This window comes from Micromonospora sp. C28ISP2-4 (assembly GCF_030519385.1).
GTDB lineage: Bacteria > Actinomycetota > Actinomycetes > Mycobacteriales > Micromonosporaceae > Micromonospora > Micromonospora tulbaghiae.
On the sequence record NZ_JAUMKG010000006.1, the window covers coordinates 1 to 57,671 of the forward strand.

At 72.2% G+C, this 57,671-nt stretch carries 39 protein-coding genes and 1 pseudogene; 22 read left to right on the top strand and 18 right to left on the bottom strand.

Going from position 1 to position 57,671, the window contains the following annotated elements; genetic code table 11:
- Positions 1–242 precede the first annotated feature (242 nt).
- Positions 243–2,186: an amylo-alpha-1,6-glucosidase gene (locus Q3W68_RS21505; protein ID WP_302907166.1), complete on the bottom strand. Its 1,944-nt coding sequence runs from the start codon at positions 2,184–2,186 to the stop codon at positions 243–245.
- Between the two features lie 42 nt (positions 2,187–2,228).
- Here Q3W68_RS21505 and Q3W68_RS21510 point away from each other — a divergent pair, with 42 nt between their 5' ends.
- The gene (locus Q3W68_RS21510) at positions 2,229–4,949 is read left to right on the top strand and encodes a glucosidase (protein ID WP_302907167.1); all 2,721 of its coding nucleotides are present in this window, start codon (positions 2,229–2,231) and stop codon (positions 4,947–4,949) included.
- A 99-nt stretch (positions 4,950–5,048) separates the two neighbouring features.
- Here the strand turns inward: Q3W68_RS21510 and Q3W68_RS21515 are convergent, their stop codons facing one another.
- Together Q3W68_RS21515 and Q3W68_RS21520 are read right to left on the bottom strand one after the other, a co-directional pair.
- The gene (locus Q3W68_RS21515; RefSeq protein ID WP_302907168.1) at positions 5,049–5,537 is read right to left on the bottom strand and encodes a hypothetical protein; all 489 of its coding nucleotides are present in this window, start codon (positions 5,535–5,537) and stop codon (positions 5,049–5,051) included.
- A 182-nt stretch (positions 5,538–5,719) separates the two neighbouring features.
- Positions 5,720–7,045 carry a hypothetical protein gene (locus Q3W68_RS21520; protein ID WP_302907169.1) on the bottom strand — a complete coding sequence of 442 codons (1,326 nt, stop codon included), beginning with the start codon at positions 7,043–7,045 and terminating at the stop codon, positions 5,720–5,722.
- Between the two features lie 138 nt (positions 7,046–7,183).
- Here Q3W68_RS21520 and Q3W68_RS21525 point away from each other — a divergent pair, with 138 nt between their 5' ends.
- The 8 genes and pseudogenes from Q3W68_RS21525 to Q3W68_RS21555 all read left to right on the top strand — a co-directional run bounded on the left by Q3W68_RS21525 (position 7,184) and on the right by Q3W68_RS21555 (position 22,989).
- On the top strand, positions 7,184–7,882 hold the full coding sequence (locus Q3W68_RS21525; protein ID WP_302907170.1) for an HAD family hydrolase: 699 nt from the start codon (positions 7,184–7,186) through the stop codon (positions 7,880–7,882).
- Between the two features lie 22 nt (positions 7,883–7,904).
- Positions 7,905–8,690: a DUF4184 family protein gene (locus Q3W68_RS21530; RefSeq protein WP_302907171.1), complete on the top strand. Its 786-nt coding sequence runs from the start codon at positions 7,905–7,907 to the stop codon at positions 8,688–8,690.
- A 522-nt stretch (positions 8,691–9,212) separates the two neighbouring features.
- Positions 9,213–18,380, top strand: coding sequence for a DNRLRE domain-containing protein (locus Q3W68_RS21535; protein WP_302907172.1), 9,168 nt, complete (start codon positions 9,213–9,215; stop codon positions 18,378–18,380).
- 13 nt (positions 18,381–18,393) lie between these two features.
- A complete protein-coding gene (locus Q3W68_RS21540; RefSeq protein ID WP_302907173.1) occupies positions 18,394–18,756 on the top strand; it encodes a hypothetical protein in 363 nt (120 codons plus the stop codon).
- 202 nt (positions 18,757–18,958) lie between these two features.
- Positions 18,959–19,453, top strand: a pseudogene (locus tag Q3W68_RS28360) (Imm21 family immunity protein).
- Positions 19,454–19,529: 76 nt separating this feature from the next.
- Complete coding sequence (locus Q3W68_RS21545; protein WP_302907174.1) at positions 19,530–20,069, top strand: hypothetical protein; 540 nt, start codon at positions 19,530–19,532, stop codon at positions 20,067–20,069.
- A gap of 301 nt (positions 20,070–20,370) precedes the next feature.
- Positions 20,371–22,212 (top strand): AfsR/SARP family transcriptional regulator, encoded by a 1,842-nt coding sequence (locus tag Q3W68_RS21550; RefSeq protein WP_302907175.1) that lies wholly within the window; start codon positions 20,371–20,373, stop codon positions 22,210–22,212.
- Positions 22,213–22,287: 75 nt separating this feature from the next.
- On the top strand, positions 22,288–22,989 hold the full coding sequence (locus Q3W68_RS21555) for a hypothetical protein (protein WP_302907176.1): 702 nt from the start codon (positions 22,288–22,290) through the stop codon (positions 22,987–22,989).
- Between the two features lie 11 nt (positions 22,990–23,000).
- Here the strand turns inward: Q3W68_RS21555 and Q3W68_RS21560 are convergent, their stop codons facing one another.
- The 4 genes from Q3W68_RS21560 to Q3W68_RS21575 all read right to left on the bottom strand — a co-directional run bounded on the left by Q3W68_RS21560 (position 23,001) and on the right by Q3W68_RS21575 (position 24,599).
- Positions 23,001–23,282, bottom strand: coding sequence for an SCO0607 family lipoprotein (locus Q3W68_RS21560; RefSeq protein ID WP_302907177.1), 282 nt, complete (start codon positions 23,280–23,282; stop codon positions 23,001–23,003).
- A gap of 70 nt (positions 23,283–23,352) precedes the next feature.
- On the bottom strand, positions 23,353–23,628 hold the full coding sequence (locus Q3W68_RS21565) for a hypothetical protein (RefSeq protein ID WP_013287312.1): 276 nt from the start codon (positions 23,626–23,628) through the stop codon (positions 23,353–23,355).
- A gap of 47 nt (positions 23,629–23,675) precedes the next feature.
- Positions 23,676–24,107, bottom strand: coding sequence for a hypothetical protein (locus Q3W68_RS21570; protein WP_018787930.1), 432 nt, complete (start codon positions 24,105–24,107; stop codon positions 23,676–23,678).
- A gap of 204 nt (positions 24,108–24,311) precedes the next feature.
- A complete protein-coding gene (locus Q3W68_RS21575; RefSeq protein WP_302907178.1) occupies positions 24,312–24,599 on the bottom strand; it encodes a ribbon-helix-helix protein, CopG family in 288 nt (95 codons plus the stop codon).
- A gap of 481 nt (positions 24,600–25,080) precedes the next feature.
- Here Q3W68_RS21575 and Q3W68_RS21580 point away from each other — a divergent pair, with 481 nt between their 5' ends.
- From Q3W68_RS21580 to Q3W68_RS21595, 4 genes are read left to right on the top strand one after another with little or no spacing between them, the layout of a single operon-like run.
- A complete protein-coding gene (locus tag Q3W68_RS21580; RefSeq protein WP_302907179.1) occupies positions 25,081–26,364 on the top strand; it encodes an ABC transporter substrate-binding protein in 1,284 nt (427 codons plus the stop codon).
- Positions 26,361–27,362, top strand: a complete 1,002-nt coding sequence (locus tag Q3W68_RS21585) for a carbohydrate ABC transporter permease (RefSeq protein ID WP_302907180.1) — start codon at positions 26,361–26,363, stop codon at positions 27,360–27,362. The genes Q3W68_RS21580 and Q3W68_RS21585 overlap by 4 nt, the downstream gene beginning before the upstream one ends.
- 1 nt (position 27,363) lies before the next feature.
- Positions 27,364–28,200, top strand: coding sequence for a carbohydrate ABC transporter permease (locus Q3W68_RS21590; protein WP_302907181.1), 837 nt, complete (start codon positions 27,364–27,366; stop codon positions 28,198–28,200).
- A gap of 9 nt (positions 28,201–28,209) precedes the next feature.
- The gene (locus Q3W68_RS21595; RefSeq protein WP_262014315.1) at positions 28,210–29,418 is read left to right on the top strand and encodes an ABC transporter ATP-binding protein; all 1,209 of its coding nucleotides are present in this window, start codon (positions 28,210–28,212) and stop codon (positions 29,416–29,418) included.
- 70 nt (positions 29,419–29,488) lie between these two features.
- On the opposite strand, the gene Q3W68_RS21600 is transcribed toward Q3W68_RS21595, so the two are convergent.
- Together Q3W68_RS21600 and Q3W68_RS21605 are read right to left on the bottom strand one after the other, a co-directional pair.
- On the bottom strand, positions 29,489–30,607 hold the full coding sequence (locus Q3W68_RS21600) for a winged helix DNA-binding domain-containing protein (protein ID WP_302907182.1): 1,119 nt from the start codon (positions 30,605–30,607) through the stop codon (positions 29,489–29,491).
- Between the two features lie 203 nt (positions 30,608–30,810).
- The gene (locus Q3W68_RS21605) at positions 30,811–31,302 is read right to left on the bottom strand and encodes a GNAT family N-acetyltransferase (RefSeq protein WP_302907183.1); all 492 of its coding nucleotides are present in this window, start codon (positions 31,300–31,302) and stop codon (positions 30,811–30,813) included.
- Positions 31,303–31,387: 85 nt separating this feature from the next.
- Here Q3W68_RS21605 and wrbA point away from each other — a divergent pair, with 85 nt between their 5' ends.
- Positions 31,388–32,005 carry an NAD(P)H:quinone oxidoreductase gene (wrbA, locus tag Q3W68_RS21610; protein ID WP_302907184.1) on the top strand — a complete coding sequence of 206 codons (618 nt, stop codon included), beginning with the start codon at positions 31,388–31,390 and terminating at the stop codon, positions 32,003–32,005.
- 65 nt (positions 32,006–32,070) lie between these two features.
- On the opposite strand, the gene Q3W68_RS21615 is transcribed toward wrbA, so the two are convergent.
- Positions 32,071–33,990, bottom strand: a complete 1,920-nt coding sequence (locus tag Q3W68_RS21615; RefSeq protein ID WP_302907185.1) for a chorismate-binding protein — start codon at positions 33,988–33,990, stop codon at positions 32,071–32,073.
- Positions 33,991–34,249: 259 nt separating this feature from the next.
- Here Q3W68_RS21615 and Q3W68_RS21620 point away from each other — a divergent pair, with 259 nt between their 5' ends.
- The 3 genes from Q3W68_RS21620 to Q3W68_RS21630 all read left to right on the top strand — a co-directional run bounded on the left by Q3W68_RS21620 (position 34,250) and on the right by Q3W68_RS21630 (position 38,728).
- Positions 34,250–35,620, top strand: coding sequence for an FGGY family carbohydrate kinase (locus tag Q3W68_RS21620; RefSeq protein ID WP_302907186.1), 1,371 nt, complete (start codon positions 34,250–34,252; stop codon positions 35,618–35,620).
- Between the two features lie 121 nt (positions 35,621–35,741).
- Positions 35,742–38,309 (top strand): nitrate- and nitrite sensing domain-containing protein, encoded by a 2,568-nt coding sequence (locus Q3W68_RS21625; protein WP_302907187.1) that lies wholly within the window; start codon positions 35,742–35,744, stop codon positions 38,307–38,309.
- 5 nt (positions 38,310–38,314) lie between these two features.
- Positions 38,315–38,728, top strand: a complete 414-nt coding sequence (locus Q3W68_RS21630) for a roadblock/LC7 domain-containing protein (RefSeq protein WP_196806755.1) — start codon at positions 38,315–38,317, stop codon at positions 38,726–38,728.
- Between the two features lie 83 nt (positions 38,729–38,811).
- On the opposite strand, the gene Q3W68_RS21635 is transcribed toward Q3W68_RS21630, so the two are convergent.
- Positions 38,812–40,305 (bottom strand): GH1 family beta-glucosidase, encoded by a 1,494-nt coding sequence (locus tag Q3W68_RS21635; RefSeq protein ID WP_302907188.1) that lies wholly within the window; start codon positions 40,303–40,305, stop codon positions 38,812–38,814.
- Between the two features lie 854 nt (positions 40,306–41,159).
- On the opposite strand from Q3W68_RS21635, the gene Q3W68_RS21640 reads away from it, so the two are divergent.
- Positions 41,160–44,057: a glycoside hydrolase family 48 protein gene (locus tag Q3W68_RS21640; protein WP_302907517.1), complete on the top strand. Its 2,898-nt coding sequence runs from the start codon at positions 41,160–41,162 to the stop codon at positions 44,055–44,057.
- 288 nt (positions 44,058–44,345) lie between these two features.
- Here the strand turns inward: Q3W68_RS21640 and Q3W68_RS21645 are convergent, their stop codons facing one another.
- Positions 44,346–45,035 carry a DUF3159 domain-containing protein gene (locus tag Q3W68_RS21645; protein WP_302907190.1) on the bottom strand — a complete coding sequence of 230 codons (690 nt, stop codon included), beginning with the start codon at positions 45,033–45,035 and terminating at the stop codon, positions 44,346–44,348.
- A gap of 93 nt (positions 45,036–45,128) precedes the next feature.
- On the opposite strand from Q3W68_RS21645, the gene Q3W68_RS21650 reads away from it, so the two are divergent.
- The gene (locus Q3W68_RS21650) at positions 45,129–46,010 is read left to right on the top strand and encodes a phosphatase PAP2 family protein (RefSeq protein ID WP_302907191.1); all 882 of its coding nucleotides are present in this window, start codon (positions 45,129–45,131) and stop codon (positions 46,008–46,010) included.
- A 6-nt stretch (positions 46,011–46,016) separates the two neighbouring features.
- Entirely contained in the window at positions 46,017–46,688 is a 672-nt protein-coding gene (locus Q3W68_RS21655; RefSeq protein ID WP_302907192.1) for a maleylpyruvate isomerase N-terminal domain-containing protein, read from the top strand.
- Positions 46,689–46,692: 4 nt separating this feature from the next.
- Here the strand turns inward: Q3W68_RS21655 and Q3W68_RS21660 are convergent, their stop codons facing one another.
- Positions 46,693–47,532 (bottom strand): DUF1028 domain-containing protein, encoded by an 840-nt coding sequence (locus Q3W68_RS21660; RefSeq protein WP_302907193.1) that lies wholly within the window; start codon positions 47,530–47,532, stop codon positions 46,693–46,695.
- Between the two features lie 178 nt (positions 47,533–47,710).
- Between Q3W68_RS21660 and Q3W68_RS21665 the strand changes: the two genes are divergently transcribed.
- Positions 47,711–48,685 carry an LLM class F420-dependent oxidoreductase gene (locus tag Q3W68_RS21665; RefSeq protein WP_302907518.1) on the top strand — a complete coding sequence of 325 codons (975 nt, stop codon included), beginning with the start codon at positions 47,711–47,713 and terminating at the stop codon, positions 48,683–48,685.
- Position 48,686: 1 nt separating this feature from the next.
- The gene (locus Q3W68_RS21670) at positions 48,687–49,487 is read left to right on the top strand and encodes an SDR family oxidoreductase (RefSeq protein WP_302907194.1); all 801 of its coding nucleotides are present in this window, start codon (positions 48,687–48,689) and stop codon (positions 49,485–49,487) included.
- A gap of 72 nt (positions 49,488–49,559) precedes the next feature.
- Here the strand turns inward: Q3W68_RS21670 and Q3W68_RS21675 are convergent, their stop codons facing one another.
- The 5 genes from Q3W68_RS21675 to Q3W68_RS21695 form a co-directional block, all read right to left on the bottom strand.
- Positions 49,560–51,830 carry a transglutaminase domain-containing protein gene (locus tag Q3W68_RS21675; protein WP_302907519.1) on the bottom strand — a complete coding sequence of 757 codons (2,271 nt, stop codon included), beginning with the start codon at positions 51,828–51,830 and terminating at the stop codon, positions 49,560–49,562.
- A gap of 35 nt (positions 51,831–51,865) precedes the next feature.
- Entirely contained in the window at positions 51,866–53,020 is a 1,155-nt protein-coding gene (locus Q3W68_RS21680) for a DUF58 domain-containing protein (RefSeq protein WP_302907195.1), read from the bottom strand.
- Positions 53,021–53,022: 2 nt separating this feature from the next.
- Complete coding sequence (locus Q3W68_RS21685; protein WP_302907196.1) at positions 53,023–54,018, bottom strand: MoxR family ATPase; 996 nt, start codon at positions 54,016–54,018, stop codon at positions 53,023–53,025.
- A 24-nt stretch (positions 54,019–54,042) separates the two neighbouring features.
- Positions 54,043–56,607 (bottom strand): fibronectin type III domain-containing protein, encoded by a 2,565-nt coding sequence (locus tag Q3W68_RS21690; RefSeq protein WP_302907520.1) that lies wholly within the window; start codon positions 56,605–56,607, stop codon positions 54,043–54,045.
- A gap of 206 nt (positions 56,608–56,813) precedes the next feature.
- Positions 56,814–57,617, bottom strand: coding sequence for a fibronectin type III domain-containing protein (locus Q3W68_RS21695; RefSeq protein WP_302907521.1), 804 nt, complete (start codon positions 57,615–57,617; stop codon positions 56,814–56,816).
- Between the last annotated feature and the right edge of the window lie 54 nt (positions 57,618–57,671).

Consider the following 57,671-nt stretch of genomic DNA (forward strand, 5'->3'; position numbering starts at 1 on the left):
ATGGACGTGGCGGCCGAGGCCGCCGACGAGCACCGGCGGGTACTCCCAGGAGAGCAGCAGCACCCGCAGGCGCCGGGCGGGCTGGATGTCGATCACTTCGGCGTCAGCTGACACGCGGCCCCCTTTGAGTTGTGACGTCCCCACCTCAGGCGGCGTCGCCGCGCTGTCCGGTGGGGTCGCCACCCATCCTGCCGAGGGGTCGATAACCGGCGGCGACACGCCGGTTGCCGGTCTGTAACGCGTTACCGGCGCATCCGCCGCGCGCGCAGCACTTCGGCCACCGACCATGCCTGGAACGGGCATCCGGTGGCCGCGTGCGGCGCCGCGCCGTCGGCGGTCTCGCTCACCGAGCCCAGGCCGTCCTCGGCGAGGTGACCCACCAGCCCCACCAGCAGGTCGTCGGTGGGCAGCCCGGCCCGGCGGTACGCGTCCAGCAGCGGCCCGGTCAGCCACGGCCAGACGGTGCCCTGGTGGTACGCGGAGTCCCGCTCGGCGGGTCCGCCCCGGTGCCGACCGGTGAAGCCGGGGGAGTCCGGGGCGAGGCTGCGTGGGCCGAGCGGGGTGAACAGCGCCTCGGTGATCCGGCGCAGCGCGGCCTCGTCCGGCTCCAGCGGCGCGTTCGGCAGGGACCAGGCGAGCAGCTGGTTGGGGCGCAGCAGGTCGTCGTCGTGGTGCGCGGCCCCGCCGAGCGGGTACGCGGGCGCCGGGGCGTCCACCACGTCGTGCAGCCAGCCGGCCGGGGCGGGGAAGCGCTCCCGGAACGCGGCGGTGGCCCGGCGGTGCAGGGCGTGCAGCGCGGCGGCGTCGCGTCCGGCCAGCTCTGTCAGTTCGGCGAGCCCGGCCAGCCCGTTGATCCACAGCGCGTTGACCTCGACCGGCTTGCCGGTACGCGGGGTCACCGGCACCCCGTACACCCGGGCGTCCATCCAGGTGAGCGCCACGTCCGGCGGGCCGCCCTGGGCCAGCAGCCCGTCGGCCGGGTCGACGCCGATGCCGTACCGGGTGCCCGCCACGTGCGCCTCGACCACGCCGTGCAGCGCGGGCAGCAGCTCGTCGCCCAGGTCGGTGTCGCCGGTGACTGTGACGTGCCGGTGCACCGCGTGCAGGAACCACAGCGTCGCGTCGACGGTGTTGTACTCGACCCGGCCGGTGTCGGCGGTGTTCGCCAGCATGCCCTCGCTCAGGGTGGCCGCGTACGCCCGCAGCAGGTCCCGGCCCTCGTCGGCCCGGTTCGTGCACAGGAACAGGCCCTCGTAGGAGATCATCGTGTCCCGCGACCAGGCCCCGAACCAGGGGTAGCCGGCGACCACGTCCGGGCCGGTGGAGGTGCGTACCACGAACGCGTCGGCGGCCAGCGCGAGCGTCGCCTCGACCGCGTCGCCCGGTTTCGCCGCCGCTACCACCGCGCGGCTGCGCCGCCGGGCCGCCTCGACCACGGCGGTGGCCGGCGGCGGCTCCTCGGCCAGGTCGTCCGCCCAGGCCAGCACCGACACGGTCGCGCCCGGCTCGTCGAGCGCGCCGGTGAACCGGCCCGCGTACCAGAGGTCCTCGTCCGGGTGCAGGCCGCGCTCGGCCTCGGTCCGGTGGCGGACGCCGTGCCACCACTGCCCCTCCGGCGTCCAGTCCGGCCCGGCCAGGCGGTACGCGCCGTCGACCACCGCGCCGCCGGCCGCCGGTTCCAGCCGGGGCGCCGGGCCGTCGGCCCGCCGCTCGCCGTGCGCGTCGCGCCAGGTGCAGGCCGCCGCCAGGTCCAGCCGCACCGGGCCGCCGGAGACCAGCCGGTGCACCACCGCGACGCAGGAGCGGCCGTACGTCATGGCGATCTCACGTTCGATCACCACGTCGCCGATGCGCCACCGCCAGCGTGGCACCCCGTCGGCCAGGTCGAAGTGCTCCAGCAGCTCGAAGCCGCGCGGGTCGACCACGCCGGAGGACCACTCGTGCGCGCCGAGGCGGACCTGCCGCCCGGACGGCAGCGTCACCGCCGGGTCGAGGCTCACGAGTCCCACCTTGCGGGACGCCGGCGTGTCACCGGCCACCACGAGCAGCCCGTGGTACCGGCGGGTGCGCAGCCCGGCTACGGTGCCCATGGCGTACCCGCCGCGCCCGTCCGTGACCAGCCATTCCCGCGCGGCGGCGGCGGACAGCTCGCCGCAGACCCGCGGCCCGAAACGGATGTCGATCAACTTTCCTCCACCGGCAGCGAGGTGTGACATGCCACGGCGACAATGGCCGCTGTGGAGAAGTACCCCGGCGGCGTCGAAGATGTGCCAGTGATCACCGACCGGTCGACCTCCGCGTCCCCCGACCCCGAGCGGCACCGGCTCGCCCAGGCCGACGCCGGGGAGCAGGACTGGCGCGCATGGGGCCCCTATCTGTCCGAGCGGGCGTGGGGGACGGTACGGGAGGACTACAGCGAACACGGCACGGCGTGGGACTACTTCCCCCACGACCACGCGCGGTCCCGAGCGTACCGGTGGAACGAGGACGGCATGGCGGGCGTCTGCGACGACCGGCAGACGTTCTGTTTCGCGCTCGCGCTGTGGAACGGGCGCGACCCGATCCTCAAGGAGCGGATGTTCGGCCTCGGCGGCGACGGCGGCAACCACGGGGAGGACGTCAAGGAGTACTGGTGGTACCTCGACAGCACCCCGACGCACTCCTTCATGCGCTGGCGCTACCACTACCCGCAGGCCGCCTTCCCGTACGACGAGCTGGTCGCTGTGAACGCGCTGCGCGGCCGGGACGACACCGAGTACGAGCTGGTCGACACCGGCGTCTTCGACGACGACAGGTACTGGGCGGTGACTGTCGACTACGCCAAGGCGTCCCCGACGGACATGTGCGTGCTGGTCACCGTGGCGAACCGGGGCGACGAGGACGCGACGCTGCACGTGCTGCCCACGCTCTGGTTCCGCAACACCTGGGCCTGGGGGCTGCCCGGCACCGACCGGATGCCGAAGCTGACCGGCGAGGCGGCCGGGGAGCGGGCCGGCGCCCGGCTCGTCGGTGAGCACTGGGTGCTCGGCCAGCTGCTGCTGTCCGGCGACGGCGACCCGGTGCCGCTGCTGTGCGACAACGAGACGAACGCCGAGCGGCTGTGGGGGCTGCCCGGGCGGTCCGCGTACCCGAAGGACGGCATCAACGACCACGTCGTGGCCGGCGCGGCCACAGTCAACCCGGACCGCACCGGCACCAAGGGCGCGCTGCACTACGTGCTGGACGTGCCGGCCGGTGAGCAGCGGCAGATCCGGCTGCGGCTGACCCGTACCGCGCCGCCACCGGCCGCCGCGCCGCCGGCCCCGGCCGACCTGGGCGACGGGTTCGACACGGTGCTCTGGGCGCGCCGGGCCGAGGCGAACCGGTTCTTCGACAGCGTCATCCCGCCCGCCGCCACCGCCGACGAGGCCCTGGTCGCGCGCCAGGCCATCGCGGGGCTGATGTGGGGCAAGCAGTTCTACCACTTCGACGTGGAGCGCTGGCTGGCCGGCGACCCCGGCTCCGCGCCGCCGCCGGCCGGCCGCCGGCACGGGCGCAACAGCGCCTGGTGGCACATGAACAGCTTCGACGTGATCTCCATGCCGGACCCGTGGGAATACCCCTGGTACGCGGCCTGGGACCTGGCCTTCCACTGCGTCACCATCGCCCGGGTCGACCCGGGCTTCGCCAAGGAGCAGATCCTGCTGCTGCTGCGCGAGTGGTACCTGCACCCCAACGGGCAGATCCCGGCGTACGAGTGGGCGTTCGGCGACGTGAACCCGCCGGTGCACGCCTGGGCGGCGCTGAAGGTCTTCGAGATCGACGGCTCCCGCGACCACGAGTTCCTCGCCCGGGTCATGCACAAGCTGCTGCTGAACTTCACCTGGTGGGTCAACCGCAAGGACACCGGCGGCAACAACGTCTTCGAGGGCGGCTTCCTCGGGCTGGACAACGTCGGCCCGTTCGACCGCTCGGCCGCGCTGCCGGTCGCCGGGACGCTGGAGCAGTCCGACGGCACCGGCTGGATGGCCATGTACGCGCTCAATCTGCTCGACATGGCGATCGTGCTGGCCGAGCACGACCGCGCGTACGTGGACACCGCCACCAAGTTCTTCGAGCACTTCGCGTACATCGCCGCGGCGGCGTACCACCAGGGACTCTGGGACGCCGAGGACGCGTTCTTCTACGACGTGCTGCGCCTGGCCGACGGCACGAAGGTGCCGCTGAAGGTCCGTTCGGTGGTCGGGCTGCTGCCGCTCGCAGCCGTCACCCGGCTGACCGCCCGGACCATGCGCCGCCTGCCCGAACTGGGCGCGCGGCTGCGCTGGTTCCTCACCAACCGGCCCGAGTACGCGGAGGTGATCGGCGCCCGCCGGATCGGCCCGGACGGCCGCCAGCAGCGGCTGCTGTCGATGGTCGCCCCGGAGCAGGTGGTACGGCTGCTGGCCCGGATGCTCGACACCGACGAGTTCCTCTCCGAGTACGGGCTGCGCACGCTGTCCCGGGCCCACCTGGACAAGCCGTTCACTGTCACGCTCGGCGGGCAGGAGTTCAGCGTCGGCTACGAGCCGGCCGAGTCGACCAGCGGCCTATTCGGCGGCAACTCCAACTGGCGCGGCCCGATCTGGATGCCGACGAACTTCTTGCTGATCAGCGCGCTGCGCGACTACGCCGCGTTCTTCGGCGACGACCTCCAGGTCGAGTACCCGACCCGGTCCGGGGTCAAGCGCACGCTCGACGAGATCGCCGACGACCTGTCCGCGCGGCTGATCTCGCTGTTCACCCGCGACGGCTGGGGGCGGCGGCCGATCTACGGGGCCGCGCAGCTGTTCCAGACCCACCCGGACTGGCGCGACCTGATCTGCTTCCCGGAGTACTTCCACGGCGACAACGGCGCCGGCCTGGGCGCCTGGCACCAGACCGGCTGGACCGCGCTGGTCGCCGACCTGATCCTCACCCTGCGCCGCTGACGACGAGGCTGCTCGATATCGGCGCGGCGCAGAATCCACGAAAATGGCGGGCGGCCCGCTCCATTCGAGCGGGCCGCCGATGAACTCAACGCTCGATTTTCAGCGGGACCTGGCTACTGTGCACATATTCCAGGTCGGCGACCAACCGCTGGCGACCTTCCATATGGCGGCGTCCGGCAGGCTGTAGTTCACCTTTGCCCAGGACTGTGCATTCTGGCTGCACGTGCGTTGGAAGGTGGGGCCGAAACAAGCCGTCGTCTGGTTGGCGGTGAGGTAGCTGAAGTTGCAGGAGACGGTGGAGAGCGGCTGGCCGACGGAGTACAGGGTCAGCGTCGGCGCCTCGATTTGGATCGTGCTCGACCTCTTGTTGGTCACCGTGACGACGGCCTGGGTCGCCTGGCCATTCACGACCACGCAGACACTGATCGCGGCGATCGAGGTGTCTGAGCTGGCCTGGGAGCAGTGCCATTTGGACGTGTAGGTGTAGGACTGCCAACCGGGGGCGGCCTGGGCCGACGCGGGGAAGGCAAGAATTGCGGCCGTCGTCGAAGCCAGGGCAACAATGAGTCGAGAAGGGGTGGATCGCATTGAGCGGCTCCTCCGTTAGTCCCCGTCAGATATGCGATCCTTTATACGCTAACACTGCGATGATGGTCAATGCCTTGATCCTAAGGCGCTCATAGCGGTATTGCGGAAACGTCGGGGACCGTACGCGAAGCCGATGCCTCGCCGAAGGTGGGGCGCGACGGAGACGCCGCGCCCCCACTCATTCACGGCAGCGGCAGGAACGCCAGCCGGGCGTGGTACTCGCCGGCCACCGTCACCGTGTCGCTGCCGACCCACAGGCCCCGGTCGGTGGCGTACAGCTCCTGGGTGCCGACACCCCGGTCCTTGGTCGGGTTCCACGGCAGCGCCTTACCCGTGGTCGGGTGGATCGCCCCGATGCCCGGCCGGGACACCGCGCCCGGACCGGCCGAGTTGCGGCCCTGCGGGTTGTCCAGCCAGCGCTGGTGGCCCCCGACGTAGACCGCCGCGCCGGTGACCGCCACCGACAGCAGCGTGTCGCCGCCGGTGTAGTTGGCCCAGGTCGGCTGCTTGCCGCCGGTGGCCGTGCCGAACTCGAAGCGTGCCGCGGTGTCGCAGAGCGTGCCCGGGAACGCCGCGCCGGTGGTGACCACTGCGAACCAGGTGCCGTCCGGGGAGATGTCCACCCCGCGCAGGTACGACGGCATCGACCGCGCGCACTGCGGCTGGTAGCGGTCGGTGGCCCAGCCCGAGAGCGTGGCGCCCGTGCCGGACAGGTTCGCCACCGCGAGCTGGTGCCGGGCCACCCCCGACACCGTGCTGAAGTTGCCGGCGAACACCAGTCGGGTGCCGTCGGCGGAGACGTCGAGCGCCTCCACCTTCACCGGCGCGGTGGCCCCGGAGGTGGTCTTGCGCGGCCCGGCCAGGTTCAGGTTGACCGACGCGTCGGCCGCCCCCGTGGTGGCGTTCACCGCCGCCAGGGCGCGTCGGGTCACCCCGCCGACGGTCTGGAACGCGCCGCCGACGATCAGCCGGTTGCCGACCAGCCGCATGTCGTTGACCTGGTTGTTCAGCGCCGGCGTGGTGAAACCGGCGACCCGGGCGCCGGTGGCCGCGTCGATCCGGGCCAGCCGGGACGCCGCCGTGCCGTTGACAGTGGTGAACGCGCCGCCGATGTAGAGCGAGCGGCCGTCCGGCGCGGCGGCGAGCGCCTTGACCGCGCCGTTGACCTGCGGCCGGAACGTCGTGTCGATCCGGCCGGTGGTCGCGTCGAGGGCCACCAGGCGGGGCATCGCCAGCTGGGCCGACTGACCGGCGTTGCGCACCTTGGTGAACGTGCCGGCCACGTACACGCGGTTGCCGATCTGGAGGATGCGATGGACGGTGCCGTCCAGCGCGTGCGGCGTCCAGTCGGCCGGGTTCGTGCCGACCACTGTGGTGTGTGCGGCGTTTACCGCGAGCGCCGGGGATCCCGGCAGCGCCGCGCCCGCGACGGCGAGCGTCGCGGCCACCGCGACGGCCGCGCGGCGCCGGCCCCGGCGCCCGGGTGGGTGATCGGGTGAGATCGTCATGGCCGAAGCATGCCGCCCGACCAGGGATCCCGCAGTCGGGTAGCCGCCGGTAACCGGCCGCCGACCGGATAATCCGCGTGGCCCGTCCGTCGACCGGGCAGTACGGTGTGCGAGGTCCGCGAGGGGGAGGGGGACGCGATGCCGTCGCGCCGGGACGCCGCCGTGCTGGTCTTCGACGCCGACGACACGCTCTGGGAGAACAACGTCCTGTTCGAGCGCGTCATCGACGACTTCCTCACCTGGCTCGACCACCCCACGCTGGACCGGGCCCGGATCCGCGCGGTGCTCGACGACATCGAGCGCGCGAACGCCGTCGCGCACGGCTACGGCAGCAAGGTCTTCCTGCGCAGCCTCGGCGAGTGCCTGGAGAAGCTGCGCGAGCGTCCGGCCACCGCGCGGGAGCGCGCCGAGATCGAGCAGCTCGCCGCGGCGCTGGTCGGGCACCAGGTCGAGCTGATGCCGGGCGTGGCCGAGACGCTCGACGACCTGGCCGGGCGGCACGAGCTGCTGCTGCTCACCAAGGGCGAGCGGGAGGAGCAGCAGCGCAAGCTGGACGCGTGCGGGCTGCTGCACCACTTCCGCGCCGCGCACATCGTGCCGGAGAAGGACGCGGACACGTACCGCTGGCTGGCCCGCGAGCACGCCTTCGACCCGGCCGCCGCCTGGATGATCGGCAACTCGCCGCGCTCGGACATCCTGCCCGCGCGGGCCGCCGGGATGAACGCGGTCTTCATCCCGAACGAGAACACCTGGGTCCTGGAGCACGACGAGCTGGACCCGTCCGACCAGCGGGTGATCCGGCTGGCCGCGTTCCCCGACCTGGTCCAGCACTTCTGAGCGGGCCGGTAACGTCCGGTAGGTGCCGCTGACCTTCCCGTCGCACCTGGCGCCGGTGCTGCCGCTGAAACTGTGGCGTCCGGGCTGGTTCGACGGGGTGGCGCTGTGCACAGGCGCGGTGGCGCCGGATGTCGCGTACCTGTTCGCCGGTACGGCAGCGGCCCAGGACCTGCGGACGCACACGCTCGGCGGCCTGCTCTGGTGGTGCCTGCCGGTCGCCCTCGTCTACGCGTGGGTGGTACGCCGGGTGGTCGCCGGCATCGCTGTGCACCTGCCCGGGCAGGGGCTGTTCGGCTGGCCCTGGTACGCGACGCTGGCCCGGGTCCGCCACCCCTGGCAGGTCACCGTCTGCTCGGCGCTCATCGGCGCGTTCAGCCACGTGGCGTGGGACCGGGTCAGCGACAGTGAGCGCCTCCCCCGGCTGCTGGGGATCGCCGACTTCCACGCCGTGACCGGCGTGTACTGGTACCGGCTCGTGGACGTGGTGGCCGGTCTAGCCGGCGGGCTGCTGGTGGTCGTCCTGGCCGTGCAGGAGGCCCGCCGCGGGCTGCGGGCCGGCGGCGTACGCGAACCGGCGCCGGAGGCGAACCCGAACGTGTTCTGGCGGGTGGCGCTGGCGGTCACCGGGCTCGGTGCGCTGCTGATGCCCGCGCTGCCGGCAGCCGGCGTGCCCGCGCCGGCGGGCGTACGGGCGCTGCACGTGGCGGCGCTGGCGCTCGTCGCCGGGGCCGTAGCGGCCCGGACCGTCCCGCCGCGGCCGGCCGGGCGCAGTCCGCGTCTCGAAGTCGAACAGCGCGAAACCGGCTGACCCCGTTACGCCGACATGCCGCAATTCCGCATAGACATCAATCACAAGCGCAGACTCCGGTCATCGCTTGTCCGGCCTGCGCGGACGCGCCTAACCTGAGCCGGCGCCCACGCCTCGTCGGGGTGAGACGGGGGCGCACCGGAGTCCGGTGGTAAGAGCACCGTGGAGCTGAGTGCGGGCAGACCGGCTCGCCGCGCGGAGCCCGGCGGAAGGCGTCGTGCCACGCCTGCCGCGCTCCCGCGGCGCAGACCGCTACCCAACCGGACGGCCGGGGTCAGGACCGGGGAGTTGCGGACCCGGTCCTGACCCGTCCGGCCCTGCCGCCGCCGGCCACGCCTACCGTCACAGCCCTCCCGCGATCGATGCGCCCGCCCGCCGTCGTCGGGCGGGTTCTGCCTGTTCGCGGGCCGCCCGTCGGCACTCCCGACGCCGGCCGGGAAGTAGCTGACAAATAGCTGGGCGTGTATCTGTCGTTCCTAGCCTTCACCCGTCCTGTCACCGGAGTTGACCGGAGGGTAACGGGTGAGAAGACCATCACGAGGCGCCCTGATCGGGGGCCTGGCGCTGGCCATGGTGGCCACGCTGGGCGGGGCCGCGGTCCTACCGGACCGCGACCCCGCCGCAACGGAGCAGGCCGCGCCGAGCGGGAAGAACGACGACAGCGGACTGCTGGACCGGCTCGGCGGCGCCGCGCGCGGCCTGGTCGGCGGTGGTGGTCACGGGGCGAAGCCCGAAGTGGTCAGCGCCGGGCTCCACCGCGACGAGAAGCCCGTCGCCGGCCGGAAGTGGCCGGCGCAGAAGCGGGTGAAGGAGTTGGCCGGCCGGCGGAGCGAGAACGCCAAGATCTATCAGCTGTCCGACGGGCGGTTGCAGGCGGAGATCTCCGCCGTGCCGCTGCACTACAAGGACGGCAAAGGCAGATGGCAGCCCATCGACACCACCGTCCGCCCGGTGGACGAGGCCGGCTACGTGCAGGGCAACCGGACGAACGCCTACACCAGCCTCTTCGGCGACAGCTCGGACGAGCTGGTGCGTTTCGAGCGGGACGGCCGTTCGATCGAGCTGGGCCTGGCAGGCGCCGCCAAGAACGTCAGCCCGAAGGTGTCCGGCTCCACTGTGACGTACCCGGGGCTGGCCGGCGGAGCCGACGTCGTCTACGACGTGACGAGCACCGCCTTGAAGGAGAAGATCGTCCTTCGGCAGGCGCCGACCGGCCCCGTGTCGTACACCTTCACGCTGGACACGGCGGGCCTGACCGCGCAGCAGCGCGCGGACGGCTCGATCGCGTTCCTCGGCCGCGACGGCGGCGATCCGGTGTTCGTCATGCCGCCGCCGTTCATGTACGACAGCAAGGCCGACAAGTCCTCACCCCACGGCAAGGTGTGGTCGGACAAGGTCACCCAGAAGGTGACCACCTCGGGTGACACGTCGACGGTCACCGTCACCGCGGACGCGGGCTGGCTGACCGACCGCGCCCGGGTCTACCCGGTGGTGATCGACCCGACGATCAAGTTGCAGCCGGTGCCCACCGACGCGCAGGACGTGCACATCTACTCCGGTGCCACGACCACCAACTTCAACGACACGTACCAGTTGAAGGTCGGCACGGACGCGGCCAACGCGTACCGCACGCTGGTCAAGTTCGACGTCAGCAAGATCGCGCCGAACACGCCGATCGACGACGCGCAGTTGCAGATGTACTACTCGCAGACCCACCACGCGTGGGGCTTCGACGTCGCCATGGAGGCTCGCAAGGTCACCCAGCCGTGGAGCGAGAGCACCGCGACCTGGGCGAACATGAACGCCAACATGGCCGCCCAGCCGGCCGGCAACATGGTCACCCAGGACGACGGCGACGCCGGCACCTCGGTGTCCGGCACCTGGTCGTACTCGGGCAACACCGAGCTGACGCCGCTGGCCGTCAACGGTGACTACCGCTTCAACAGCGACGCCACCACCGGCAACACCCACACCTGGGTGCCGACCATCACCGAGGCCGGCAACTACCAGGTCGAGGTCCACTACGTCTCGGAGTCGGACCGGCCGACGAACGCGCCCTACACCGTGCACTACAACGGCGGGTCGAAGACGTACACCGTCGACCAGACCGGCAGCGCGCGCGGGGAGTGGAAGACGCTCGGCGTGCACCCGTTCGCGGCCGGCACCACCGGCAAGGTGGTGCTCGGGGACGTGGCCGGCAAGTCGGTGATCGCCGACGCGGTGCGGTTCACCAAGTGGGGGGCGGCCACCAAGAAGGCCTCGGTCTCCAACGTGTGGAGCTCCTTCCCGGTCCGCAACGTCGTGCAGGACTGGGTGAACGGCACGTCCGCCAACCACGGCTTCATGGTGAAGGCGGTCGACGAGGCGACCAAGGGCCGCGGCGGCCCGATCTTCGAGGCGTCCGAGTACGCGTACAACAACGCCCGCCGCGACTACAACCTGCCGAAGCTTGTCGTCACGTACGGCCGGCCGGGCGTGGCGGTCAGCCCGCCGACGACGCTCACCGCCACCGGCGCGGTGCTGGACTGGCCGGCGTACGTCGACCCGTCGTCGTCGACGGCTGACGACGCGGTGGAGTACCAGGTGCACCGCAGCATCTACCAGAACTTCACCCCGTCGGCGGCGACCCTGATCGCCCCGGTGTCCACGAGCACGCGCACCTACCAGGACACGACGGCGATCCCGACGGCGGCGGACAACACCGACCCGCTGGCCCGGAAGTTCTACTACTACATGATCGCGGTGAAGACCCGCGACGGGCAGGTCCTCGCCGGGCCCACCCAGTCGGCGATCCTGCCGAAGGCGGGCCAGATCACCCGGATCTACCGCACCGGCACCACCGACACCACGCTCTCCCAGGCCCGCCCCACGGAGAACGTGGACGTCTACGACGGTGACCCGTACGTCAGCCCGGGGAACAACTCGTCCTACTACGGCGACACCCGTGGACTGGTGAAGTTCCCGACGCTGACCGGCATCCCGGCCAACGCCAAGGTCGTCGACGCCGACCTGCGGCTGTACAACAGCGGGCTCTACCCGGGCACCGACACCGACGAGTACGTCGACGTCCACAAGCTGACCCGGAACTTCACCGAGACCGCCGCGACGTGGAACACCTACGACGGCACCAACGCGTGGACCACCGCCGGCGGTGACTACGACACCTCCTGGAAGGCGAGCTACAACCAGTTCACGAACGACCCCAAGTGGGCCTCCTGGGACGTGACGCCCGCGGCCGACGGCTGGGTCAAGGACCCGACGAAGAACTTCGGGCTGCTGCTGCGCCAGCGCGACGAGGCGAACCAGACCGCGCGGGCGGTGCTGCTGTCGTCCGAGGCGCAGGAGCCGCTGCTGCGGCCGACGCTGGAGGTCACCTACCTGGAGCAGACCGCGGAGTCGACGTACTACGCGGCCTCGACCCCGACGCTGGCCACCTCCAACTCCACGTACACGGTGCCGGTGACGCTGTCGAACCCGACTCACGCGGCGTGGAACCCGAGCGACTGGGAGCTGGCCTACGACTGGAAGCGGGCCGACGGGGTCACCGACGGCGCGGACGCCAGTTACGAGCTGCGGACCGCACTGCCGAAGAGCATCCCGGCCGGTGGCACCGTCGACGTGTCCGCGCAGGTGAAGACGCCGCCGGCGTCCACCGACGGCAACGAGCGCACCGACTACGTGCTCCAGTGGGACCTGCGCAACAAGCTGACCGGCAAGAAGCTGTCGGAGACCGCGTCGATCCCGGCGCTGCCGCAGAACATCTCGGTCGAGGAGCCGACCTCCGACCAGCTGGGTCTGGAGAAGTTCTACTCGTACGCGGGGAAGAACACCGGCGCCGGCGGCACCCTGATGAACAACCTGTACTCCGGCAACACGGTCTGGTCGTACAGCGCGTTCAACAACCCGTCCCGGGGCCTGTCGACGTTCGTCCGGATGTCCTACAACTCGCTGGACACCACCGACACGGTGGCCGGGTACGGCTGGTCGCTGCAGGCGTCGTCGATGATGCGTCTGGGCGCCCCGCTGGACTTCCACCCCAACCCGAACCCCACCAAGGTCACCCTGACCGACGGTGACGGCACCAGCCACCGGTTCACCTGGGACGCGACGGCCAACGAGTGGAAGAGCCCGAAGGGCGTGCACCTCTACCTGCAGAAGTACGGCAGCGTGGACTGCAAGCCCAACACCGACGAGCCGAAGGCGTGGGTGCTCACCCGGCCGGACCGGACGCAGTTCTTCTACGACTGCGAGGGCTTCCTGTCGAGCGTCGTCGACAACAACGGCAACGAGATGCTCTTCACGTACGAGGAGCGCAAGTCCAACAACAAGCCGACGAAGTTCCTGCGGTACATCACCGACCCGACCGGTCGGATCACCCTGACCATCGACTACTACGCAAAGGGCCAGACGTACGACTACATCAACGACACCACCTGGACGCGGGTCTCCGGCGCGACGAACCTGACCAACCCGAAGATCATCGACCACATCTCGCAGATCACCGACGTCTCCGGGCGCAAGCTCACCTTCACCTACACGGACAAGGGCCTGCTCGGAGAGCTGATCGACGGCGCCGGCTCGACGAACGGCGCGCCGAAGACGTTCAAGTTCGCCTACGACATGACCCAGGGCAACAAGAACGTCAAGCTGGTCAAGGTCACCGACCCGCGGGCCAACGCGACCAACCTGGTCTACAACTACCCGCAGACCGGGGACGACCCGAAGCTGCACTGGACCACCAAGTCCTACACCGACCGGCTCGGCTACCTGACCCAGTTCGGCTACGTCGACCCGGACGGCCCGCAGGGCAACAACATCAACGCCACGGTCACCGACGCCGAGAACCACGCCACCCAGTACCTGCTGGACGGCTACGGCCGGGCGTACCAGGTCACGAACGCCAAGAACGAGGTCACCAAGACCGGCTGGGACGACGACCACAACGTCATCCGGCTGGAGGAGGCGAACACCGCCGTCTCCACCTGGGCGTTCGACCCCAAGACCGGTTACCCGACCGAGATCAAGGATGCCGAGGCGGTCAAGAACGGCTGGCCGGGGACGGTGCTGACCTACCAGCGCTCGCTCAACGGCTATGTGGCCGAGATGGTCAGCAAGACCAGCCCGGAGGGGCGGAAGTGGACCTTCACCTACACCGGTGAGGGCGACGTCGAGACTGTCACCGACCCGGTGGGCAACACCACGTCGACCGCCGGTGACTACACGAGCGTCAACACCTACGACGAGTGGGGCCAGCTCGTAGCCGCCAAGGACGCCAACGGCAACACCACCAGGTACCTCGATTTCCACCCCAGTGGATACCCGCGGCAGATCGAGGACGCCGGTAAGGGCCTGTCGTACTTCGTCTACGACGACCGGGGCAACACCCGCGAGGTCAAGAACGGCAAGAACGCCAAGGTCACGCAGGATTACGACACCTTCGGGCGACCCACCACCAAGGTGGAGCCGATGGACGCGGCCAACAACCGCTTCATCACCACCAAGGCCCCCGAGTACGACCTGAACGACAACATCACGAAGGCGTACGCGGCCAACGGCGCCGAGTCGATCTCCGTCTACGACAAGGCGGATCAGGTCATCGAGTCGTTCGCTCCGAAGGACGAGGCGAACGACCCGGAGCGCAAGACCACCACGACGTACGACAAGGTCGGCAACGTCCTCACCGTCACCGAGCCGCAGGGCAACCTGACCTCGACGGTGGGCGACTACACCACGACCACGAAGTACGACGCGATCTACCAGCCGATCGAGGTCACCAACGGCCTCAGCCAGAAGGTGAAGTCCGAGTACGACAACGTCGGCAACGTCACGGTCCTGTACGACGCGAAGAAGACCGCCAGCGCGGCTGACGACTTCACCACGAAGTACGACTACGACCTGAACCACCGGGTCGTGAAGACCACTGACGCGGCCGGCAAGTTCACCACCGCCCGCTACGACAAGGACGGCCTGACCGTCGGCACCACGGACGCCGAGGGTAACGAGTCGCTGGCGAAGTACAGCCCGCGCGGCGAGTTGGTCGAGTCGAAGGTTCCGCACAAGAAGGACGCCACCGGCACCATCACCTACCGCACCACGCAGTACGAGTACGACCAGGTCGGCAACCAGACGAAGCTGATCACGCCACGCGGTGTGGCGACGCCGGCCACCGAAGACGCCGACGACTTCTCCGTGGTGACCGTCTACGACGCGCTCAACCGCAAGAAGGAGGAGTGGTCGTCCTACGACAAGGACGACAGCCGTTACAACAAGCCCGACAAGACCTTCTACACCTACGACGACATCGGCAACCTGTCGAAGGTCAGCGCGCCCCCGTCGGACGGGCAGACGGTCCGCAACGACACCGAGTACACCTACTACGACAACGGGTGGACCAGGACGTCCAAGGACCCGTGGGACATCGTCAACTCCTACGACTACAACGACCTGGGCCAGCAGACCAAGAACACGCTGAGCTCGGCCGGCGGGTCGACCACGCGGACGATGACCTGGCAGTACTACCAGTCCGGCAACGAGAAGGGACGGTCGGAGGACGGCCTGCCGGTCGGCAAGGACGTGGTCCTGGTCGACAACACCGACTCCAACAACACCGCCTCGCAGGGCACCTGGAGCAACGGGGCAGCCACCGGGCAGTGGGGCTACGACGTCTCCACCGCGTCGGCCGGCACCGGGTCGGCACAGTTCAACTGGCAGCTGAACATCCCGCGTGACGGCACGTACGAGGTGTTCGTGCGGCACCCGCAGGTCACCGGCGCCGCCACGGACGCGAAGTTCACCATCACCCACGACGGTGGCAGCGTCACCAAGACGGTGAACCAGACGCAGAACACCGGCGCCTGGATCAGCCTGGGCAGCTACTCCTTCAAGGAGGAGGGCGTCCAGAAGATCACCGTCACCGACCAGGCGACCGGCAAGGTGCTCGCCGACGCGGTCAAGCTGGTGCGGGACAACGCCGCCGACGTCGACAACGAGCGTAAGGAGTTCACCTACCGGTACAACCCGAACGGGATGATGGTCGAGGTCAAGGACCTCAGCCCGGGCGCGAAGATCGGCCGGTACGACATCGCGTACGACCAGCTCAACCAGATCTCCACGGTGAAGGAGTTCGCCGGGCTCAACGACACGAGCGCGAAGAACACCACGGCGCTGACCTACGACGACAACGGCAACCCGCTCACCTCGACCCACGACCTCACCTGGTCGAAGATCGAGTACGACTCGCGGGACATGGTCGCCAAGGTCACCAACGCCGACTCGCCGACGGCCGGTAACCAGCAGATCTCGTCGTTCACCTACACCAACCGTGGGCAGCTGCTCAAGCAGACCAAGCCCAACGGCAACACGGTGGACTTCGAGTACTACCTCGACGGCGCCACCAAGCACCAGCTGGAGAAGACCTCCGGCGGGGCGACCGTCGCCGAGCACAACCTGGAATACCAGGCCAACGGGCACCCGTCGCGGGACGTGCTCAAGTTGATGAACGCCGACAACTCGTCGGACTACATCGACAACACGTACGTCTTCAACTACGACCCGCAGGACCGGATCGCCAAGCTGGACAAGACCGGTGACAGCACCTCGACGGAGACCTACACCTACGACGCCAACGGCAACACGGTGTCGCAGACCGTCGGGGGAACGACCAGCACCAGCAAGTACGACCGGAACCGGCTGCACTCGACCACCGCGTCGGGTGTGACGTCGACGTACAACTACGACCCGCTGGGACGCCTCGACACGGTGTCGGTCGGTGGCCAGCGGGCGCAGAAGTACTACTACGACGGCTTCGACCGGACCGCGAAGACCACAGCAGGCATCGGCGCCAACGCCAAGTCGACGACCTACGTGTACGACCCGTTCGACCGGACGGTGTCGCAGACGACGGCCGGCAAGACCACCCTGTTCACGTACCTGGGGATGGACAACCAGGTGCTGCGCGAGGAGGTCGCGGGCAAGGCGACGAAGTCGTACCAGTACGCGCCGTGGGGTCAGCAGCTTACCCAGATCAAGCACAAGGACGACGGCGGGCGGGAGTACTCGCAGTTCATCTACCGGCCGCGTGGTGACGTCATCGGCATCACGAAGGAGGACGGCAAGACCCGGGCGACGTACGGATACACCGCCTACGGCAAGGACGACTCGTCGCAGTTCACCGGTGTGGACAAGCCGGGTACGCAGCCGGAGGGGGCGGAGCCGTACAACGCGTTCCGGTTCAACGCCTCCCGCTGGGATGCGGGTTCGGGCACGTACGACATGGGGTTCCGCAACTACGACCCGGGTCTGAACCGGTTCCTGACGCGGGACACCTATGGCGGCGCGATGGCGGACATGGCGCTGGGGATGGATCCGTTCACCGGTAACCGGTACGCGTTCGCCGGCGGGAACCCGATCAGCTTCATCGAGTTGGACGGGCACCTGTTCGGGATGTCGTGGTCGGACATCGGTCACGCCACCCTGGACGTGGTCGGGATGGTGCCGGTGGTCGGTGAGGTAGCCGACGTCGCCAACGGCATCTGGTACGCGGCCGAGGGCAACTACGTCGACGCGGCGCTGTCGATGGCCTCGGCGATTCCGCTGGCGGGTAACGCGGTGACGGCGGCGAAGCTGGCCAAGACCGGCAAGAAGATCGCCGACGGCATCGACACTGCCAACGACGTCAAGAAGGGCGTCGAGGCGACCACCGACGCGTCGAAGGCGCTGCCCACCAACACGCCGAAGCCGAAGACCGATACCCCGGGCAAACCGACGAAGTGCAACAGCTTCGTCCCGGGCACCAGGGTGCTGCTGGCCGACGGCTCGACCAAGGCGATCGAGGACGTGAAGGTCGGGGACCGGGTCCTCGCCCCCGACGTCGAGTCGGGCGACCAGCAGAGCCGTCCGGTCACCCATCTGATCCCGGGTGGCGGGGTCAAGAAGCTCGTGACCATCGTCGTGGACACCGATGGCAAGTCCGGCGACAAGACCGGCACCATCGTGGCCACCGACGGTCACCGGTTCTACCTGCCGGACTCCGGGGTCTGGGTCACCGCCGGCCAGCTCAAGGCCGGCACCTGGCTCCAGACGTCGTCGGGCACCTGGGTCCAGATCTCTGCCATCCGGCACAAGACCCAGGTCCAGCGAGTACACAACTTCACCGTCGACGGACAGCACACCTACTACGTCCTGGTCGGCGAAACCCCCGTACTCGCCCACAACGATGCCTGTCCCAACAAGGCAGCCCAGGAAGATCTGGCCAACTTGCGTCAGCAGACAGGAATGAAGTCGGTCGCGCAGGAGGACGCCGACTATGCCGCTGCGCTGGCTGCCGGAGTGTCGAAGAGCAAGCTGCCCAAGAAGAACACCCTCGCCCGCCTTGACTATGGAGGTCAGAGCTTCTACGGGCAGAACGGACGCAACATCGGACGACCCGTAGGCTTCCCCGGCAAGGGAAACAGGATGACAGCCACCTCCTTCGAGGACCACGCCGAAGGTGACGTCTTCTCGCAGGCTCTGGCCGGCACGACTCGTGGCGGATCGGCCAATCTGTTCGTCGACCGTGCGCCCTGCCGGTTCTGCCGGAACAGCATGGCGGGATATGCCGACCAACTCGGATTGGATAGCCTGCATGTCTACGGACCGCAAGGTCTGCACGGCGTGTACCAGAGGAGTGTCGGCAGATATGTCCCAGTCTGAGGATTCACCGAGCGTGAAGATCGAAACCTTCGTGCCCGAATATCAGAGCCGGGAAGTGAGTCTAGAGGAGGCCCTAAGGGTTTACCAGACGCTCGGGAAGACGTCGGCCAGCTTTACCTGGAACGACTGCGGAGACGAGGTTCTGACTCTCAGCGTCGGGGAAGACCATTCGACTGTCACGCTGTTGAAGGATCGCTCCTTCTACGACCTGGAGCATGCCGAACTTCCGGGAGAGGTGCTTATCGAGATGGATGGGAGTGTCGTTGAATATCCGCGGGCATTGGTCCTGCCGCGCGAGAAGGGATTGGAAATCCTGAACATCCTTCCGGACTTCGATCGTGTGTTCGAAAGCTATACCTGGAAGGTTCAGGATTAGTGGGCTGCATCCGCCGATCCGCGATGTGATTCCTATTCCTGACCCCGGTGCCCGCCCCCGAGTGGGCGGGCACCGGGCTTTCATCGGCATCGCGAATGACGACAGAGCCCGTGCCATAGCGAAGGAATCAGCTTCCAGCGAGATGCTTGCGAGAATGATTCGCCAAGCAGTCCGGGATAGAGGTCAGCGGGAGGTGATCGACATGGAGTGGGGTTCATCGAACGGTGGTCCGCTTATTGCTGTCCCGGAGCAGGCGTTGGAGTCTTGGCTGGGTGCCAACGATGACGATGAACCGGACGGCGCCACAGACTGTGACCGAGCGTCCGATGTGGAGGTCTAGGCTGGGTTAATTGAGGTCGGCACGGCACAGGGGCTCGTTCTCGGTGATGATCCCGCCCCGACGGCCTATCTGCCAGATAAAAAACTCTTTGTTCGCCGGCTCGCTGCCAACAATGACGAGGCCGTTGTCGCTGCGATCGACCAAGGTTTGAGTGAAGCAGCCTGGCAAGAAGTTGGGATATGGAATGTGGAAAGTGTCCCGCTGCTCTTTGATTCTGCCTTCGCAGGGTCCGAGATCGCATCGTGTGGGTTCCTCCGCGTCGACCTTGATCCTGGGCGCTACTGCGTTAGTGCGGCTCACGTGGAACCAAGCCCGGACACCTGGCTTGTTGTAGTTAGGCTGGCGCCTGCCAGCTAAGTATCTCCCGGCGACGAAGCCCCGGCAGTCGACGTGACACCCTCTGCGGGCTGCCGGCCGAGTGGGAGTGGTGTCGATGAACGCTGACGATTTCTCGAGCATTGCCTCGATGGAACAGGCCGCGTTCTTCGGTGCCGCGTGTGCCGAGCGAGCTGGTGGCGTGTTGTTCTGGGCGGCGTCCGGAGATGATCGCCGGGAGGACCTGGACCGCTACCACGAGGCACTGGAGATGCTGTGGAGCCCGGTTCTGGATGATCCTTCCCGGTGCTCGTCAATGTGGCAGGGCCTCGAAGGCATGCGCGAGATGCGTGTCGGCGCGGAACTGTCCGGGCCGGCTGCACATGCTCTCCACTCGGTGGTCGTTGTCCACTCGGCATTGCGAATGCTGGTCGAGGGTCCGGCGTCGGCGATGGGGGAGCGCTCGATGGCGGCACGGAACAGCGCCTTCAGGATCGAAGCCCGGACCGGTCGTCGCCTGCTCGGCGTGGAGGAGCGTTGCCAGGCCGAAGGCATCGGCGGCCTGATAGCTGGAGAGGGCGTGGACGCCATTCGGGACAGGGCTCGACGTCATGGCCGAGAACGCATGGAGCTGCTGTACGCACACTTGTGCCGGTGACCCGATCCGCGTCGGCGCGACCTGTGCGCGGTGCTGGGGCGCGCGAGACGGGCGGTATGTACGCTGCGGGGATGCCGGTACCGCGACGGGTTCAAGACCTCCGTGACCGGAACGGACGGCCTCTGCCTCCCATCACCCGACGTGATCAACCCGAAGCGTCCTCAGCGGTATTTCTGTTACCTCGACACGCCGCCAACCATATTGATATTCATCACGCTTAGTTGTCCGGTTCGACCCTTGTTGGCCGCGAAGTGGGCGCTTAGCGTGGGCGGCGCGTCTAGGGTCTACGGGGAGCGGCGCGATGAAACTTCAGATTCGGCTTCTGGGCACAGTGGAGCTGTGCGTCGACGGCGAGACCGTCACGCCCGGCGCGGCGAAAAGGCGGGCCGTCCTGGCCGGGCTGGCGACCGAGGCGAACCACTCGGTCTCCCTGCCCCGGTTGGCCCGGATGGTCTGGTCCGACCACCCGCCGACGTCCGCCACTGCGAACCTCCGAACGCACGCCGCCGGCCTGCGGCGCACGGTGGGCGACCGGCTGGTCGCCCGTCCGCAGGCGTACGAGTTGCGGCTGGCGCCGCACGAGCTGGACGTGACGGAGTTCCAGCGGCTGGCGGCGCAGGGGCGGTCACTGCTCGCATCGGCCGATCCCGCCGGCGCGATCGACACGCTGAGTTCCGCCCTGGCCTGGTGGCGGGGCCCGGCCGGCGACGGTCTGCCCCGGGGCACCGCGCTGGACAACCGGTGGGCCGCCCTCGACGAGCAGCGGCTCCAGGTCTTCGAGGAGCTGACCGAGGCGCGGCTGGCCGCCGGTGAGCACGCCCACCTCCTTGCCGACCTGCGCGCGCACCTCGCCGCGCATCCGCTGCGGGAACGGGCCTGGGAGCACCTGATGCTCGCCCTCTACCGCTGCGGGGACGTGCCGGCCGCGCTCACCGTCTACCGGGACGCCCGGGCCGTCCTCGACGAGCAGCTCGGCCTCGAACCCGGCGCGGAACTGGCCCGGCTGCACCGGGCGATGCTGGACCGCGCGCCGGAGCTGTCCTACGTCGAGCCCGCAGGCGCTGCCGTGACCGCCTCGACGCCGGTCGCGGACCTCCGTCCCGCCGTCGGCTGGGTGGTGCCGCGGGAGCTGCCGGCGGACCCGCTCACCTACGTCGCGCGTACCGCGGAGACCGCCGACGTGGTGGCGGCGGTGACCGCCGAGACCCCGGCCGCCGTGGTCGTCACCGGCGCCCCGGGCAGCGGCAAGACCACCCTCGCGGTACGCGCCGGGCACGCCGTGTCCGACCTGTTCCCCGACGGGCAGGTCTTCGTGGACCTCGGATACCGGACCTCGGTGACGGCGGGGGAGGTGCTGGCCCGGGTGCTGCGCGCGCTCGGCGTACCGGCCGCGGACGTGCCCGAGAAGACCGACGAGCGGGCCGGCTGGTTCCGCTCGCTGGTGGCCGGCCGCCGGCTGCTGCTCGTCGTCGACGGGGTCACCCGGGCGGCGCAGGTGCGTCCGCTGCTGCCCGCCGGTCCCGGCCCGGCGCTGATCACCGTCGCTCAGCGGCACCTCGGCAGCCTGGACGGCGTACGCCGGGTGGCGTTGCGCCCGGTCGGGGGCGCGCAGGCCCGCGACCTGCTGGCCACGTTCGCCGGGCCGGAGCGGGTGGCCGCCGAGCCGGCCGCCACCGCCGACCTGGTGCGGATCTGCGGTGGTTCGGTGCTCGCCCTGCGCATCGCCGGCGCCCGGCTGGGCCGGCGGTCCGGGGCGTCGGTGGCCACCCTCGTCGCGGAACTGGGTGACGGGCGGGGCCGGCTTGACCTGCTGGCCTACGAGGACCTGTCGGTACGGGCGAGTCTGGCCACCGGCGTGGCGGTGGTCCGCTCCGACGACGAACTGGCCGGCCGGATGCTCGAACTGCTCGCCGCACGGCCGGGCACACCTGTGCACACGGCCGCGGACCAGCTCGGCGTGTCCCCGCAGCGGGTGCACCGGGCCTTGGACGACCTGGTCGACGCGCACCTGGCGCAGCGGGACAGGCACGGCGACTACCGGCTGCCGACGCTGGTGAGCGACTACGCGGCCGAACTGGCCACGGTGGGGCAGGTGTCCGTCCGCGAGGCGACCGGGCAGCGGTTCGATCCGCGGGCCGCCTGACGGCCGAGACCGCGCCCCGGAATCGGGGACGGGACGACTCTGGTGCGCGGGCCGGTCACGGAGCGACACTGAGTCATGACTCCTCAGCGCGTACCGCTGCTCGCCGGCCTGGTCGTGCTGCTCGCGGCGGCCTGCACGGCGACCGGCCACGACGGCGCGCCCCCGGCGCCCACCCCGACGGCTGCGGCTGCGTCGCTGCCGGCCGCGACCGAGGCGCCGGTGGCCACGCCCACCCCGCCCGTGCCGACCGAGGCCGCGTCGACCGCCGGATCCTGGCGCGTCACCTGGGGCTGGGCGGTGCCCGGCGGGCCGGTCCGGGTGACCCACCGGGTACGGGTGCCGGTCACCGCGCCGCCCGGGGAACCGCTGCCCGTCCTGGTGGCGGTCGACGTCGGCGACCACCCGGCGGAGGGGTTCAGCCGGATCACGTTCGCCTTCCGCGGAGCCACCCCGTCCTACGAGGTCGCCTACGTGCCCCAGGTGGTGACCGAGGGACGCGGTGCGCCGGTCACGCTGCCCGGCACGGCGTACCTGTCGGTGCGGTTCGATCCGGCCCAGGCGCACGACGCCCGCGGCGGCGGGACGGCGGACCTGCCGCCGGCGGCGATCCGCTTCCCGACGCTGCGCGGATGGGCCGTGGCCGGCGACTTCGAGGGACACCTCAGCTTCGGGCTCGGCCTGCTACCGCCCGAGGGCGGCCGGCTGCCGGTGCGGCTGGGGGAGGGCGACCGCCCCGACGGCACGCACGTCGTCTCGGTCGACGTCCGGCGGAGCTGACGCGGCCGGCCTCAGCGGTCGATGATGTTGTTGTTCTCGTCGATGCCGTGGGTGCGCCAGTAGACGTCCCACTCGTCGTCGACGTGCGTCGGCTCCTTGCCCTCCGGGTAGCGCACGTACGGCGGCGTCGGTTCCTCCCCGTCGGGCACGCACGCGCTGCCGCCCTGCCTGCCGACGGCGATCACCGGGTACTCGTCGCTTCCGCAGATGCTCTGCCGCAGGGAACAACCGGTGGTCGCCATCAGCCCGGCCAGCCCGAGCACGGCAAGAACGATCATGATTCGAGTTCGCACGGGAGAATTCTCGTCGCCCGGGGCGGACCCGCCATCGGTACGCGTGCTCAAATCCTGTGCCGGCGCGCGCTCAGGTCAGCTCGCCCCGCACGATCGCCACCGCCACCCGGCAGAACTCGTCCATGTCCGGCTGGAACCCGGCCGCGATGTCCGGGTGCAGGCCGGAGCGGGTCTCGTCGAGCAACCGACGGCAGACGTCCTCCACCGGCTCGCCCGCGTAGCCGGCGCGGACCCGGTCGGCGGCCGCCTGCAGGGCCGAGGTCAGCTGATCCTCCAGCGGGCCGCGCAGCTTCTGCTGCACAGGGTCGAGCCCGCTCGGATCGAGCGTGACATGTGGCTCCGACATCGGCACTCCCTTCATCGGCGTCCGCGGTACCCCACCGCGGACGTCGGTCAAACCATCGTCGGTACGGCCGACACCCGGACCAGATACGAGAACTCCTCCGCCGGCTCCTCGACGTACGACAGCCGGCGGATCTGCCGGTCGTCGGCCCAGAGCGCGACGTCGACCAGCACCCCGAGGTGGGCGAGACCGATGGTGGAGACCCGCTTCTTGTCCTGGAGCACCGCGCACACGCCGCCCAGCAGCGTGCTGGCGTCGGAGGTGCGGTGCCCGGGCGGACAGCGCAGGGTCAGGTCCACCTCGACCGGCCCGGTCAGTGGGGTCCACCCGGTGCGCTGGGCCGCGGTGCAGGCGGCCTGGAGCAGGGTGCGGACCCTCGTCGCCTGCCGGTGCCCGGCGGCGAAGATGGACAGGGCCTCGGTCTTGACCGGGGGCAGGCCGCTCACCTCGAACGTCAGGGCGAGAGCGCGGGTGTCCTGCACGACGGCACCTCCTCGGGGGAATCCTGCCCAACCGGGGAACGCGCGCACGGCACTTCCCTGCAGAACCAACCGATCGGGCGGGCGATGGGGGACGGCCGGAGGCGCATCGGCGTCGACGGCGACGCGCTGGCTACGGAGCTAGGGAAACGCTAGCCGAGCCGACTGACGCTGGGTAGCCTCCCCGCTCACGGAGTGGGACGGCGGTCAGGCCGCCTCGCCGGCGTGTCGGGCCAGGTATTCGTCGATCGCCCTGCGGATCAGACCGGAACGCCCGCCCTTGTCGTTGCCGGCCAGTTCGTCGAGCCGCCGGACGATCGTCGAGGGAAGTCTGACGCCGGTCACCACCATCGGCACGTTCTCCGGCGCAGGCGCGGGCCCGAGATCAGGTCCCCGGGTCGCGTCCCGCAGGAGCTCGGAGATGTCGCCACCCCGGTCGAAGTACGCCACCAACTCCTCACGGCTCATCGCCCGCGGATCGCGGTCAGCGCTCATCGCGTTCCCTCCATCCACTGCTTGACCTCATCGGGGGTGGCCAACCGTACGGCCAGGATCGCGTAGCTGTTGCCTTCCCGATCCGCTCGCAGAGCACCATGATCACCCGGGCGGAGTTCGCCAGACCAGCCACGGCAAGCAGCAAGCTCCCGATATGGTTCTCGATCCGTTGGGGTGAGTAGAGCGCCTCGATCGCCTCCTGCTCGGAGACGTCGTGGCGGGCGGCGCTCGCCTTGCCGGCGTCGGTCCACGCGTACTCACGCTCAGCACAAGGAGAGCGTACAACGCGTAAAACGCTGGTGGTCAGCGACGCGCGGTCACCGTCACATGTCCGTGATGTTTCGCTCCGTCGCGGGTCGGGCACGTTCAGCCGCACGACACGCCCGGGGCGTCGGGCGATCGGGCCGATGCCCCGGTCGTCTCGCCGTGCACCGGGGCGCGGGCCACTCCCCGGTTCTTCGCCGAAGAGAGGGGGAGGGTGATGACGACAGTCCCCGACACGGCCGCACGGCGGCCGGCCGGACGCGCGGCGGCGGCAGCCGCCGCGCTCGCGTTGGTGGCCCCGCTGGCCGCCTGCGGGTCCGGCGGCGACGGCGGCGTCCCGACGATCAACCTGTACTACCCGCCGGAGCAGAACCTGCAGAAGGTCGTCGACAACTGCAACACGGCGGCGCAGGGGCGGTACCGGATCGACTACCGGGTGCTGCCGCGCGAGGCCGACGAGCAGCGGGTGCAGATGGTGCGGCGGCTCGCCGCGCAGGACAGCGGGATGGACGTGCTCGGCCTGGACGTCACCTGGACCCAGGAGTTCGCCAGCGCGAAGTGGATCCGGGAGTGGACCGGCCAGGACCAGGCCGAGGTGGAGCAGGGCACGCTGGCCGGCCCGCTGGACACCGCCCGGTACGAGGACAAGCTCTACGCCGCGCCCAAGAACACCAACGTGCAGCTGCTGTGGTACCGGTCCGACCTGGTGTCGCAGGCGCCGAAGACCTGGGACGAGATGATCTCAGTCGCCCAGCAGCTCAAGGAGCAGGGCAAGCCGTACCAGGTGCTGACCATGGGCGCCCAGTACGAGGGCCTCGTGGTCCTCTACAACACGCTCGCCGAGAGCGCCGGCGGCAAGATCCTCAGTGACGACGGCAAGAAGGCGGAGATGGACGCCGGCGCGGTGCGCGCGCTCGACCAGCTCAAGAAGTTCGCCACGTCGGGCGTGACCTCGCCGTCGTTCAGCAACGCGCTGGAGGACCCGGTGCGGCTGGAGTTCCAGTCCGGCAAGGGCGCGTTCCAGGTGAACTGGCCGTTCGTGTATCCGGCGCTCCAGGAGGCCAACCCCGACCTGGCGAAGAACGTGAAGTGGGCCCGGGTGCCGGGCGTCGAACCGGGCACCCCCAGCAAGGTCACCATCGGCGGGGTCAACCTGGCGGTCAGCACCTACTCGAAGCACCCGGAGGAGTCGTTCGAGGCGGCCCGCTGCCTGCGCAACGCCGAGAACCAGAAGTTCTCCGCCGTCAACGACGGCGTGCCGCCCACCATCGAGGCCGTCTACGACGACCCGGAGATGACCGAGGCGTACCCGATGAAGGAGACCATCCTGGAGGAGCTGAAGGAGCCGGCGGTCCGGCCGCTGACCCCGGCGTACCAGAGCATCTCCACTGTGATGTCGGCGATCCTGTCGCCGCCGTCGGCGATCCGGCCCGAGCAGACCGCTGACGAGCTGCGCAAGGCGATCTCGGACGCGCTGGAGTCCAAGGGAGTTCTGCCATGAGCGTGAACGCCACCCCAGCCGGGGCGCAGGCCGCCGCCGAGGCCGAGGCCGAGCAGCCCGGCGGGCGGCACGCCGCCGTACCGGAACAGCGGTCCCGGCGCGGCTCCCGCGCCCCGCTGAGCGACAACAAGCGCGCCGAGCGGCGCCTCGGACTGCTGCTGTGCGCACCGGCCGCGCTGGTCATGGTGTTGGTCACCGCGTACCCGATCCTGTACTCGGTCTGGCTGTCGCTGCAGCGCTTCGACCTGCGCTTTCCCGACGAGCGGGAGTTCGTCGGTCTGGAGAACTACGTCACGGTGCTGACGAACGACTTCTGGTGGACCGCGTTCGGGGTCACCGCGCTGATCACCGTGGTCACCGTCGCGATCGAGCTGGTGCTCGGCATGGGCCTGGCGCTGGTCATGCACCGGACTCTCGTCGGCCGGGGCATCGTGCGCACCGCGGCGCTGATCCCGTACGGCATCGTCACCGTCGTCGCGGCGTTCTCCTGGCGGTACGCCTGGACGCCGGGCACCGGCTACCTGGCGAACCTGTTCGACGGCAGCGCCCCGCTGACCGAGCGGGCCAGCTCGCTGGCGATCATCATGCTGGCGGAGATCTGGAAGACCACCCCGTTCATGGCGCTGCTGCTCATGGCCGGGCTGGCGCTGGTGCCGGAGGACCTGCTCAAGGCGGCCTCCACCGACGGCGCGACGGCGTGGCAGCGGTTCACCAAGGTGATGCTGCCGGTGATGAAGCCGGCGATCCTCGTCGCGCTGCTGTTCCGCACGCTCGACGCGTTCCGGGTCTTCGACAACATCTTCGTGCTCACCAACGGCGGCAACGAGACGTCGTCGGTGTCGATGCTCGCCTACAACAACCTGATCCGGGGCCTCAACCTCGGCATCGGCTCCACGATGTCGGTGCTGATCTTCATCACCGTGGCGATCATCGCCTTCGTGTTCGTGAAGCTGTTCGGCACCGCTGCCCCGGGCAGCGACGATGGGGAGAGGCGCTGACATGGCAGTGGAAACCACCACGCGGGCGAAGGTGCGCTGGGGCCTGCTGGACGTCGTGGTCGTCGTCTTCGCGCTGGTCCCCGTGCTCTGGATCGCCTCGCTGTCGTTCAAGACCCCGGCCACGCTCACCGACGGCAAGTTCTGGCCGCGGGAGTGGACGCTCGACAACTACCGGACCATCTTCGACACCGACCAGTTCGTCCGCGCCCTGGTCAACTCCATCGGCATCGCGCTGATCGCCACCGCCGTCGCGGTGGTGCTCGGGACGATGGCCGCGTACGCGATCTCCCGGCTCGACTTCCCCGGCAAGAAGCTGCTGGTCGGCGTCTCGCTGCTGATCGCGATGTTCCCGCAGGTGTCGCTGGTGTCGCCGCTGTTCGAGATCGAGCGGCAGCTCGGGCTGTTCGACACCTGGCCCGGACTGATCCTGCCGTACATCACGTTCGCGCTGCCGCTGGCGATCTACACGCTGTCGGCGTTCTTCAAGCAGATCCCGTGGGACCTGGAGAAGGCGGCCAAGATGGACGGCGCCACCCAGGGACAGGCGTTCCGGCGGGTGATCGCGCCGCTGGCCGCGCCCGGCGTGTTCACCACGGCCATCCTGGTCTTCATCTTCTGCTGGAACGACTTCCTGTTCGCGATCACGCTCACCTCGACCGAGCGGTCCCGCACGGTCCCGGTGGCACTGCAGTTCTTCACCGGCGAGTCGCAGTTCGAGGACCCCACCGGGGCGATCTGCGCCGCCGCCGTGGTGATCACCGTGCCGATCATCCTGTTCGTGCTCTTCTTCCAGCGCCGCATCGTCTCCGGTCTGACCTCCGGCGCAGTCAAGGGATAGGTGGTAGCAATGGCCGACATCGTGCTGGACAAGGTGAGCAAGCGGTTCCCGGACGGGACCACCGCCGTACAGGACGTCGACCTGGAGATCGCCGACGGCGAGTTCGTGATCCTGGTCGGCCCGTCCGGCTGCGGGAAGTCCACCACGCTCAACATGATCGCCGGGCTGGAGGACATCAGCTCCGGTGAGCTGCGCATCGGCGGCGAGCGGGTCAACGACAAGGCGCCCCGGGACCGCGACATCGCGATGGTCTTCCAGTCGTACGCGCTCTACCCGAACATGACAGTACGGGAGAACATGGCGTTCCCGTTGCGGCTGGCGAAGATGGACAAGGAGACCATCAACCAGAAGGTCGACGAGGCGGCGAAGGTGCTGGAGCTGACCGCGCTGCTGGACCGCAAGCCGGCCAACCTGTCCGGCGGCCAGCGGCAGCGGGTGGCGATGGGACGGGCGATCGTCCGCCAGCCCAAGGCGTTCCTGATGGACGAGCCGCTGTCGAACCTGGACGCCAAGCTGCGGGTGCAGATGCGCACCGTGGTGTCGCGGCTGCAGAAGCAGCTGGGCACCACCACCGTCTACGTCACTCACGACCAGACCGAGGCGATGACGCTCGGCGACCGGGTGGTCATCATGCGGGGCGGCGCGGTGCAGCAGGTCGGGCCGCCGCAGGAGCTGTACGACCACCCGCGCAACCTGTTCGTCGCCGGGTTCATCGGCTCACCCTCGATGAACTTCGTGCACGCCGTCGTGGAGGACGGCCGGCTGCGGACCGCGCTCGGTGACGTGCCGGTCGGCGACCGCATCCGCCGCGAGCTGGAAGGCGGCGACGCGCCCCGGGAGCTGATCCTGGGCATCCGCCCGGAGCACTTCGAGGACGCGGCACTGATCGACGACGAGACCCGCCGCCGGGGCATGGAGTTCGAGGCGCCGGTGGACATCGTCGAGTCGATGGGCTCGGACAAGTACGTCTACTTCACCGTCGAGGGGGAGCGGGCCACCGCCGCCGAGCTGGAGGAGCTGGCCGCCGACACCGGTGCCGCGGACTTCGCCGGCGCCGGATCGAACCTGGTCACCCGGCTGTCGGCGGAGTCGCCGGTACGCGAGGGCGAGTCGCGCCGCGTGTGGTTCAACCTGGAGAAGATCCACCTGTTCGACCCGGGCAGCGGCCGCAACCTGACGCTGCACGAGGGCCGGTCGGCCGGAGCGCTCGCCGACTGAGCGAGCCCTCCGCAACGGAGTGGAACGCCGTGGGTGCCTCGGCGCGGTTCTGACACCCATGGCGTTCCACTCAACGCTCCGCACCCACCCAGGAGTGGCGCAACTCCAGCCCGAGGAAGCGGGCGTACCCGGTCAGGGCCGCCCCCACCCGCTCACGCAACGCGGCGTCGAACGGCGCGAGCTGCTGCACCTTCACGGTCACCGCCTTCGCGCCCAGCGTCCGCGTCCAGGTGCCGACCACGCGCCCGCCGCGCACCACAGTCGACCGGAACACCCCGTTGTTGCCGGGGACCACCGCTGCGGCGTGCGCCGGGTCGAGCATCAGCGACCGGTCCTTGAAGCCGAGCAGGTATTCGTCGAAGCCGGGCAACGTGTGCAGGTCGTCGACCGGCGCGCGGGGCGCGTCGAGCAGCGCGGCGTCGACCACCGCGGGCTCGCCGTCGACCTCGACCGGGGCGAGCAAGTCACCGGCCAGTGTGACCGCCCGGGTCGCGTCGGTGACCGTCAGGCCCGTCCACCGGGCCAGCTCGTGCCGGCTCACCGGGCCGTGGCCGCGCACGTAGCGGTGCGCCAGCAACGCCAGTGCCTCGTCCCGCTCCGGGCGGCGCGCTTCGGGCGCCCACTCGTCGAGCAGGGCGAACGTCTGCTCGGTGCCGACGTGCGGTGCGATGCAGGTGACGCCGCGAAGGCTGGCGTACCAGAGCAGGTGGTAGCCGCGCTGACCGTCAGTGTCCAGCCCGGCGGCGCGCAGCGCCGCCACGCACTCGGCGCGGGCGAGCCGGCCGCCGCCGGTCAGCGCCGCACCCAGCACGTCGCAGGCCCGCTCGCCGTCGGCGACGGTGAGCCCGAGTTGCCGCCACCGCCCGGCGATGCCGACGAGCGTCCGCACCCCGGTCAGCTCCAGCATCCACCGCGCGTCACGCGCCGGGACCAGATGCACGGTGCCGCGCATGGGCCAGGTGCGCAGCGCCTCGCGCCGTTCCAGCGCCGCGCGGACGTCGTCCTGAGTGGCGCCGGCCAGGCGGACGCCGAGCGACCACAGCCCGCTCGCCGCGTCCTGCGCCTGCATGGCGCCGAACCACTCGACCACGTCGGCGACGCGCTCGGGGCGGGCGGTGGGGTGCGGGCGCAGCAGCAGGCCGGTCATGCGCAGCGCGAGCGCCTCGGCGCGGCTGAGGCGTACGGTCACGGGCGTCAGCGTAAGTCAGGGGTACGACAACCCGGCCCCTGATCGCGCTGCGCCGGCGGCGCTGCCGACACCAGCGCGATCCCCCGTTCAGGATCCCGGCGCGGGGGCGGCCGCTGCGGCCGGCGCCGGTCCGACCAGCATCCCGTGTGAGCTGGGTGGGGAGAGGGATTGCGGACGGAACTTGCGCAAATCTTGAGCCACGCTCAGTCCAGGCGCCGGTGCATGACGAGCAGATCGACGTACCCACGGGTGGGGTGCCGGAAGCCCTCCGGCACCCGGCCGACCACCGCGAAGCCCAGCGACCGCCACAGCTCGACGGCCCGGGTGTTGATGGCCACCACGGCGTTGAACTGCATGGCCCGGTAGCCCTCCGCCCGCGCCTCGGCGAGCACGTGCTCGGCCAGCGCGCGGCCGACGCCGTGCCCGGCGGCGGCCGGGGCGACCATGAACGAGGCGTTCGCCACGTGGTCGCCGGGGCCGCCCTGGTTGGGCGCCAGCTTGGCCGAGCCGAGCACCACGCCGTCCGGCGCCACCGCGACCACCGTCCGCGCCGGCGCCGGCGGCATCCAGAGCTTGCGGGCCTGCTCCTCCGTGACGTCCCGGGGCCAGGTGTACGTCTCCCCGGCCGCCACGATCTCGCGCAGGAACGGCCAGATCAGCGGCCAGTCGGCCGGCGTGGCAACGCGGATCTCCACCCGCAGAGCATGCCACGCCCTGAGTTTGACGGAACAAGTAACGGGTAGTCGCCGGAGCTGACCCGAGACGAGGAGGGAACGTCTGATGGATGGCCAGGTCAAGGTCGCGGTGATCTATTACAGCGCGACCGGCATCACCTACCAGATGGCGCAGGCGGCGGTCGAGGCGGCGGGGGAGGCCGGCGCCGAGGTGCGTCTGCGCAAGGTACGTGAGCTGGCGCCCGACGAGGCGATCCGCTCCAACTCCGGCTGGCAGGCGCACCGGCTGGAGACTCAGGACGTGATGGAGGCGCAGCCGGACGACCTGTCCTGGGCCGACGTGATCATCATGGGGTCGCCGACCCGGTACGGCATGATCGCCGCCCAGCTCAAGCAGTTCATCGACACCACCGGCCCGCTCTGGGCCGCGGGCGCGCTCGCGGACAAGGTCTACAGCGGGTTCACCTCGACCGCCACGTCGCACGGCGGCCAGGAGGCGACGTTGCTGTCGCTGTACACGGTCTTCTACCACTGGGGCGGCATCGTGGTGACCCCCGGCTACACCGACCCGAGCCAGTTCGTCGCCGGCAACCCGTACGGCGCGTCGCACACAAGCAACAACGGCGAGGTCGCCCCGGACCACGTTGCGCTGGCCGCCACCGCGCTCACCGCCAAGCGGGCCGCGCTGATGGGCGCCGCGCTGAAGCGGGGCATGGCCGGCTGATCCGGCTGGCGACCGGTGGCCGGACGGGGGCTCTCGAACCCGTCCGACCACCGGTCGCCAGTGCCCTACCCGCGATCGGCCGCTCCATGCGCGCTCAGCGCCGGCCGGTCGAGCAGATGCCCGAGCAGGTCCGCCAGGACCCTCGTGCCGTCCTGGCTCAGCACCGACTCCGGGTGGAACTGCACCCCGGCGAAGCCCGCGCCGCGCAGCGCGTGCACCGCGCCGTCGGCCGGGTCGCGGGACACCTCGACCGGGCCGTACGGGCCGGCCACCCGGTCGGCGTCGGCGAGCGCGGTGAAGCTGGCGTAGAACCCCACCCGGCGGGTCGTCCCGAACACCGGCACGTCCCGCGGCAACCCCTGGTACGGCGCGTCGCGGCGGTGCAGCGGCAGGCCCAGCAGCCCGGCGAGCAACTGGTGGCCCAGGCACACGGCGAGCGTCGGCCGGCCGGACCCGAGCAGCTCGGTCAGCAGCGCCCGCAGCGCCACCATCTTCGGCGCGACCGCGTCCCGCGGGTCACCCGGGCCGGGGCCGACCACCACCAGGTCGTAGCCGTCCAGCGGGCCCGGGTCCGGCCAGTCCCGCCGGGTCACCGCCAGGCCCAGCGCGCCGAGCTGGTGGGCGAGCATGCCGGTGAACGTGTCCTCGCCGTCGACGATCAGGGCTCGGCGCCCGGCCAGCCCGCGCAGCGCGATCGCGCCGGGCTCCCGCTGCTCCAGCCAGAACCGGGCCAGCGGGGCGTTGCGGGCGGCCAGCGCGGCGCGTACCTCGGGGTCGTCGGCGTACCGGACGGCCGGCTCGGTGGCGGAGCGCGGCGCGTCCGGGCCGAGACCCAGCGCGGCCAGCACACCGGCGGCCTTCGCGTGCGTCTCGGCGACCTCCCCGGCGGTGGTGGAGTGCCGGACCAGCGTCGCGCCGACCGGCACCCGCAGCGCGCCCTCGGGCGAGATCTCGGCGGTACGGATCAGGATCGGCGCGTCCAGCGTCTGCCGGCCCTGCTCGTCGCGGCCCAGCAGGGCGAGCACCCCGGCGTAGTAGCGCCGGCCGGTGCGCTCGTGCCGGGCGATCACCCGGCAGGCGTTCTCCATCGGGCTGCCGGTGACAGTGGGCGCGAACATGGTCTCCCGCAGCACGTCGCGTACGTCCCGGGAGCAGCGCCCGGCCAGCAGGTACTCGGTGTGCGCCAGGTGCGCCATCTCCTTCAGGTACGGCCCGACCACCTGGCCGCCGTGCTCGGCGACCACGGCCATCATCTTCAGTTCCTCGTCCAGCACCATGTAGAGCTCCTCCACCTCCTTCGGGTCGTGCAGGAAGCGCAGCAGCTCAGCCCGGTCGACGGTCTCGCCCCGGTGCCGGAACGTGCCGCTGATCGGGTTCATCTCGACCAGCCCGTCGGCGACGCTGACGTGCCGCTCCGGGCTGGCGCCGACCAGGATCCGGGTGCCGGTGTGCACCAGGAACGTCCAGTACGCGCCCCGCTCGCGCAGCAGCAGCCGGCGCAGCGCGGCCAGGGCCGCGGCCAGCGGGTCGCCCTGCACCGTGGCGCGCATGGTGCGGTGGATGACGAAGTTGGCCCCCTCGCCCCGGCCGATCTCGTCGGCCAGCACCCGCTCCACGATCGCCGCGTACTCGTCGTCGGCGATGTCGAAACCGGCGTCGCGGGTGCGCACCTCGGCGTCGGGCAGGGCGTCGAGCAGGTCGGCCAGGGGTATCCGCCGGTGTTCCTCGATCGCCAGGAACTCCAGCGGCAGCCCGTCGTCGACGCACTCGAAACCGCGTTCGGTGACCTGCCGGAACGGCACCAGGGCCAGCGTGTGCGGACCGGCGCCGTGCTCGGGCAGCGGCAGGTCGGCGAGCTCGCCGGCGGTGCGTACCGGGCCGGTGAACAGGTCGACGTGGTCGGCGCCCTCGCGGCGGACGAGCGCGAACGGGCCGGGGTCGCGGCCGGCCGCGACGGCGGCGAGCGGGTCGGACAGGCGGGTCATCGGGTCTCCTCGGTGGGCCGGTGGCCGCCGGTGAAGGCGACCCGGGATGCCGGGGGAGACCGGCGGCCGCCTCGTCGGGCGGCCGCGTGGGGAAGCTACGCGCGGGGGTGGGCCGCCGGGTCGGCGGGCCACCAGCAGGACAGGTGCGCGGGCATGACGGTCACTGTACGCGATCGACAGGCGCCGTGGAACCCGATCGCGCGTCACCGGGTACGGATCTTGGCGTGGCCGCCGGTCCCCCCGGGTAGGTTGACCGGCGATGGACATTCTCGCTCTGGATCTGGGCACCTCCTCGGTGCGCGGCCTGGTGCTCGACGCGGACGCCGTGCCGCGTCCCGGCGCGCTGGCCCGGCGCCGGGTGCACCTGGTCACCGGGGACGACGGCAGCGGGACGCTCGACGGCCCGGCCTACCTGGCGTGCCTGGTGGAGTGCCTGGACGAGCTGGCCGCCGGTGGACACCTGCGGGACGTGGACCTCGTGGCCACGTCCGCGCAGTGGCACTCGGTGCTGCCGCTGGCGCCCGACGGCACAGCGTCGGGGCCGGTGCTGACCTGGCTGGACACCCGGCCGGAGCCGCCTGCCGGCGCGCCCGGCCCGGCCGACCCGGCGGACTTCCACAGGCGGACCGGCACCTGGTGGCACCGCTGCTACTGGTCGGTGCGGCTGCCCTGGCTGCGCGAGCGCGTCGACAGGTGCGCACGCTTCACCGGGCTCGCCGAGTACGCGCTCGGCACGCTGCTCGACGACGCGCCGATGTCGATCTCGCTGGCCTCCGGCACCGGGCTGCTCGACCTGCGCCGCACGGACTGGGATCCGGAGGCGTGCGAGCTGGCCGGCGTACGCCCGGATCAGTTGCTGCCGCTGGCCCCGGAGGGCTGGCACGGCCGGCTGAACGCGGCGTACGCGCGGCGCTGGCCGCAGCTGGCCGGCGCGCGGTGGGCGCCGCCGGTGGGCGACGGCGCGGCCGCCAACGTCGGCTCGGGCTGCGTCGACCCGACCCGAGCGGCGGTCACAGTCGGCACCTCCGCCGCGGTCCGCATGATCCAGGCCGTACCGGCCGGCGCGGAGCCGCCGCCGCTGCCCGAGCAGCTCTGGCGGTACCGGGTCGACCACAACCACGTGGTGACGGGCGCGGCGTACTCCAGTGGCGGCAACCTGTTCGCCTGGGCGGCGCGCGAGCTGCGGCTGCCGGAGGGCGCGGAGCTGGAGGCGGCGCTCGACCGCGTCGCCGGTTCGGTACGTGCGAATCCCCGCTTCGGCGGCGACCGGCCACCGGGTGTCGCCCCGGCGGGCTCGGGGGAGCTGCGCGGCCTCAGCTTCGGCACCACCGCCGTGGACATCCTGGGCGGGCTGATGAGCGGACTGTGCCGGCTCGTCGCCGACGACCTGACGCTGCTGGAGGCCGGTATCGGCGAGCCGATGGAGGTGATCCTCGGCGGTGGGGCGCTGACCGCCTCGCCGTGGTGGCGCGGGGAGTTCCTCGACGCGCTCGCGCCCCGCCGGGTCTGCTGGCAACGCAACCCGGAGATCGGTGCGACCGGCGCCGCGCTCGTCGCGCTCGGCCGGCTCGCGGAGGCGGACGAGATCACCGGGATCGGCCGGACGGACGAGGCCGCCTCGCACGCGTGACCGCCCACCCGCGGTGCTGACCGTCCTGGTCATGCCGCCCGGGCGGCCGTTGACACCGACCGACGGCCTGATTGGATGGACTCCGCTCCCCGACGTGGTGGGGCGGGACGAGGAGGCAACCGTGGGCGCAGGTCCCGACCCGGTTCGCGGCGCGGCCCCTCAGCCGCACCGGCGGCGCTCCGGGTTCCGGCTGCGGGACTGGCGGATGGGCACCAAGCTCGCCACGGTGCTCGTCATCCCCTCACTTGCGTTCCTCGTCCTGGCCGGCATCCAGACCCGCGGGCTGGTCGGGCAGACCACCACGCTGAGCGCCTTCGCCGAGCAGGTCGGCATCGGCCGGCAGATCTCCACCGCCGTCGACCGGCTCCAGCACGAGCGGGACCGCACGGCCGGCGAACTGGCCGCGCTGCGCCGCGCCGGCACCGGCGCCGACCGGGACGCCGCGGTGGCCGCGCTCAGACCGCTGCAGGAGGCGACCGACCGGGCGATGGCCGAGCTGCGCGCCGCGGCCGCGCCGCTGGCCGACGCCGACGCCGCCTGGCGGGTCTCCTACTCCGAGGCGATCGAGGCGTACGACCAGGTGGTGAACATCCGGGCGGCGGTGGCGCCCGCGGTGCTCTCCAGCGACACCGTGCTGAGCAACTACCACCGGTCCATCGCGGCGCTGCTGAACCTGCTGGCCGAGCCGTCGCCCGGCGGCGGCCGGCAGGAGCTGACCGAGGCGGTGCTGCGGTACGCGCAGCTGTCCCGGGTCAAGGAGCTGTCCTCGCGCATCCGCGCGGAGCTCTACGCCGCCGCCCGGTCCGGCCGGTACGAGCCCGACGACCAGGTGACGCTCAGCGACCTGCGGGCCCAGCAGCTCACCGCCCTCGGCGCGTTCCGGGTCGCGGCGACCGCCGACCAGATCGGTCGCTACGACCGCACCTCGGTCGATCCGGCCTTCGTCGCCGCCACCCGGATGGAGGAACGGACGCTGCCCGGCGGCGGCGAGACGAAGCCGGCCGTGCTCGACGCGACCCAGTGGTGGGCGGCCAGCGAGCAGCGGCAGGAGCTGTTCCGCCAGCTGGAGAGCGAGATCGTCGCCGACGCGGTACGCCAGGCCGACGACGCCAGCGCCCGCCAGCTGCGCGACACGCTGCTGGTGGGCGGCGCGATCGCCACGGTGCTCCTGGCCGCGGTGCTGATCTCGCTGCTGGTCGGCCGGTCGGTGGCCCGCTCCATGCGGCAGCTGCGCGGCCAGGCGCTGCGGATCGCCCAGGTGGATCTGCCGCTGACGCTGCAACGGCTGCGCACCGTGGACCGCCCGGTCGGCGCGATCGACGTGCCGCCCTCGGTGATCGACTCGCAGGACGAGATCGGCGAGCTGGCGGAGGCGTTCGTGGCGGTGCACCGCAGCGCCGTCGACGTGGCGGTCGAGCAGGCGATGATGCGGCGCAACGTCAACGCCATGTTCGTCAACCTGGCTCGGCGCAGCCAGGTGCTCGTCGAGCGGCAGCTGGAGCTGCTCGACGAGCTCGAACGCGAGGAGAGCGACCCGGAGCAGCTGGAGAACCTGTTCAAGCTCGACCACCTCGCCGCCCGTATGCGCCGTAACGACGAGAGCCTGCTGGTGCTGGCCGGCACCGAGTCGACCCGGCGGTGGAACCGCCCGGTGGGGCTGGGCGCGGTGCTGCTGGCCGCGAGCGCGGAGATCGAGCAGTACCAGCGGGTGCGCCACGAGAACCGGACCGACCTGCACGTCGTCGGGCACGCGGTGGGCGACCTGGTGCACCTGTTCGCGGAGCTGCTGGAGAACGCCACCGCCTTCTCCCGCCCGGACACCGCGGTGCGGGTGGTGGTCGAACCGGACGGCCGGGGCGCGCTCGTGCAGATCGTCGACGAGGGGCTGGGCATGAGCCCGTCGGCGCTGGCCGAGGCGAACGCGGTGCTCGCCGAGCCGCCGGCCGCCGACGTGTCGGCCTCGGAACGGATGGGCCTGTTCGTGGTGAGCCACCTCAGCGCCCGGCACGGCGTACGGGTGCGGTTGAGCTCGGGCCGGGAGGGCCTGGTGGCCCGGGTGCGGATCCCGGTCGAGCTGCTGGCCGAGGCGCCCGCGCCGGAGGTGGGCCGGCCGGAGCCGGACCGGCTCGTGCGCGGGACGGCGCAGCCGATGCTCACCGGCCCGGTCACCGCGTCCGGCGCGCTCGCCGCGGCGACCGCCGAACTGCCGGTGGCCGGATGGCGTCCGGCACCGGGCCGGCCCGCGGCGCTGCCGGTGTCTCCGCTGACCGGGCGGCCGCTGGGCGACGGGACGGACGCCGGGGCCGGTGCGCCGGTGCCGGCCGCCGCGCCGGTGACCGCGCCGCGTCCCCGCCCGGGACGGGCCGAGGACGTGCTCACGCCGGCCGCCGGCGCGGCGGGCGGCGGGTGGTTCAGCCGGCAGGGGCCGGCCGCGTCGGCGCCGGGTGTGACGCCGGCGCCGGCGGCGACGCCGGTGACCGGAGGGACGAACGAGCGGGGCCTGCCGGTACGCGTGCCGATGGCCCAGCTCACCTCGGCCGCCCCGGCCGACCGCCCGGTGGTGCGGCACGAGCCGGACCCGGAGGCGGTCGGCGGCATGCTGTCGCGCCTCTACAGCGGGGTGCGGCGGGCCGAGGCCGAGGAGACCACCGAGATGTACCTGCCGCGCGATGAAGGAGGACGACAGTGACGACGTTGAGCCAGGAGGCACGCGACCTGAGCTGGCTGGTGAACGCGTTCGCGGAGCGCGTTCCCGGGGTGGCGCACGCGGTGGTGGTGTCCTCCGACGGGCTCCTGGTGGCGATCTCGGCGCATCTGCCGCGCGACCACGCGGACAAGCTCGCCGCGGTGACCTCCGGTCTGATGAGCATCACCGCCGGCGCGGCCCAGATGTTCGACGGTGACGTCGTCAAGCAGACGGTGGTCGAGATGGGGCGCGGCTACTTCCTGGTGATGCAGATCCGGGACGGCTCGATCCTGGCCACGCTGGCCGGGGCGGACGCCGACATCGGCGTGGTCGGCTACGAGATGGCGCGGCTGGCCAAGCAGGCGGGCGAGATGCTCACCCCGGCGTTGCGCGCCGAACTCCAGCAGGCGCTGCCGCGCTGAGCCGCGGCCGGCGCTGCCGCGCTGCGCCGGCCGACGCGCGCGCCCGGCCGGCCGGCACACCGCCGGCCGGGGCGCGCGCCGGTTCACAGGCCGTTGCGGCGGATCACGTCGCGGTACCAGTGGGCGCTGCGCTTGAGCACCCGCCGCTGGCTGGCGTAGTCCACGTAGACCAGGCCCCAGCGCTGCTCGTACCCCTCGGCCCACTCGAAGTTGTCCAGCAGCGACCAGACGTGGTAGCTCTCCAGCGGCACCCCGTCGCCGATGGCCCGGTGGGCGGCGGCGAAGTGGTCGCGCAGGAAGGTGACCCGGCCGGCGTCGTCGACGTTGCCGTCCGCGCCGGGCACGTCCGGGCAGGGCAGGCCGTTCTCGGTGATGGTGATCGGCACCCGGCCGTAGTCGCGGGTGACCCGGGTGAGGATGTCGTACATGCCCTCCGGGTAGATCTGCTGCCACTCCGCCTCGGAGGTGGGCCACTTGCGGACCGTGCCGCCGTCGCCGGTGACGTAGATCGGCGTGTAGTACTGCACGGCGAGCAGGTCGACCGGGCTGGAGGTGATCTTCAGATCGCCGTCGCGGACGCCCCGGACCATCCGGCTGTCCGGGCCGAGGTCGTCCAGCACGTCCTGCGGGTACGCGCCCTTGAAGATCGAGTCGAGGTAGAGGCGGTTCTCGTAGCCGTCGTAGAGCCGGGTCGCGGCGGCCGACTCGGCGGAGTCGTCGGCCGGGTAGCAGGGGTGCAGGTTGAGCGCCGGGCCGATCCGGCCGGTGGCGCCGGAGGCGCGCAGCGCCTGCACGGCGAGGCCGTGGCCGAGCTGGAGGTGGTGGGCGACCAGGTACGCCGCGTCCTCGTCGCGGATGCCCGGCGCGTGGTGGCCCCAGATGTAGCCGTTCTGCACCACCGTCTTCGGCTCGTTGATGGTCAGCCAGACCGGCACCCGGTCGCCGAGGGCGCGGAACACCACGTCGGCGTACTCGGCGAAGCGCTCGGCGGTGTCCCGGTTCTCCCAGCCGCCGGCGTCCTGGAGGGCTTGCGGGAGATCCCAGTGGAACAGCGTGGCCATCGGCGCGATGCCGCGCTCGTGCAGCCCGTCCACCAGCCGGCGGTAGAAGTCGAGGCCGCGCTGGTTGGGGCGGCCGGAGCCGTCGGCCTGGATGCGGGGCCAGGAGATGGAGAACCGGTAGCTGCGCAGCCCCAGGTCGCGCATCAGGTCCAGGTCCTGCGCGTACCGGTGGTAGTGGTCGGCCGCGACGTCGCCGGTGTCGCCGTTGCGGGTCCGGCCCGGTGTGTGGCTGAAGGTGTCCCAGACGGACTCACCCCGCCCGTCCTCCTTGGCGGCCCCCTCGATCTGGTACGCCGAGGTCGCCGCCCCCCAGGCGAAGCCGTCCGGGAAACGCAGCCCGCGGTCCGGCTCCGGGTCGGTGGTGCGCTCGGGCGGGCTGTCGCAGCCGCCGAGCGCGACGGTCGACGCGGCGATCCCTGCCACGGTGGCGCCGGCGAGCCCGGTCCGGGCCGCGCCGGCTGCGGTCGCGGACAGGGCGGCGCGGCGGAGCAGGCGCCGTCGGGTGAGTAACGACATGAGGTTTCTCCTCGGAGTGACGGGCCGCCCTGGGCCGGGAGCGCTCCCATCATAGCCAGGGGAGCGGCCGGCCCGATCCGGCGGTCGCGGCGAGCTGCGGCGCGGCCGGCGGGCGGCCGGAAAGTGGGTGGGCGGGGGCGTCGCTCGGGAACGTCGCTCGCGGCGGCGTGAGCGGCGAGGGGTGGGGCGGATAGCGAGAAAGGCCGTCCGGGTGGCGTGTCACGCCTGTCCCGTCGGCCTCTTTTGCCGTCGACAACGGGGGTTTAGTGTGGGGACGGGGGAGGGCAACCCCCGTCCCCACCGATGGTGCACACACGCACGAAGTGGAGTTGGCGTCCGTCGTGCGCGTCGCGCGGGAGCCGGGCCACGCGAGTGGCTCTGGTTCCACCTCCCTCCGTCTGGCGGGTGACGGCCGGCGGCGGCGTCCGGGCTGGTCCGCCGTCGGCCTCTGGCCGACGCGCCGGGCACGGGTGTACCCGGCGATCCAGTACTTGTATCTCCGTCGATGGAAGCGCTCCCATCGGCGATGCTGCGACTGTAACGCCCGTCACGGGTTTGGAAAAGCCCCTAAACGAGATCGAAACATGGAAGCGCGTATCTACGCTGGCCGTTGTGGTGGGAGCGCTTCCATGTCACACTCTCGTCACGCCACGCGGAGCCAGTGAACGCGAGCGCGGGCCGCCGAGGGCACCCGGTGACGAACCGGTGCGGCGCCCCGATCCCCGGCACGGCCGGGACGACCACCTTTCCGGACGCCTCCGTCCCCCCGCGTACGCCCCGTCGGCGCGTGGAGGCGCCCCGCCGGGGCCCACGGTCCCGGCCCGGTCCGAGGAGACACCGCCCACATGAGACTTCTGGCCAGACGTCGCCGTACGGCGATGGTCGCCGCCACCGCCCTCGTCATAGGCGGGGTGGCCCTGCCCGCGGGCGCCGCACAGGCCGCGCCCGCATGCGACGTGACCTATGCGACGAACGACTGGAACAACGGGTTCACCGCCAACGTCACCATCAAGAACCTGGGCGACGCGCTCAACAACTGGTCGCTGAAGTTCACCTTCCCGAACAGCAGCCAGCGCGTGGTTCAGGGCTGGTCGGCCCGGTGGAGCCAGTCCGGCAGCGAGGTCACCGCGACCAACGAGTCGTGGAACGGCAGCCTGCCCACCGGCGGGTCCACCAGCATCGGCTTCAACGGCAGCTTCAGCGGCAGCAACCCGAAGCCCACCGCGTTCACCCTCAACGGGGTCGCCTGCAACGGCGCGCAGACCAACCAGCCGCCGACGGTCTCCCTGAGCGTGCCGTCCGGCCCGTTCGAGGCGCCGGCCGACGTGCCGCTGACCGCGACCGCGAGCGACGCCGACGGCACCATCAGCAAGGTCGAGTTCTACCGCAACGGCCTGCTGGTGAACACCGACACCACCGCGCCGTACGGGTACGACCTGCTCGACCTGCCGGCCGGCAGCTACACCGTGCAGGCCAAGGCGTACGACAACGCGGGCGGCACGGCCGTCTCGGAGAAGTCGTTCACAGTGACCGAGGCGAGCGGGCCGAAGCTGGTCGCCAGCCCGTCGGCGGTCACCGTCGCCGAGGGTGGCAGCGCCACCGTCCGGTACACGCTCAGCGCGGCGCCGACGGCCAACGTGCCGGTGACCCTCGCCGTCACCGGTGACAGCGACATCACGGTCTCGCCGTCCACGCTGACGCTCACGTCGAGCAACTGGAGCACCGGCGTCACCGCCACGGTGTCGGCCGCGGAGGACTCCGACACGGTCGGCGGCACCGCCACGATCACCGCGTCGGCCACCGGCTACGCCCCGATCTCCGTCGTCGCCACCGAGGCGGACAACGACACCCCCGGCGGCGACAACGCCTACATCAAGAAGTTCCTCGACCAGTACGGCAAGATCAAGAACTCGGGCTACTTCAGCCCCGAGGGCGTGCCGTACCACTCGATCGAGACGCTCATCGTCGAGGCACCCGACCACGGCCACGAGACCACCTCGGAGGCGTTCAGCTTCTGGCTCTGGCTGGAGGCGCAGTACGGCCGGGTCACCCAGAACTGGGCCCCGTTCAACAACGCCTGGACGGTGATGGAGAAGTACATCATCCCGTCGCACGCCGACCAGGCCACCGCCGGCTCGCCCGGCACCCCGCAGTACGCCGCCGAGCACAACCTGCCCAGCCAGTACCCGTCGGCGCTGGAGGCCAGCGTCCCGGTCGGCCAGGACCCGCTGCGCTCGGAGCTGCAGTCCACCTACGGCACCGGTGACATCTACGGCATGCACTGGCTGCTCGACGTGGACAACACCTACGGCTACGGCCGCTGCGGCGACGGCACCACCCGGCCCGCGTACATCAACACGTTCCAGCGGGGCACCCAGGAGTCGGTGTGGGAGACCGTGCCGCAGCCGTCCTGCGACACGTTCAAGCACGGCGGCCCGAACGGCTACCTGGACCTGTTCGTCAAGGAGTCCAGCGCCCCGGCCAAGCAGTGGAAGTACACGAACGCCCCGGACGCCGACGCGCGTGCCGTCCAGGCCGCCTACTGGGCGCTGACCTGGGCCAAGGCGCAGGGCAAGCAGGCCGACGTGGCGGCCACCGTGGCCAAGGCCGCCAAGATGGGCGACTACCTGCGCTACGCGCTGTTCGACAAGTACTTCAAGAAGATCGGCAACTGCGTCGGGGCGTCCACCTGCCCGGCCGGCAGTGGCCGTGACTCGGCGCACTACCTGCTCTCCTGGTACTACGCCTGGGGTGGCGCGTACGACACCTCGCAGAACTGGTCGTGGCGGATCGGCTCCAGCCACAGCCACTTCGGCTACCAGAACCCGTTCGCGGCCTGGGCCATGACCAACGTCGCGGAGCTGAAGCCGAAGTCGCCGACCGCGGTCTCCGACTGGCAGAAGAGCCTCGACCGGCAGCTGGAGTTCTACACCTGGCTCCAGTCCGCCGAGGGCGGCATCGCCGGTGGCGCCACCAACAGCTGGGACGGCAGCTACGCCCAGCCGCCGTCCGGCACCGCCACCTTCTACGGCATGTACTACGACGTCGACCCGGTCTACAACGACCCGCCGTCGAACCAGTGGTTCGGCATGCAGGCCTGGTCGATGCAGCGCATCGCCGAGCTCTACCTGGAGACCGGCAACGCGAAGGCCAAGGCGCTGCTGGACAAGTGGGTGCCGTGGGCCATCGCCAACACCACTGTCGGCACCAACTGGTCGATCCCGTCGGACATGAAGTGGACCGGCCAGCCGGCGAACTGGAACCCGAGCAGCCCGCAGCCGAACACCAACCTGCACGTCGAGGTCACGGTGAAGGGTCAGGACGTCGGCGTCGCCGGCGCCTACGCCCGCACGCTCATCGCGTACGCGGCCAAGTCCGGCAACACCGCGGCGAAGGACACCGCCAAGGGCCTGCTGGACGCGCTCTCGGCGTCCGCCGACAGCAAGGGCGTCTCGACGCCGGAGAAGCGCGGCGACTACAAGCGCTTCGACGACGTCTACAACGCCGCCGACGGCCAGGGGCTCTACGTCCCCAACGGCTGGACCGGGAAGATGCCCAACGGCGACGTGATCGCCCCGGGCAAGAGCTTCCTGGACATCCGCTCGTTCTACAAGAACGACCCGGACTGGCCGAAGGTGCAGGCGTACCTGGACGGCGGTCCCGAGCCGGTCTTCAACTACCACCGGTTCTGGGCGCAGGCGGACATCGCCATGGCGTACGCCGACTACGGCACCTACTTCCCGCAAGGGTGAGGTGACCCCTCCTCCGCGGGCGGGTGAGAGCCCGCCCGCGGAGGAGGCCGACCCGGCCGATGGGGGAACGGAGCGGCCGGGTCGGCGAACGGCCTGACGCCCACGGTCAGGCCGGGTGGGCCGGCCGTCCGGCCGACGCAGCGGACCGGCCGGCCCACCACTCCGCCCGGCGACGACCCATGGCGCGAAAAGGCACCGAAAATTCAGCGGTCCACGGGATCACATCCGGGCCTCGGACGGAGTAACGTATTTGACGGAGAGGCCGCTCCCCCCGTGGCGGCCTCTCCATTATTCTGTGCGCGCCCCCACACCGTCGGCGTCCGCCGGGTCCACCGGATGCCGCAGCCCCGGATGACCGGCCGGCAGCGAGCGCCGGATCACCACCCAGCTTCCCGCCAGCGCCGCCGCGATCAGCGGCCAGGTCAGCGCCGCCCGCGCCACTGTCAGCGCGATCACCTGTCCGGACAGCCACAGTGGGACGAACACCGCGACCCGCAGCACGTAGGTGGCGGCCCACACCCAGCTGGCCCGGCCGTACGCCCGCAGCAGCGCCGGGTCGCGCCGCCACCGGGTGCGCTGGCCCAGCGCCGTGCCGACCACCACGCCCAGCAGCGGCCACCGCACCACGATGCTCACCGCCCAGGCCAGCGCGCTCGCCGTGTTGGCGGCGATCTGGAGCAGGAAGAAGTCGGCGGCCCGGCCGGTGCGCAACGCGATGAGCGCTGCCACGCAGACCGCGAGCAGCCCTACCAGCACCGAGCGGGGACGGTCGCCGCGCCGCCACCGCCAGCCCGCCACCGCCGTGCCGGTCAGCACCGCCGCGAGCACGCCGCCGCCCAGGCCGCCGAGCACCCAGCCGAGCCCGAACGCCAGCGGGGGAAGAGTCGCGTCCACCGCCCCGCGCCGGCCGCCGAGCAGGTCGGCCAGCGACTCCGGCCGCGGTCCGTCCTCCGGTTGCCGCTGCGGCGTGCCGGTCACGCGCCACCTCCTCGAAATCGCCCGCCTCACCGTACGCCGCCACCGATGGCGCTCCGCCGCGCGCCGAAGCGGACCTACCGTTAAGTTGTCCGGGTGCGGGAGACGGCGAGGGGTTGGACGGCGGTCTGGTTGGTCGTACTGGCCCTGATCCAGACAGCCGCGTTCGGGCTGGTGTGGCGCTTCGCCGTACACACCGAACTGGGCCAGTGGCTGGACACGGTGGCGCTCACCGGCAACCGGATCGGCCAGGACCGCATCGACGGTCCGGTGGACACACTCCTCAACGCCATGTCGGTGGTGTCGCTGCTGGCCGCGACCGCCGTGATCGGCTTCATCGCGTTGATCCGGGGGCGCAAGGCGCTCGCCGTCACCGCGACGCTGCTCATCGCCGGCGCCAACGTGACCACGCAGCTGCTCAAGCACTACCTGGTCCGTCCCGACTTCGGCATCGACCCGGAACGGGCCGCCGCCGGCAACAGCCTGCCCAGCGGGCACACCGCGGTGGCCGCCTCGGTGGCGGTCGCGCTGATCCTGGTGCTGCCACGCAAGCTGCGGGTCGCCGGCGCGTTCCTCGGCGCCGGGTACGCCGCCGCCGCCGGCGTCGCCACGCTCTCCGCCGGCTGGCACCGGCCCAGCGACGCGGTCGCCGCGTACCTGGTGGTCGGCGCGTGGGCCGCTGTCGCCGGGCTGGTGCTGCTGTTCTTCCAGCGGGAGCAGGCGGTGGTGGAGCCGGGCGACGCGCACCGGGTGGCCGGCGCCGTGCTCGGCGGCATCGGCGTGGTGGCCCTGCTGGCCTCCGCGGTGGCGCTGTCCTGGCTCGTCGACCGTTCCACAGTCCCCGTCGAGGCGCTCGGCCGCCGTCCGCTGTTCATCGGGTACGCGGGCAGCGCCGCCGGCATCGCCGGCACGATGGCCGTGGTGGCCGCGCTGGTGCTGGTCGTGGTGCACCGGCTGGTGCCCCGCTGGAAGGGCTGACCGCCGGTGCGGACCGTACGGGCGGCGTTCCGGGCCGAGTGCGAACGCCTGGAACGGGTGCTGCGCGACCTGGACGACGCGGCGCTGGACCGGCCCACCCCGTGCCCGCCCTGGCGGGTACGCGACCTGATCGCGCACGTGAGCACCGGAGCCGGGCGCCTGGCCCCGATGCTCGCCGAACCCGCGCCGCCCCGGGCCGAGGTCGACGCCGCCGCCTACTTCGGCGCCGCCAAGTTCAGCCCGCCGGTCGACCGGGACCGCGTCGACTCGGCACGCCGGGCCGCCCGGGAACACCCCGGCGCGGCCGAGGTGGCGGGGGAGTTCGGCCGGGCCTGGCGCGCCACCGACGAGGCGGTCGCCGCAGCGCCGCCCGGCCGGGTGGTCCGCACCCGGCACGGTGACGCGATGGCGTTGCCGGAGTTCCTGCGTACCCGCGTGGTGGAGGTCGCGGTGCACGGCCTGGACCTGGCCCACGCGCTGGACCGGCCGCCGTGGCTGACCCCGGCCGCGGCGGCCGTGGTGGTCGGCGTGCTCACCGGCGGCGGGCCGGTGCCGCCGGGCCTGCGCTGGGACGCGCTCACCGTGCTGCGCAAGGCCACCGGTCGGCTGCCGTTGACCGGCGACGAGCAGGCCGAGCTGGCGCGCGCGGGCATCGGCCGGCTCGCCTTCGGCGGCTGACCTCTCAGCGCCCGGCACACCGCCGCAGGTGGTCCAGCACGATCGGGTCGATCCGGCCGGGCACGAAGCGTTCCTCCAGGTTCTCCAGGCCGGTCCAGGCCGCCAGCGCGTCGTCCAGGCCGGCCGGGCCGACCGGGTGACCGGTGGCGGCGAGCAGTTCCGCCACCTCGGCCGCGAGCGGACCGGTGAGATCCCGCAGCGTCGCCGGCTCGGGGCGGCCGAACAGCATGTGGTGGATGCCGAGCAGGCGGCGCAGCTCGGCGACCGGGTCGGCGTGGTCGTCCACGCGCAGGTCCACCAGCTGGTCGCCGGTGCCGGCGTAGCCGCCGTGGCGCTGCACCACGAGTATCGCGGCGCTCTGCCGGCCGCGCCGGTCACCGCCGGCCGCGTCACCGGCGGTGAGCGCCGCCAGCATGCGCTGCGGGAACGGCAGGTCGTCGCGGGCCAGCCAGGCGTCGCGCAGCGCGTCGATCACCTGCGGGCCGGTCAGGATGTTGCCCTGCGCGGCCCAGCCGTCGCCGGCCTGCCCACCCGCCCACGGGTGGCAGCGCGGCCCGGTCCAGGTGGCACCGTCGCCGCTCGCCCCCACCACGGCGAGTTGCCGGTCGTCGCGGCCCGGGTCGGCGGCGACCAGCCCGGCCACGGCGTCGGTGGCGCTGACGCCGGTGCGCAGCAGCGCGAGCGCCTGCGCCCGGTAGGCGAGGTTGGCGTGCGCCTGGGTGGCGACCGCGCCCACCAGTGCCTCGGCGGCCGGCACGAGCGCGCCGGCGGCGAGGAAGCGGCTGGCCACTGCCACGCCGTACAGGCGCCCGTCGGCGGAGCGGGCGACGAGCGAGAAGGTCACGCGCGGATCGTAGCCCGGGCGCGGTGCGCCGCACGGGCGTCGCCGCTCAGAACGGCGTCGCCGCCTCCTCCGGCCGGCGGCCCCGGGCGCGGCCGAACGCCTCGTACCCATATCCGCCTGGATCTTGCTCCCGGTGGGGCCGGACGGGCACCATCGACGGGTGACGAACCGATGGGGCATGACCGTGCCGCTGGGCGGCATTCCGCTGGCCGACCACGCCGCGGTCTACGCGGCGCTGGACGACGCCGGATTCACCGACGTGTGGTCGTCCGAGGTGGCCGGCGCCGACGCGTTCACCCCGCTGGCCCTGGCCGCCGCGTGGTCGCCACGGCTGCGCCTCGGCACCGCGATCACGCCGGTGTTCACCAGAGGGCCCGGACTGCTCGCGATGAGCGCCGCCGCGCTGGCCGAGGCCGCGCCGGGCCGCTTCGCGCTCGGCGTCGGCTCCTCGTCGCCGGTGCTGGTGCGGGACTGGAACGCGATCGCGTTCGACGAGCCGTTCAAGCGCACGCGGGACGTGCTGCGGTTCCTGCGGGCCGCGTTGCGCGGCGAGACCGTCGACGGGGCGTTCGACACGTTCGCCGTCCGGCGGTTCACGCTGGAGCGCCCGCCCAGCGTGCCGCCGCCGGTCGTGCTGGCCGCGCTGCGCCCCGGCATGCTGCGCCTGGCCGCCGCCGAGGCCGACGGGGTGATCCTCAACTGGCTGGCCGCCGACGACGTGCCGACAGCGCTCGCCGAGGTGGGGGAGCGCCGGCCCGGCTTCGACGTCGCCGCCCGCATCTTCGTCTGCCCCACCGAGGACGCCGCCTACGCCCGCGCGCTGGGCCGCCGCATGATCACCGGCTACCTGACCGTGCCCGCGTACGCCGCCTTCCACAGGTGGCTCGGCCGGGAGGACTCGCTCGGCCCGATGTGGCAGGCGTGGGCCGCCGGGGACCGGCGGGGCGCCTCCGCCGCCGTACCGGACGAGGTGGTCGACGCGCTGGTGCTGCACGGCTCGCCCGAGCAGTGCGTGGCGGCCGTCCGCCGGTACGCCGACAACGGCGTCGACGTGCCGGTCGTCGCGGTGCTGCCCACGCCCGAGATCACCGAGGGCGGCGCGACGGCCTGGATGGACCTGCTGCCCCGGCTCGCCCCCGGAAAGGTGGCCTGAGATGAACCTGACCGACCGGGTGGTGGTCATCACCGGCGGGGCCGGCGGGATCGGCGTGGCACTGGGCCGCCGGTTCGCCGCCGAAGGCGCCGCCGCCGTCGTCCTGGCCGACCTGGCCGCCGACGCGGCCCGCGCGGCCGCCGACGCGATCGGCCCGGTGGCCAGCGGCGCCGGGCTCGACGTCACCGACGAGGCGGCGGTACGCGCGCTGGTCGAGGAGACCGAGCGCCGTCACGGCCGCATCGACCTGTTCTGCGCCAACGCCGGCGTGGCCACCGGCGGCGGCATCGACGCGCCCGACGCGGACTGGGACCGGGCCTGGCGGGTGAACGTGCTCGGGCACCTGCACAGCGCCCGTGCCGTGCTGCCCGGGATGCTCAGCCGGGGCCAGGGTCACCTGCTGCTCACGTGCTCGGCGGCGGGTGTGCTCACGGCTGTCGGGGACGCCCCGTACACCGCCACCAAGCACGCCGCCGTCGGTCTCGCCGAGTGGCTGGCGATCACCTACCGGGACGCCGGCATCCGGGTCAGCGCGCTGTGCCCGCAGGGCGTCGACACGCCGATGCTCGCCGACGGGCTCGCCGAGGGGCACCTGGGCGCCCGGGTGATCGCCGCCTCCGGGGCGATCCTCACAGCGGACCAGGTCGCCGACGCGGTCGTCGCCGGGCTGGCCGAGGAGCGGTTCCTGATCCTGCCGCACCCGGAGGTCGCCGACTACGCCCGCCGCCGCGCCGAGGATCCGGACGGCTGGCAGGCCGGGCTGCGCAAGCTCGTCCGCAAGCTGCGCGCCGCCGACCGCTGAGCCCGGCATGTCACGGCAGCCCTCCGGGCCGCGGGCGGCAGCGGGGCGCACGCCGGCGCCGTCCCGGTCCGGTCAGCGGCGCCACCGGAGCGGCCCCGGATGGACCGTCCACAGCAGCCGTCGCCACCGTGGCCGGGCCGCGCGCAGCGCGTCGGCGAAGCCGGCGCTCAGCCGTGCGGCCCGCTCCGCCTGTTCCGGCGTGACGCTGCCCGGCGCGAAGCCCGCCTGGTTGAGCAGAGTGGCCAGCTCGTCGACCGCCGCCTCGTCCGGGCCGCCGGCCGCCGCGCCCGCTCCGGGCCGGTCCCTGGGGCCGGCCGCGCCCTCTCCGGGCCGCGCCGCGCGCGCCTCGACGAGCGTGCGGCGGGCCCGCTCGGCCACCTCCGCCGCCGCCAGGTCCGGCCCGGCCGGGTGTCCGGCCAGCCGCAGCGCGTCGGTCAGCTCCCGCCACGCGCCCGCGACCCGCTCGCCCGGGTCGGGGGCGTCCAGACGGGAGCGGGTCAGCCGTCGGCGCGCCGCGAACAGGGCCGCCAGCATCGCGCCGACCAGCAACGCCAGCCCGCCGACGCCGCCACCGACAAGCACCGGCGTACCCGGGCCGCCCTGCTCCCGGCCTGGCGGGGGCGCGGCGGCCGGGGGAGTGGCACTCGGCTCCTCGGTGGGCGCCGGCACCTCCGACGGCGGCGGATCCTCCGGCTGCGGCCGGAAGTCCTCCTCCACGGGGCGGGGCTCGGAGTCCGGACGCGGCATCGGGTCGAACGGCACCCAGCCGACGCCGTCGAACAGCACCTCCGGCCAGGCGTACGCGTCGGCGGCCCGCACCGGTCCGTCGCCCTTGGGCTCGAACCCGACCACCACCCGGGTCGGCAGGCCGGCGAGGCGGCCGAGCACCGCGAACGCGGCGGCGAACTGCTCCGAGGTGCCCCGCTGCCCACCGCCGTTACGCGGTCCGAACAGGAAGAACGCCAGGTTCGGGTACGCGTGCCCGCTGGGCGCGTCGGCGGTCACCCGGTAGTGCTCGGCCAGGAACGTGGCGATCGCGTCGGCACGCGCGTACGGGGCGCCGTTCGACTCGGCGAGCTGGGTGGCGAGCCGGCGCAGCGGCTCCGGCGCGCCGTCGGCCACCCGCAGCACCCGGGCCACCTCGTCACCGGCGGGCACGTTCGCAGTGGGCAGCAGGTTCGCATCCGGGCGTTCCCGCACCGACGACACCTCGTACCGCAGGCCCGGCGTGAGCCCCTCCGGGCGGATCAGCGTTCCGGTCGCCGGGTCGTACGCCACCCGCGCGCCGGTCACCTCACGCGGCGTGGGCACCGCCGGCAGCAGCCGCCCGGTCAGGTCGCCGACCGTGATCTCCTGGCGCACCTCGTCGGAGGCCGCGCCCGGGGCCGGCGCGGCGGCGGGCAGGACCCTTCCCGCGTTGCGGTACGTGGCGCCGACCCGCCAGGTCACCCCGTCGTAGTCGCTGAGCACCGCCAGCCGGATCCGCGGCGACCCCTGCCCGGCCGCGTCCCCGGTCGTACGCACGTCGAGCAACCGCTGGTCCGGGTTCAGCGCCCACCCGGAGATCCGGATCAGCGGGTTCTCGTCCAGCGACTCCACCCGGGGCGGCTCCACGTAGCGGCGCGGGTCGACCGGCCGCTCGTCGACCTGGGCGGCCACCACCGGGGCGAGCAGCGCCGCCAGCGCCACCACCACCGCCAGCCCGGCCGCGCTCGCCGCCACCAGCCGCAGCCGGACCGCCGCGCGTACCGCTGGGTTGAGACCGGCGACCGGATCGGGCGCCGGGCCGTCGCGGCGCCCGGGCGTCGCCAGGCCGGCCGCCGCGACGGCCGCGAACAGCACTGTGGGGCCGATCGCCGGATCCGCGTTCGGACCGACCACGTAGAGCGCGCCGGCGTAGAGCAGCGCCGGCGGCAGGTAGCCCAGCAGCACCCGCCCGGCCCGCAGCGCCACCTCGGCGGCGGTCAGCCCGGCCAGCCACGCCGCGACCACCGGGACCAGCACCGTGTCCGGGGCCGGCTCGACCGGGATCATCGCGGTGAGCAGCCGGGGGATCGCGTTGCGGGCCGCGTCGGCGGCCACCTCACCGAGCCCGCCGGGCAGCGCCGCGTGCGCGGCGGCCAGCCGCAGCGACAGCAGCGTCCACCCGGTCAGCGCGGCCACCGACAGCGGTGCGACAAGCCAGGACGGCAGCCGCCGCGCGGCCACGCTGACCAGCACCGACCCTGCTGCCGCACCGGCCATGAGGCGGGTCAGCAGCGGGTCCGCGTACACCCGGCCCAGCACCACGCCGGAGAGCGCGACCAGCACGACCAGCGCGGCCGGGACCGGCGCGGCCCGCAACGCCCGCCCCGCCGCCGTCTCGGCCCGCGGCGGCGTCACCACCGGCGGACCCCGTCCCACTCGGCGGCGAACGCCGCGCCGTCCGCGGCGTCCAGGATCGTGAGGCCCGCCGCGCCGGCCGCCGTCGGCCCGTCCGCGCCGAACACCCCCACCACCACCGAGGGGTACGCGCCGCGCAGCCCGCCGACGTGCCCCAGGTCGTCACGGCCACCCGGGCCGGTCAGGAAGACGAGCGTGTCGCCGAGCCGGTCCCGGCGCAGCCGTCCCGTCGCGGCGGGCAACACCTCGGGTCCGGCCTCCGCCAGCTCCACGGCGGCCAGCCGGTCCAGCGGCCCGGCCGCGCCCGCGGGCTCCACCTCGGCCGGTACGACGAGCAGCAGCTGCACCGGCAGGTCCTCCCGCACCGCGGCGGCCACCACCGACGCCGCCGCCTCGCACGCCGACTCGAACGACTCCGCGACACCACCGGCCCGGCCCGGGTGCGCCGACGCCCGGTTGTCCAGCACCACCACCAGGCGCGGCAGGCTGGTGTCCACGTTCTCCCGCACCATCAGCTCACCCACCCGGGCGCTGGTACGCCAGTGCACCCGGCGCAACTCGTCGCCCACCACGTACTCCCGCAGCGAGTCGAACGTGATCGACCCGTGCGGCACGCTGTCGGTACGCCCGTCCAGGCTGCGCCCGGCGCCGGTGGGCACCGCTGACAGCGGGTGGATGCGCGGGTGCACCCACACCGGGACCGTGCCGCCGTAGCCGCGCGCCAGCGCCACCAGCCCCAGCGGATCCCGGCGCACCACCCGCAGCGGCCCCACCGGCACCACCCCGCGCCGGTGCGTCGGCACCTCGTACCGCGCCACCGTGTCCCGGCCCGGGCGCAACCGCAGCAGCGGCACCGGCACGAGCGCGCCGGCGCAGCGGTCCTCGGCCACCAGGTTCGCCGCCCGCAACCGGCCGGTGTTGCGCACCGTCAGCTCCATCGCCGCCGGCTCACCCCGGGCCACCCGGTCCGGGTCCGCCCGCCGCTCCACACTCAGCCGGGGCCGCCAGGCCGCGTTCACCACGGCGTAGCCGACCGCCACGCCGGCCACCGCGCCGAGCACCGTCAGTTCCGGGTACGCGTACCGGAACCCCACGCCGAGCAGCACCAGAGCGGCGACGAGCAGCCCGATGCCACGGGCGGTGATCCCCACGCTCAGCCGTGCACCGCTGCGGCCTGGCCCGACGGCAGCGGCACCGGCACCGACGCGACCGCCTGGCGCAGCACCTCGGCGGGCGTGACACCCCGTACCTGCGCGTCGGGGGTGAGCAGCAGCCGGTGCGCGAACACCGGCTCGACGAGCGCCTTCAGGTCCTCCGGCATGATCCAGCCCCGGCCGTCGATGAGCGCGTAGGCGCACGCCGCCCGGGTCAGCGCGATCACCCCGCGCGGGCTCACCCCGACCCGTACCTGCGGATGGGTACGCGTCGCCGCTGCGAGCCGCACCGCGTACGCGTAGAGCGGCTCGGCGATGTGCACCCGCCGGGCCATCTTCACCATCTCGCCCACAGTGGCGGTGTCGGTGACGGCGGTCAGCGAGTCGGGCGAGCGGACCGTGGCGCCGCGCAACACCTCCACCTCGACCGCCTCGTCCGGGTAGCCGACCGACAGCTTCACCAGGAACCGGTCGAGCTGGGCCTCGGGCAGCCGGTACGTGCCGTCCATCTCCACCGGGTTCTGCGTGGCCACCACCAGGAACGGCTGCGGCACCGGATGCCGTACGCCGTCCACCGTGACGGTCCGCTCCTCCATCACCTCCAGCAGCGCCGACTGCGTCTTCGGCGACGCCCGGTTGATCTCGTCGGCGATCACGATGTTGGCGAACACCGGCCCCGGGTGGAACTCGAAGCCCCGGCTGGCCTGGTTGAAGATGGTCACCCCCGACACGTCGGAGGGGAGCAGATCCGGGGTGAACTGGATCCGCCGCCACTGCCCCTTCACCGTGGCCGCGACCGCCCGCGCCAACGTGGTCTTGCCGACGCCCGGCACGTCCTCCAGCAGCACGTGCCCCTGCGCGAACAACGCGGTCAGCGCCAGCCGCACCACCTGCGGCTTGCCCAGCACGACCGCGTTGACGTTGTCGGCCAGCCGGGCGGCCAGAGCGGCGAAGCCCTGCACCTCCGGCTGGCTCAGCGGTTCGTGCGTGTTCACGGATGCGCCTCTCGGGTGGTGCGGTCAGCAGGTGGGCAGGACGTTGAGGTCGTCGCCGCCCTCCAGGTTGAGCCAGGCCCACGGGATGTACGTCTTGCCCTCGTAGGCGACCTGGATCCACCAGTTGCTCTGCTTGTTGTTGTTGTAGATCCAGGCGTCCACGTTCTCGCCCTTGACCTTGCAGTACGTGCGCAGCCGCCGGCCGTCCGGCACCCAGCCCGCCTGCCGGTCGTTGTCCTGCTGGGGCACCTTGAAGATCTCGTTGCCGTTGCGGCCCGGCACCTCCTTGTCGCAGTACGTCCGCTGGTCGCCGTCCGGCCCGTTCTTGCACGTGGCGATGCCGTACACCGGGTCGGTGGTCTGCGCACGGGACGCGGTGCCCTTACCGGCGGCGTTGCTCGCGGTCAGCGTCACCGTGTACGCCGTACCCGGCGTCAGCCCGGTCACCCGCAGGCTGGAACAACTGCCGCTCGCCGTCTTCCCGCCGGTCGCCGCCGTGCAGGAGGCGCGCCCGCCGCCCGCGTCCACGGTGAACGTCACAGTCACCGACGTGGCGTCCGCCGACGAGCCGGTCACAGTGATCCGGGGCTCGGCCACCGTCCGCGCGGTGGTGCTCGCCTCCGGTCCCGGCCCGGCCTCGTTCACCGCCTTGACCTTCACCGTCACGTTCTGGCCGTTGCCCAGCCCGCCCACGGTGGCCCGCACGTCGGTCACCTCGACGGACTTCCCGGCCGCCTCCACCACGTACTTCGTCACCGGACGGCCGTTGTCCACCGCCGGGGACCACTGCACCGCGATCGTGCCCGGCTGGTCGGCGACAGTCGACGCGCGCAGCTCCGTCGGCGCCTTCGGCACGGTGAACGGCACCACCGTGTTGCTCACCGGCGACGCCTTCGACCCGGCGCCCTTCTCGCTGACCGCGGTCACCGTGAACGCGTACTGCGTGCCGTACTCCAGTTGCCCGGCCGGCACCGCCAGCTCCGTCTTCGCCGACTCACCGGCCGGGGCGCTCGCACCGGCCGAGGTCGCCGTCACCGCGTACTTCGCGATCTTGTTGCCCTGGCCGTCGGCCTCGGGCCAGCTCACCCGCACCGTGCCGTCCGGCCGCGCCTCGGCGGTCACCGACGCCGGCGGGTCCGGCACCTCGGCGGTCGGCACCACCGGGTTGCTGCGCCGCGCCGGCCCCTCACCCTTCGCGTTCACCGCGTGCACCGAGAACGTGTACGTCTCACCGTTCGTCAGGCCGGTGATCTCCAGCGCGCGCTGGTTCGCGCCGACCTGATGGGTCTGACCGGCGCCCTCCACCACGTACCGGGTGATCTCGGCGCCGTTGGACGCGGCCGCCTGCCAGCTCACCCGCGCCGACGCGTCACCCGCGGCGGCCGTGACCGACTTCGGCGCACCCGGCTTGGACACCTTCGGCTTCTTCGGCGGGGGCGGCGGCGGAGCCACCGGCGGCGGGTCGCCACCCAGCACGTCGTTCGCGTACTTGTCGACCTCGCGGACCTGGTTGCGGTCGTCGACCACCTGCGCTGTGGACGAGTCCGGCGGGTTGATGAACAGGTGGTTCTCGCGGACCTCCAGCTCGACCGGGCCGGGGCGGCCGGAGCCCTTCACGGTCTGCACGAGCTGCCCCTCGGCGTCGAAGGCGTACACAGTGCCGGTGTTCTCGTCGGCGCAGTAGAACCGGCCCGCCCAGGACACCGCCGGGCTCAGCCGGGCACCCGTGCCGGGCACCGTGAACCGCTTCACCTCGCGGCTGTCCCGCACCACGTGCACCGACCGGTCGCCGGAGACCGTGACCGGCACCTGCGGCCCGCTGGTACGCGTCGGCAGGTTCCCCGGCGCGGTCATGCTCAACTCCGCCCGCCGGGTCTGCCCGCCGACTACAGTCACCAGCGACGCCGAGGTGCGGTCCAGCACCGCCACGCCCTCGTCCAGCGTGGACACGACCAGCTCGTGCGCCGGCTCGGCCACGTCGTACGTCTCGACCCGCTTCGGGCTGAGCCCGGCCGGCGGCGCGTCACCGGGCGTCTCCGGCAGCTCGGCGGCGGTCACAGCCGAGACGGTGCCCTCGCTGGGCACCGCGATCCACAACTTGCCCGCGCCGTCGAACGTGCCGCCGGTGATGCCCGGCGGGTAGCGGACCGGCTCACCCACCGGCGTCAGGGCCCGCGGGTCGAGCTGCCGGACGATGCCCTGCACCGCGTCCACGACGAACGCCGCGTCCTCGTGCAACGCCACGCTCACTCCGAGCCCGGGCGCGGTCGGCGTGGTGGCGGTGATCTGCAACGTCGCCAGGTCCAGCGAGCTGACCCGGCCGGTGTTGAGGTCGCGCAGGATCAGCAACCGGTCGGTCTGTGCCACCTGCATCTGGTGCCGCCGCCCGCCGGGCACCTCCATCCGGGTGTCCACCCGCGCGGTGACGCCGTTGACCCGGGCCAGCTCGCTGCGAGTGGTGCTCCACAACCAGGAGGACGCGTCGAAGCTCGCCACCGCATTGTCGGCCGCGCCCAGCCCGAGCACCGTCAGGCCCATCGCGGCCAGCAGCGCGGCCACCGTGCCGATGGTCACCAGCCCGCCGCGCATCCGCGACCGTGGACGGGCCTGCTCCGGCCCGGTGCCCGTGACGTCCTCGATGGTGGTCACTGTCGGCTGCCTCCCCGTGTCGGTGGGGGAGAGACGCCGAGCACGGCCGACCCTCCCCAGAGCCGGGAGCCATCATAGGTGCCGTCCGGAGCCGGTGAAACCCGCACCGTCCTCCTGTGGACACCGAGCGTGTCGCCCGTGGACGCTCAGTTCGGCGTGCCGCCGCCCTCCCGGTCCGTGCAGACCTGACCCGATGTGGCATACGAGTCGGTCGAGTAGACAGCCAGCACCGTGAAGCAGTAGTCCAGCTTTGCGCTCAGCCCGTTCACCGTGTACCGGGTCTGCCCGGCGTCCACAGTGGCCATCACCCCGAGCTTCTGCCCGGCCCGGCCACCTGCCACCACGAACGGCACCCCGCCGTTCGTCGGGTCGGTCCAGGTCACCGTCACTGTGGTGGTGTCGTCGCGCAGCTTGAGGTCACCCGGCGGCGGACCGGCCACCTTCGGCGACGGTGAGCCGGACGCGGGAACGGGAGCCGGCGGCGCCGCCTCCCGGTTCAGCAACACCGCGCCGACACCGACCGCCGCCACCACCGCGAGCACCGCGCCGCCGACCACCAGGGCCAGCACCGTGCGGTTGCGGCCCGAGCGCTCCGGCTCCATCGGGTACGGGCCCTGCTGCTCGACCGGCTGCTGGTGGAACATCGGCGGGGTCGCCGGCCAGGCGCTCTGCTCCGGCTGGGCCGGTGGCTCCGGTCGCGTGGACTCGGGGAAGTCCAGCAGATCCTCGTAGATCGTCATCGGCCGGTTCGGCTCCGGCGCGTCCCGCTCCGGTTCGCCTGCCGCCTCGGCGGGCGCCGGCTCGTCCTCTTCCGGCTCCGGGTCGGTGGGCCGGTCGACCGGCTGGGACGGGGCGACGCTGCTCCACGGCGGCGCGACCATGCCCCAGGGCGGTACGGAGGAGCCGCTGACAGGTGCCGCGCTGACCGGTGCCGCTGGTGGTCCGCTCACGGGCGGCGGGTAGCTGCCGGGGGGACCGCTCACCGGTGGGCGTCCGGCGGGCGG

Coding starts and splice junctions, on each gene's coding strand:
- Q3W68_RS21510 (WP_302907167.1), top strand. CDS start 2,229: ATGGCCGCTGTGGAGAAGTACCCCGGCGGCGTCGAAGATGTGCCAGTG.
- Q3W68_RS21515 (WP_302907168.1), bottom strand. CDS start 5,537: ATGCGATCCACCCCTTCTCGACTCATTGTTGCCCTGGCTTCGACGACG.
- Q3W68_RS21520 (WP_302907169.1), bottom strand. CDS start 7,045: ATGACGATCTCACCCGATCACCCACCCGGGCGCCGGGGCCGGCGCCGC.
- Q3W68_RS21525 (WP_302907170.1), top strand. CDS start 7,184: ATGCCGTCGCGCCGGGACGCCGCCGTGCTGGTCTTCGACGCCGACGAC.
- Q3W68_RS21545 (WP_302907174.1), top strand. CDS start 19,530: ATGAACGCTGACGATTTCTCGAGCATTGCCTCGATGGAACAGGCCGCG.
- Q3W68_RS21550 (WP_302907175.1), top strand. CDS start 20,371: ATGAAACTTCAGATTCGGCTTCTGGGCACAGTGGAGCTGTGCGTCGAC.
- Q3W68_RS21555 (WP_302907176.1), top strand. CDS start 22,288: ATGACTCCTCAGCGCGTACCGCTGCTCGCCGGCCTGGTCGTGCTGCTC.
- Q3W68_RS21565 (WP_013287312.1), bottom strand. CDS start 23,628: ATGTCGGAGCCACATGTCACGCTCGATCCGAGCGGGCTCGACCCTGTG.
- Q3W68_RS21575 (WP_302907178.1), bottom strand. CDS start 24,599: ATGAGCGCTGACCGCGATCCGCGGGCGATGAGCCGTGAGGAGTTGGTG.
- Q3W68_RS21580 (WP_302907179.1), top strand. CDS start 25,081: ATGACGACAGTCCCCGACACGGCCGCACGGCGGCCGGCCGGACGCGCG.
- Q3W68_RS21585 (WP_302907180.1), top strand. CDS start 26,361: ATGAGCGTGAACGCCACCCCAGCCGGGGCGCAGGCCGCCGCCGAGGCC.
- Q3W68_RS21590 (WP_302907181.1), top strand. CDS start 27,364: ATGGCAGTGGAAACCACCACGCGGGCGAAGGTGCGCTGGGGCCTGCTG.
- Q3W68_RS21595 (WP_262014315.1), top strand. CDS start 28,210: ATGGCCGACATCGTGCTGGACAAGGTGAGCAAGCGGTTCCCGGACGGG.
- wrbA (WP_302907184.1), top strand. CDS start 31,388: ATGGATGGCCAGGTCAAGGTCGCGGTGATCTATTACAGCGCGACCGGC.
- Q3W68_RS21615 (WP_302907185.1), bottom strand. CDS start 33,990: ATGACCCGCCTGTCCGACCCGCTCGCCGCCGTCGCGGCCGGCCGCGAC.
- Q3W68_RS21620 (WP_302907186.1), top strand. CDS start 34,250: ATGGACATTCTCGCTCTGGATCTGGGCACCTCCTCGGTGCGCGGCCTG.
- Q3W68_RS21635 (WP_302907188.1), bottom strand. CDS start 40,305: ATGTCGTTACTCACCCGACGGCGCCTGCTCCGCCGCGCCGCCCTGTCC.
- Q3W68_RS21665 (WP_302907518.1), top strand. CDS start 47,711: ATGACCGTGCCGCTGGGCGGCATTCCGCTGGCCGACCACGCCGCGGTC.
- Q3W68_RS21670 (WP_302907194.1), top strand. CDS start 48,687: ATGAACCTGACCGACCGGGTGGTGGTCATCACCGGCGGGGCCGGCGGG.
- Q3W68_RS21690 (WP_302907520.1), bottom strand. CDS start 56,607: ATGCGCGGCGGGCTGGTGACCATCGGCACGGTGGCCGCGCTGCTGGCC.